Source organism: Nocardia bovistercoris, from assembly GCF_015674855.1.
Classification (GTDB): domain Bacteria; phylum Actinomycetota; class Actinomycetes; order Mycobacteriales; family Mycobacteriaceae; genus Nocardia; species Nocardia bovistercoris.
Window position 1 is genome coordinate 1 of the sequence record NZ_JADMLG010000016.1, and the last position, 57,671, is coordinate 57,671.

At 68.8% G+C, this 57,671-nt stretch carries 48 protein-coding genes (1 of these 48 running past the window's edge); 24 read left to right on the forward strand and 24 right to left on the reverse strand.

Annotated features, from left to right (window positions below):
* The 5 genes from IT779_RS30030 to IT779_RS30050 all read right to left on the reverse strand — a co-directional run.
* On the reverse strand, window positions 1-1,003 hold a 1,003-nt coding region (locus IT779_RS30030; protein WP_269781673.1), incomplete at its 3' end, for an acetyl-CoA carboxylase carboxyltransferase subunit beta.
* Window positions 1,004-1,171: 168 nt separating this feature from the next.
* Window positions 1,172-1,774, reverse strand: a complete 603-nt coding sequence (locus IT779_RS30035; RefSeq protein WP_196152842.1) for a GTP-binding protein — start codon at window positions 1,772-1,774, stop codon at window positions 1,172-1,174.
* Window positions 1,755-2,129, reverse strand: a complete 375-nt coding sequence (locus IT779_RS30040; protein ID WP_054816467.1) for a DUF742 domain-containing protein — start codon at window positions 2,127-2,129, stop codon at window positions 1,755-1,757. Before IT779_RS30040 ends, IT779_RS30035 begins: the two co-directional genes overlap by 20 nt.
* Before the next feature lie 7 nt (window positions 2,130-2,136).
* Window positions 2,137-2,550: a roadblock/LC7 domain-containing protein gene (locus IT779_RS30045; RefSeq protein WP_011207200.1), complete on the reverse strand. Its 414-nt coding sequence runs from the start codon at window positions 2,548-2,550 to the stop codon at window positions 2,137-2,139.
* The gene (locus tag IT779_RS30050) at window positions 2,547-6,731 is read right to left on the reverse strand and encodes a sensor histidine kinase (RefSeq protein WP_232542252.1); all 4,185 of its coding nucleotides are present in this window, start codon (window positions 6,729-6,731) and stop codon (window positions 2,547-2,549) included. Before IT779_RS30050 ends, IT779_RS30045 begins: the two co-directional genes overlap by 4 nt.
* A 228-nt stretch (window positions 6,732-6,959) precedes the next feature.
* Between IT779_RS30050 and IT779_RS30055 the strand changes: the two genes are divergently transcribed.
* From IT779_RS30055 to IT779_RS30070, 4 genes are all read left to right on the forward strand, one after another.
* Window positions 6,960-9,017 (forward strand): AMP-binding protein, encoded by a 2,058-nt coding sequence (locus IT779_RS30055; RefSeq protein WP_196152843.1) that lies wholly within the window; start codon window positions 6,960-6,962, stop codon window positions 9,015-9,017.
* Window positions 9,018-9,134: 117 nt separating this feature from the next.
* The gene (locus IT779_RS30060; protein WP_196152844.1) at window positions 9,135-9,521 is read left to right on the forward strand and encodes a hemophore-related protein; all 387 of its coding nucleotides are present in this window, start codon (window positions 9,135-9,137) and stop codon (window positions 9,519-9,521) included.
* A 100-nt stretch (window positions 9,522-9,621) separates the two neighbouring features.
* Entirely contained in the window at window positions 9,622-10,323 is a 702-nt protein-coding gene (locus IT779_RS30065) for a response regulator transcription factor (RefSeq protein ID WP_408637808.1), read from the forward strand.
* A gap of 235 nt (window positions 10,324-10,558) precedes the next feature.
* Entirely contained in the window at window positions 10,559-11,866 is a 1,308-nt protein-coding gene (locus IT779_RS30070; protein ID WP_232542262.1) for a sensor histidine kinase, read from the forward strand.
* Between the two features lie 81 nt (window positions 11,867-11,947).
* Here the strand turns inward: IT779_RS30070 and IT779_RS30075 are convergent, their stop codons facing one another.
* Window positions 11,948-12,781, reverse strand: a complete 834-nt coding sequence (locus IT779_RS30075; protein ID WP_196152847.1) for an LppX_LprAFG lipoprotein — start codon at window positions 12,779-12,781, stop codon at window positions 11,948-11,950.
* A 431-nt stretch (window positions 12,782-13,212) separates the two neighbouring features.
* Between IT779_RS30075 and IT779_RS30080 the strand changes: the two genes are divergently transcribed.
* From IT779_RS30080 to IT779_RS30095, 4 genes are all read left to right on the forward strand, one after another.
* A complete protein-coding gene (locus IT779_RS30080; RefSeq protein WP_196152848.1) occupies window positions 13,213-14,676 on the forward strand; it encodes a fatty acid desaturase in 1,464 nt (487 codons plus the stop codon).
* Between the two features lie 179 nt (window positions 14,677-14,855).
* Window positions 14,856-15,965 carry a type III polyketide synthase gene (locus IT779_RS30085; protein WP_196152950.1) on the forward strand — a complete coding sequence of 370 codons (1,110 nt, stop codon included), beginning with the start codon at window positions 14,856-14,858 and terminating at the stop codon, window positions 15,963-15,965.
* 35 nt (window positions 15,966-16,000) lie between these two features.
* Window positions 16,001-18,112, forward strand: a complete 2,112-nt coding sequence (locus IT779_RS30090; protein ID WP_196152849.1) for an ATP-binding cassette domain-containing protein — start codon at window positions 16,001-16,003, stop codon at window positions 18,110-18,112.
* A 255-nt stretch (window positions 18,113-18,367) separates the two neighbouring features.
* Window positions 18,368-19,528, forward strand: a complete 1,161-nt coding sequence (locus IT779_RS30095) for a YhgE/Pip domain-containing protein (protein ID WP_196152850.1) — start codon at window positions 18,368-18,370, stop codon at window positions 19,526-19,528.
* Window positions 19,529-19,591: 63 nt separating this feature from the next.
* Here the strand turns inward: IT779_RS30095 and IT779_RS30100 are convergent, their stop codons facing one another.
* From IT779_RS30100 to pdxH, 4 genes are all read right to left on the reverse strand, one after another.
* A complete protein-coding gene (locus IT779_RS30100; RefSeq protein WP_196152851.1) occupies window positions 19,592-19,951 on the reverse strand; it encodes an FKBP-type peptidyl-prolyl cis-trans isomerase in 360 nt (119 codons plus the stop codon).
* 40 nt (window positions 19,952-19,991) lie between these two features.
* Entirely contained in the window at window positions 19,992-21,296 is a 1,305-nt protein-coding gene (locus IT779_RS30105) for a citrate synthase (protein WP_196152852.1), read from the reverse strand.
* Window positions 21,297-21,492: 196 nt separating this feature from the next.
* Window positions 21,493-22,803: an MFS transporter gene (locus IT779_RS30110; protein WP_196152853.1), complete on the reverse strand. Its 1,311-nt coding sequence runs from the start codon at window positions 22,801-22,803 to the stop codon at window positions 21,493-21,495.
* Window positions 22,804-23,153: 350 nt separating this feature from the next.
* Window positions 23,154-23,882 carry a pyridoxamine 5'-phosphate oxidase gene (gene pdxH / locus IT779_RS30115; protein ID WP_196152854.1) on the reverse strand — a complete coding sequence of 243 codons (729 nt, stop codon included), beginning with the start codon at window positions 23,880-23,882 and terminating at the stop codon, window positions 23,154-23,156.
* Window positions 23,883-23,994: 112 nt separating this feature from the next.
* Here pdxH and IT779_RS30120 point away from each other — a divergent pair, with 112 nt between their 5' ends.
* Both IT779_RS30120 and IT779_RS30125 read left to right on the forward strand, forming a co-directional pair.
* Window positions 23,995-25,143: a citrate synthase 2 gene (locus IT779_RS30120; RefSeq protein WP_196152855.1), complete on the forward strand. Its 1,149-nt coding sequence runs from the start codon at window positions 23,995-23,997 to the stop codon at window positions 25,141-25,143.
* A gap of 316 nt (window positions 25,144-25,459) precedes the next feature.
* The gene (locus IT779_RS30125) at window positions 25,460-26,422 is read left to right on the forward strand and encodes a polysaccharide deacetylase family protein (RefSeq protein ID WP_232542253.1); all 963 of its coding nucleotides are present in this window, start codon (window positions 25,460-25,462) and stop codon (window positions 26,420-26,422) included.
* A gap of 152 nt (window positions 26,423-26,574) precedes the next feature.
* Here the strand turns inward: IT779_RS30125 and IT779_RS30130 are convergent, their stop codons facing one another.
* Window positions 26,575-27,270: a hypothetical protein gene (locus IT779_RS30130; protein WP_232542254.1), complete on the reverse strand. Its 696-nt coding sequence runs from the start codon at window positions 27,268-27,270 to the stop codon at window positions 26,575-26,577.
* Between the two features lie 389 nt (window positions 27,271-27,659).
* Here IT779_RS30130 and serC point away from each other — a divergent pair, with 389 nt between their 5' ends.
* The 3 genes from serC to IT779_RS30145 all read left to right on the forward strand — a co-directional run bounded on the left by serC (window position 27,660) and on the right by IT779_RS30145 (window position 31,230).
* Window positions 27,660-28,784, forward strand: a complete 1,125-nt coding sequence (gene serC / locus IT779_RS30135) for a phosphoserine transaminase (protein WP_196152856.1) — start codon at window positions 27,660-27,662, stop codon at window positions 28,782-28,784.
* Between the two features lie 289 nt (window positions 28,785-29,073).
* Window positions 29,074-30,108: a septation protein SepH gene (gene sepH, locus IT779_RS30140; protein ID WP_196152857.1), complete on the forward strand. Its 1,035-nt coding sequence runs from the start codon at window positions 29,074-29,076 to the stop codon at window positions 30,106-30,108.
* A gap of 366 nt (window positions 30,109-30,474) precedes the next feature.
* Window positions 30,475-31,230: a DUF6928 family protein gene (locus IT779_RS30145; protein WP_196152858.1), complete on the forward strand. Its 756-nt coding sequence runs from the start codon at window positions 30,475-30,477 to the stop codon at window positions 31,228-31,230.
* A 6-nt stretch (window positions 31,231-31,236) separates the two neighbouring features.
* Here IT779_RS30145 and IT779_RS30150 read toward each other — a convergent pair whose 3' ends face one another.
* Together IT779_RS30150 and IT779_RS30155 are read right to left on the reverse strand one after the other, a co-directional pair.
* Window positions 31,237-31,545 carry a DUF2537 domain-containing protein gene (locus IT779_RS30150; protein WP_196152859.1) on the reverse strand — a complete coding sequence of 103 codons (309 nt, stop codon included), beginning with the start codon at window positions 31,543-31,545 and terminating at the stop codon, window positions 31,237-31,239.
* Window positions 31,538-32,347, reverse strand: a complete 810-nt coding sequence (locus IT779_RS30155; RefSeq protein WP_196152860.1) for a TrmH family RNA methyltransferase — start codon at window positions 32,345-32,347, stop codon at window positions 31,538-31,540. The genes IT779_RS30150 and IT779_RS30155 overlap by 8 nt, the downstream gene beginning before the upstream one ends.
* Window positions 32,348-32,446: 99 nt before the next feature.
* Between IT779_RS30155 and IT779_RS30160 the strand changes: the two genes are divergently transcribed.
* Window positions 32,447-33,655, forward strand: coding sequence for a GNAT family N-acetyltransferase (locus IT779_RS30160; RefSeq protein ID WP_196152861.1), 1,209 nt, complete (start codon window positions 32,447-32,449; stop codon window positions 33,653-33,655).
* A gap of 83 nt (window positions 33,656-33,738) precedes the next feature.
* Window positions 33,739-34,149: a YccF domain-containing protein gene (locus tag IT779_RS30165; RefSeq protein WP_196152862.1), complete on the forward strand. Its 411-nt coding sequence runs from the start codon at window positions 33,739-33,741 to the stop codon at window positions 34,147-34,149.
* A 36-nt stretch (window positions 34,150-34,185) separates the two neighbouring features.
* On the opposite strand, the gene IT779_RS30170 is transcribed toward IT779_RS30165, so the two are convergent.
* On the reverse strand, window positions 34,186-34,623 hold the full coding sequence (locus tag IT779_RS30170) for a MarR family winged helix-turn-helix transcriptional regulator (protein WP_196152863.1): 438 nt from the start codon (window positions 34,621-34,623) through the stop codon (window positions 34,186-34,188).
* A gap of 62 nt (window positions 34,624-34,685) precedes the next feature.
* Here IT779_RS30170 and IT779_RS30175 point away from each other — a divergent pair, with 62 nt between their 5' ends.
* Window positions 34,686-34,925, forward strand: coding sequence for a DUF2530 domain-containing protein (locus IT779_RS30175; protein WP_196152864.1), 240 nt, complete (start codon window positions 34,686-34,688; stop codon window positions 34,923-34,925).
* A 28-nt stretch (window positions 34,926-34,953) separates the two neighbouring features.
* On the opposite strand, the gene IT779_RS30180 is transcribed toward IT779_RS30175, so the two are convergent.
* A complete protein-coding gene (locus IT779_RS30180) occupies window positions 34,954-36,993 on the reverse strand; it encodes a neutral/alkaline ceramidase (RefSeq protein ID WP_196152865.1) in 2,040 nt (679 codons plus the stop codon).
* 112 nt (window positions 36,994-37,105) lie between these two features.
* On the opposite strand from IT779_RS30180, the gene IT779_RS30185 reads away from it, so the two are divergent.
* Complete coding sequence (locus IT779_RS30185; protein WP_332839037.1) at window positions 37,106-37,750, forward strand: TetR/AcrR family transcriptional regulator; 645 nt, start codon at window positions 37,106-37,108, stop codon at window positions 37,748-37,750.
* Here IT779_RS30185 and IT779_RS38210 read toward each other — a convergent pair.
* Both IT779_RS38210 and IT779_RS30195 read right to left on the reverse strand, forming a co-directional pair.
* The gene (locus IT779_RS38210) at window positions 37,747-40,962 is read right to left on the reverse strand and encodes a sacsin N-terminal ATP-binding-like domain-containing protein (protein ID WP_232542264.1); all 3,216 of its coding nucleotides are present in this window, start codon (window positions 40,960-40,962) and stop codon (window positions 37,747-37,749) included. The two genes, IT779_RS30185 and IT779_RS38210, sit on opposite strands and share 4 nt — an antisense overlap.
* Window positions 40,959-42,911 (reverse strand): DUF3027 domain-containing protein, encoded by a 1,953-nt coding sequence (locus tag IT779_RS30195; protein WP_196152866.1) that lies wholly within the window; start codon window positions 42,909-42,911, stop codon window positions 40,959-40,961. Before IT779_RS30195 ends, IT779_RS38210 begins: the two co-directional genes overlap by 4 nt.
* A 17-nt stretch (window positions 42,912-42,928) precedes the next feature.
* Here IT779_RS30195 and IT779_RS30200 point away from each other — a divergent pair, with 17 nt between their 5' ends.
* From IT779_RS30200 to IT779_RS30210, 3 genes are all read left to right on the forward strand, one after another.
* Complete coding sequence (locus IT779_RS30200; RefSeq protein ID WP_196152867.1) at window positions 42,929-43,702, forward strand: glutaminyl-peptide cyclotransferase; 774 nt, start codon at window positions 42,929-42,931, stop codon at window positions 43,700-43,702.
* Between the two features lie 154 nt (window positions 43,703-43,856).
* A complete protein-coding gene (locus tag IT779_RS30205; RefSeq protein ID WP_196152868.1) occupies window positions 43,857-45,695 on the forward strand; it encodes an MFS transporter in 1,839 nt (612 codons plus the stop codon).
* Between the two features lie 39 nt (window positions 45,696-45,734).
* Complete coding sequence (locus IT779_RS30210; protein ID WP_196152869.1) at window positions 45,735-46,316, forward strand: DUF2771 domain-containing protein; 582 nt, start codon at window positions 45,735-45,737, stop codon at window positions 46,314-46,316.
* A gap of 33 nt (window positions 46,317-46,349) precedes the next feature.
* Here the strand turns inward: IT779_RS30210 and IT779_RS30215 are convergent, their stop codons facing one another.
* Window positions 46,350-46,775, reverse strand: a complete 426-nt coding sequence (locus tag IT779_RS30215) for a cold-shock protein (RefSeq protein WP_196152954.1) — start codon at window positions 46,773-46,775, stop codon at window positions 46,350-46,352.
* Between the two features lie 199 nt (window positions 46,776-46,974).
* Here IT779_RS30215 and IT779_RS30220 point away from each other — a divergent pair, with 199 nt between their 5' ends.
* Together IT779_RS30220 and IT779_RS30225 are read left to right on the forward strand one after the other, a co-directional pair.
* Window positions 46,975-47,244: a hypothetical protein gene (locus tag IT779_RS30220; protein ID WP_196152963.1), complete on the forward strand. Its 270-nt coding sequence runs from the start codon at window positions 46,975-46,977 to the stop codon at window positions 47,242-47,244.
* 378 nt (window positions 47,245-47,622) lie between these two features.
* Window positions 47,623-48,246 carry a resuscitation-promoting factor Rpf1 domain-containing protein gene (locus tag IT779_RS30225; protein WP_196152870.1) on the forward strand — a complete coding sequence of 208 codons (624 nt, stop codon included), beginning with the start codon at window positions 47,623-47,625 and terminating at the stop codon, window positions 48,244-48,246.
* A 126-nt stretch (window positions 48,247-48,372) separates the two neighbouring features.
* Here IT779_RS30225 and IT779_RS30230 read toward each other — a convergent pair whose 3' ends face one another.
* Window positions 48,373-48,561, reverse strand: coding sequence for a hypothetical protein (locus IT779_RS30230; RefSeq protein WP_196152871.1), 189 nt, complete (start codon window positions 48,559-48,561; stop codon window positions 48,373-48,375).
* A gap of 105 nt (window positions 48,562-48,666) precedes the next feature.
* Between IT779_RS30230 and IT779_RS30235 the strand changes: the two genes are divergently transcribed.
* Window positions 48,667-51,090 (forward strand): helicase-associated domain-containing protein, encoded by a 2,424-nt coding sequence (locus IT779_RS30235; protein ID WP_232542255.1) that lies wholly within the window; start codon window positions 48,667-48,669, stop codon window positions 51,088-51,090.
* A gap of 6 nt (window positions 51,091-51,096) precedes the next feature.
* Here the strand turns inward: IT779_RS30235 and IT779_RS30240 are convergent, their stop codons facing one another.
* On the reverse strand, window positions 51,097-51,618 hold the full coding sequence (locus IT779_RS30240; protein ID WP_196152872.1) for an LppU/SCO3897 family protein: 522 nt from the start codon (window positions 51,616-51,618) through the stop codon (window positions 51,097-51,099).
* 292 nt (window positions 51,619-51,910) lie between these two features.
* On the opposite strand from IT779_RS30240, the gene IT779_RS30245 reads away from it, so the two are divergent.
* A complete protein-coding gene (locus tag IT779_RS30245) occupies window positions 51,911-53,095 on the forward strand; it encodes a hypothetical protein (protein WP_196152873.1) in 1,185 nt (394 codons plus the stop codon).
* Here the strand turns inward: IT779_RS30245 and IT779_RS30250 are convergent.
* From IT779_RS30250 to IT779_RS30265, 4 genes are all read right to left on the reverse strand, one after another.
* The gene (locus IT779_RS30250; RefSeq protein WP_332839038.1) at window positions 53,092-54,513 is read right to left on the reverse strand and encodes a M1 family metallopeptidase; all 1,422 of its coding nucleotides are present in this window, start codon (window positions 54,511-54,513) and stop codon (window positions 53,092-53,094) included. The two genes, IT779_RS30245 and IT779_RS30250, sit on opposite strands and share 4 nt — an antisense overlap.
* Window positions 54,514-54,614: 101 nt before the next feature.
* Window positions 54,615-55,268: a LysE family translocator gene (locus tag IT779_RS30255; protein WP_196152874.1), complete on the reverse strand. Its 654-nt coding sequence runs from the start codon at window positions 55,266-55,268 to the stop codon at window positions 54,615-54,617.
* Between the two features lie 81 nt (window positions 55,269-55,349).
* Window positions 55,350-56,018: a DUF3239 domain-containing protein gene (locus tag IT779_RS30260; protein WP_196152875.1), complete on the reverse strand. Its 669-nt coding sequence runs from the start codon at window positions 56,016-56,018 to the stop codon at window positions 55,350-55,352.
* 40 nt (window positions 56,019-56,058) lie between these two features.
* Window positions 56,059-57,671: the 3' portion of a DNA repair helicase XPB gene (locus IT779_RS30265; protein ID WP_196152876.1), read on the reverse strand. It continues 46 nt past the right edge of the window; only the last 1,613 of its 1,659 coding nucleotides appear in the window; the start codon falls outside the window, past its right edge — the gene reads right to left on this strand; its stop codon occupies window positions 56,059-56,061.

The window sequence follows — 57,671 nt, forward strand, 5'->3', positions numbered from 1 at the left end:
TCCCAGCGGTCGATACTTGCTCCTGCGTCGCATCGTCTCGACCGCTGGGACGCGAGACGGCCGCGAACCGGCGCTCGTCGGGCTCGCTCCCGACAGGGCTGGGTGGGGTGGGGATGTTGCGGGTTTGGGGGATGCCGTGGGTGGTGGCTCGGGGGGTGTCGCTTGGTGGGGGTGGCATCGGCGGGACTGGATGGGTGGGAAGGTCGCTGTTCGGGGTGGTCGTGGTGGGGCGGTGGTGGGGGGTGAGGGGGGCCGGGTTCGGGGGTTCCGGGATGCGTTTCGGTTGTGCCGGGGGTTGGGGATTGGGGCGGTGGGGGGTTGTGTCGGGGAGGGGGGTGCCGGTGAAGATGCTCAGGGCTCGGTGGGCTATTCGGCGGAAGACCGGGATCGGGAGTACGCCGTCTATTACGCCCTTGTGGTAGAGGTTTTCGGCGGTTTGTACGCCTTCGGGGAAGTCCGATTTGTAGAGGGCTTTGTAGACTCGGGGGCCGAGGAAGCCTATTAGGGCGCCTGGTTCGGCGAAGGTTATGTGGCCCAAGGAGCCCCAGGAGGCGAAGACGCCGCCCATGGTGGGGTTGCGTAGGTATACCAGGTATGGGTTGCCTGCCGATTTGTGTTCGGCTACCGCGCCTGCGATTTTGACCATCTGTACGAAAGCGACTGTGCCCTCTTGCATTCTGGTACCGCCCGAGGTGGGGGACGCGATGAGGGGTAGGCCGGATTCGGTGGCGCGTTCTACGGCGGTGACTATGCGTTCGGCGGCGGCCACGCCGATGGAACCGGCCAGGAAGCCGAATTCGCAGGCGATCACGGCTACTCTGCGGCCGCGCAGCAGGCCTTCGCCGGTCAGCACCGATTCGTCGGTGCCCGCGGATACCTCGGCTTTGCGGAGGTCCTCGCGGTAGCGGGCGGAGGCGTCGATCGGCAACGGGGGGTGATCCCAGCTGACGAACGAGTGGGCGTCGAGCAACTGCCCGAGTAGTTCACGCGCCGAGATTCGCATCGCGCGAGCATATCGGGCGCGGTTGAACGGGGCGGGTGGTCGAACGGGCGGGCACGACGAAGACCGGACTCGGCGAACGGCGGGCGCGGCGGCACGCCACGCGCGGCGAACGGCGATCCCCCGAACCCGGCGGCGGCGAGGAGAATCGCCGCGCCGGGGTCGAAAGCGTCAGTAGCCCTGCATCACCTTGCGCAGGGCGTATTCGGTCAGCGAAACCAGCGCCTGCTTGGCGGGTTCGCGTCGCCTGGCGTCGATGGACAGGATCGGGACGTCGGCGGGCACGGCGAGCGCCTGCCTGATGTCCTCGATCGGGTACCGAGGCGCGTCGTCGAACTCGTTGAGCGCCACCAGGAAAGGCAGGTTGCGCGCCTCGAAGTAGTCGACGGCCGCGAAGCTGTCCTCGAGTCTGCGGGTGTCGACGAGCACCACCGCGCCGATGGCGCCGCGGATCAGGTCGTCCCACATGAACCAGAAGCGGTACTGGCCGGGTGTGCCGAACAGGTACAGCACCAGGTCGTCGGCCAGGCTGATCCTGCCGAAGTCCATGGCCACCGTGGTGGTCGACTTCATCGGGATGCCGGTCAGGTTGTCGATGCCGGTGCTCGCATTGGTCACCAATGCCTCGGTACGCAGCGGAACGATCTCCGAGACGGCACCGACCATCGTGGTCTTGCCGACACCGAAGCCACCCGCGACCACGATCTTCGCCGAGGTCGGCTTACTGGTGCGGGTATCGACCTGCGCCGTCGAATCAAATACGCCGGAGTCCACTGAGAACCCTTTCGATCAGCTCGCGACGTTCATCGTCGCTGGAATCGTCTTTCAAAGTCGCCGAAACGCGCACATGCCCGGCTTCGATCAGGTCGGCCACGAGTACCCGCGCGACACCTATCGGGATTCCCAGGCGCGCCGCTACTTCGGCGACAGACGGCGATTCTCTGCACAACTCCACGATTGACGTCTCGATGTTGGTCAGTTCGAACTGCCGCTCCAGGGCGACCGGATGCGATGCGACGAGGGCCTCGAGCGCCAACTCGACAGCGGGTCTGGTGCGACCCGCTGTCAGTGAGTACGGCCGGACGAGGCTCGGCTCGGCGCTCCCCATGCGGTGATCTTCTATGTCCATCCCACCATCAGGAACCCATCGTGACGCGTGGAGTGGCCTGCACCGTCTGGCCAACACGCTCGACCAACAACGCCATCTCGTAGCCGACCTGTCCGATGTCGCAGGACGTGTTGGTCAGCACAGCGAGATAGGAGCCGTCACCGACCGCCATCAGCAGCAGATAGCCGTGTTCCATCTCCACGACCGACTGTAGGACGGTGCCGCCTTCGAAGAGGTTGGATACACCGACCGACAGGCTCGCCAGACCCGCCGTGACAGCCGAGAGCTGTTCGGCGCGGTCGACGGGCAGCTGTGCGCTCGCGGCCATGAGTAGTCCGTCAGCCGAAACCAGGACGGCATGAGCTACGCCAGGAACCTCGTTGGCGAAGTTCGAAACCAGCCAATCCAGCTGACGATTCGTACCACCTAGATCGGGGTTCATCGGTCTCCTTTATCTCCGGTTAGGTTCGGTGCTTTCACTGCGCGGCCATCCCGGACGCCCTGCTGGTGACGACTCAAGCTTGACCTGATGGATTCCGGATCTCGACGCAACTGCTTGCCGGTGTTGCCACTGACGGCGCCGGGCACAAGCCTTACGCCCGGACTGCGTTGTGGCAACCCGGCGGCGGTCTTGGTTTCGGCTTGCGCCTCGCTCGCCCGACGCGCGGCCTGCCAGCCTTCGTCACCGGGCGCATCGAACGCAGCCGCGACCTGCGACCGATCCGGATTCGGATCCGAGAGCCACGCCGACATCATCTCGGCGAAGATCGGACTGTCCATTGTCGACCCGGACTCTTCCGCGGGCTGCAACCGGGTCTGGAAGAACGACGCGGTCTTCGCGGTGTTGGACCGGAGGCTGTGCTTGCCTGGGTCGCGGGCCGCGTCGTCGCCGAGTGCGTTGTCTGTCAGCGCTTCCCGTTGCGGCAGTGCGACTCCGGGTGGCGCGACCTCGCGCGGCAGGTTCGTCGCGCCCGGCTCGCGCTGCGGCAAACCACCGGGTCCCGACTGCCGTCGCGGCAGGCCGCCCGCGAGCGGTTCACGGGTTGGCAGGCCGTTGGGTGCGCCGGTACGCGGCTGCTCGGCGGCGGGCCTGCGCTGCGGGACGCCGCCCGGTTCGCGTGCGGGCAGTCCCGGCGCGCGCTGCGGCAGGCCGCCGGTGGCGCCGGGATCACGCTGCGGAAGACCACCGCGGCCAGGCGCGGCTCCCGGCTCACGCTGCGGCAGTCCGATCGGACCGGACGCGGCGCCGGAGTCGCGGGGCGGCACGCCCGGTTCACGGGGCGGTACGCCGCCGGGTTCGCGAGTGGGCAGCGGGCCCGAGAGGGCGTCGGCCACCGGCAGTGCGCCGGAATCCGCGTCGCGCGGACTCGGCTGCCGCTGCGGCAGGCCCTCGACCCGCGGTTCGCGCTGCGGGAGGCCGATGGGGGCGCCGTCGCGCGGCGGGATGCCGCCCGCGCTCGGTTCCCGCGACGGGACGCCGTTCGCGGCGCCCGGCCTGCGCTGTGGCAGGCCGCCCGCGAGCGGTTCCCGCGACGGCAACACACCGGGCGCACCATCACGCGGCTGCTCGGCGGCGGGCTGACGCTGCGGCAGGCCGCCGGGATCACGCTGCGGAAGCCCACCCGGCTCACGCGCGGGCAATCCACCCGATTCACGCTGGGGAAGCCCACCTGCTTCACGCGGCGGCAACCCGCCGGGCTCACGCTGCGGCAGACCGCCCGATTCGCGCGGCGCGAGTCCGCCCGATTCACGCGGCGGAAGTCCACCCGGCTCACGCTTGGGCAATCCACCGGGCTCACGCTGCGGCAGTCCACCCGATTCGCGCTGCGGCAAGCCGCCCGGCTCACGCTGCGGGAGACCACCGGGAATGCCGCTGGCACCCGGCTCACGAGTGGGCAGACCGCCCACGCTCGGCTCACGCCCGGACGCCGCCGCACCCGGCTCACGCTGGGACAGACCGCTGGGAATCTGCGCACCCGGCTGCCGCTGCGGCAATCCGCTCGGCGCGCCGTCACGTGGCGCACCACTCGGGGGCACGCCGTCACGATGCAGGCCGGTCGGGGCGCTATCACGCGGCGGCGCACCTATGCCATCACGCGGCGGCCCGCCCGCGGCATCACGTTGTGGTCCGCCGAGACCATCGCGCTGCGGCGCGCCGTTGGCGCCGGGCGTGCGCTGCGGCAGTCCACCCACCACGGGCGGCGCGCCGTTCGCACCGGCCTGACGCTGCGGCAGGTCACCGGAGTCGCGCGGCGGCAAGCCGCCACTGGACGGCGCGGGCCCGATCACGCTCGGCCCGCCGGGCGGCCGGGGCGGCCCGCCCGGGGCGATATTGCGCTTGGGCAGGTTGGCGGCCGCGAGCTTGCCGCGCTGGGGAGCGCTGTGCTGCTGCCCGGGCGCGGGACGCAGAGTCGGGCTCGACTGGACCTGATCCTGGCGCGTACCGGTCGACATGGTCGATCCCGGCTGCCGTTGCGGCAGACCGCCCGCCGCGGCGGGGGTCGGCCCCGAAGCGGGCTTGCTGATCGGGATCGGCCCGCTCACGCCGGGGTCGACGGTGACCATCATGTTGCCGCCCGGCGTGCGGGTGACCGCGCGGGTCTGCATCGACGACGAGGTGGTCGCGGCTTGGCGCTGCGGGGTCGACGGCTGCGGGTTCTGCGGATTCGGCTGCACCGCCTGCGGCGCGCTGGTCTGCGGCGCGACGATGGCCTGACCGGCGACGATCAACCCGACCGGGACGTGCACGGTGACGGTGACGCCCGGATCGCGCGCGGTGTCGAAGGTCGGCCGCAGTCGCACGCTGAGACCGTGCCGTTCGGCGAGTCTGCCGACCACGAAAAGGCCCATGTGGCGCGCGGTGTCGGGTCCGGGTTCGGCGGTCTGTTCCAGCCTGCGGTTGATGTCGGACATCTCGGTGGGCGGCATGCCGATGCCTCGGTCGGCGACCTCGATCAGCAGACCCTGGTCGTGCGCCTGCGCGAAGGTGAACTTCACATCCGTTTCCGGCGGCGAGGCGCGCAGCGCGTTGTCGAGGAGTTCGGCGAACAGGTGCGCGAGGTCGGAGGCCGCGGGTTCCTTGAGCGAGCCGCGCGGGGTGGCGCCGAGCTTGACGCGCTCGTAGTCCTCGACCTCGGAGATGGCGGCGCGCAGCACGTCGGCGATCTCGACCGGCGCGGACTTCGCACGGCGCTGTTTGGTGCCCGCGAGGATCAGCAGGTTGTCACCGTTGCGGCGCATGCGGGCGGCGAGGTGGTCGAGCCGGAACAGGTTCTCCAGCAGGCGCGGGTCCTTCTCGTCGTACTCCATCGCCTCGATGAGACTGAGCTGATGGTCGACCAGCGACTTCGAGCGCCGCGCCAAGGTCTCGAACATGTCGTTGACCTGTGAACGCATCTGCGCCTGGTCGCTGGCCAGGCGCAGCGCCTGACCGTGGATGTCGTCGACGGCGCGGGCCAGCTGCCCGATCTCCTCGGTGCTTCGCACCGGCATCGGCTCCAGCGGCACGTCCTCGGGCGAGGCGCCGTTGCGCAGTTGGGCGACCTCGTGCGGCAGGTCGCTCTCGGCGACACGCAGGGCCGCGAGCCGCAGGCGGTGCAGCGGCACGATCATCGAGCGCGCGACGAAGACCGCGAGCAGCAGCGCGGCGAGGATGGTGGCGATGACGACCGCGGTGTAGGTCCACGCGTCGGTCTTAGCGTTCGAGGACAGCGTGTCCATCGCCGCCTCGATGTCCTTGGTTGCCTTGCCGACCACCCGTTCGTAGACCGCGACGCTGGTTTGCAGCGAGGTCTTCGCCTCACCGAGCGGAATGCGGCCCGCGATCGCCTCCGGGCTGGTCATCAACGCCACGCGGGTGTCGACGCCCGCGTACAGGTCGGCGATGGCGGCGTCGCCGTCGGGGAAGCGGTGCGAGAGCACGTTGAGCAGGGTGCGCTCGGTGTTGGTCGAGGTGAGGAAGTTCTGTAGGCCGTCGGGCTTGCGTTGCAGCACCTCGCTGAAGGTGGCCAGTTCGCCGACGAGGGTGGCGCGCGTGTTGAGCGAGTCGACCAGTCGCAGTTTGGCGGTGTCCACCGTCTGGTCGTTCACCTGGGAGACCGTGGTCTCCACGATGCGCACGCTGAAGTTGCGGACGCGGTCGATGGTGGCCAGCGAGTCGGCGGCGACGGTCGGTGCCTTGCCCACCGCGCGCACCGCCTTGGCCTCGGTGATCATGCTTTCCAGGGAAGAGCGCGAATTCGGCGCGCTCGCGAGCAGCGCGGTGGCGCCCTCGGCCTTCGCGATGGCGGCGTCGAGTTCGGTGAGGTCCTTGTCGGCGACCACGGTCTGCCCGTTGAGCGAGACCAGCTGCGCGCCCGCCACGGCTGCCGTCGCGGCGCTCAGGCCGGTGACGGCGGGGATGGCCTCGATGTTTCCGGACACCTCCGCGAGTCGCTGCGCGTTGGAGAATTCGGCGGTGATCCTCGACACGCCGAGTCCAACCGCGACCGCCAGCGGCACGGCGAGAACCGCCGTAACCTTCCAGCGGAGGTCCCAATTGCCGAGCGCCCAGCGCTTCTTGCCGGACCTAGCGGCGTCACGCATCTCCCACTCACTTTCCAAACTGGCCTCGACCCGCGCCATCAGCGAACCTCGACAATCGCATGCCGGCTCGCCAGACGGACTTGGCCGAGAACTGCGGCTGGCCGAGAAATTGCGTCTACGACGGCCCAAATAAGTGACATCAGATTCTAACGGATCAATAACAGCTTGGGTGACATCCGGTAAGGCAACAACCCTTGACGTCCCTTTATCGGGGATAACCTCGGGTCGTGGCACCCTGCCGGGCGTCGCGTGAAGTCTGCCACAATCATGCAGATCTATCGAGGCGGGCATCCGGCGAGGCTAGGGAGTCACGGTGTGAACGGGCAGCACGAGTACCGACCGGTCTATCAGACCAGCTTGGTCGACCCCGCCGAGTTCTGGACTCACGCCGCCGAGGCCATCGATTGGGATCGTCCGCCCACCCAGGTCGTCGACGCCGCCGCCCGCCCGGTACCTCGGTGGTTTCCCGACGCCCGCCTCAACACCTGCGTCAACGCACTCGACCGACACCTGCCCGAACGCGCCGACCAGCCCGCGCTGATCTACGACTCCGCGGTGAGCGAGGGCAGCCGCACCTACACCTACGCCGAACTGCTGCGCGAGGTCGCCGAGTTCGCGGGCGCGATGCTGCGACTAGGGGTGCGCGCGGGCGACCGCGTGATCATCTACCTGCCGATGATTCCCGAGGCCGCGATCGCCATGCTGGCCTGCGCGCGCATCGGCGCGGTGCATTCGGTGGTCTTCGGCGGATTCGCCGCCCCGGAACTCGCCGCGCGCATCGACGACGCCGAGCCCGTGCTCATCGTGACCGCGTCGGGCGGCATCGAACCAACGCGCCGCATCGAATATCCGCCGATCGTGCTGCGGGCGCTCGACCTCGCGACCACGACCGCGCCGCGCAACGTGATCGTCAAACAACGAAAAAGATTCCAGGCCATCGATTTCGAGGCGCCGCGGGAAGCTGTGGAGTCGTCGGACACGCTGCCGAGTTCGGATCGGACCGTCGCAGCGCGCTGGCTCGATTGGGACGAGGCGGTGCAAGACGTCGAACCCGCCGACCCGGTCTCGGTGGCGGCGACCGACCCGCTCTACATCCTCTACACCTCGGGAACCACCGGGAAACCCAAGGGCGTGGTGCGCGACAACGGCGGTCACGCCGTCGCGCTGGCCTGGTCGATGCGCAATATCTATGACGTCGGCCCCGGTCAGGTCATGTGGGCGGCCTCCGATGTCGGCTGGGTGGTCGGCCACTCCTATATCGTCTATGCTCCGCTGCTCGTCGGCGCGACCACCGTGCTCTACGAGGGCAAGCCGGTCGGCACCCCAGACGCGGGCGCGTTCTGGCGGGTGGTCGCCGAACATTCGGTGCACGTGCTGTTCACCGCGCCCACCGCGCTGCGCGCCATCCGCAAGTCCGATCCCGAGGCCCGCCTCGCCCGCCCGCACGACCTGAGTTCGCTGCGCGCCCTGTTCTGCGCGGGCGAGCGACTGGATCCGGCCACCTACGAATGGGCCGTCGACACCCTGCTCGCCGATCGGCCCGACTGCCCCGTCGTCGACCACTGGTGGCAGACCGAAACCGGCTGGCCGATCGCCGCCGACCCGCTCGGCCTCCAGCAACTGCCGATCAAACCCGGTTCCAGCTCGGTGCCGGTGCCCGGCTACCGGCTGCGAGTGCTCGACGCCGAGGGCAATCCGGTGCCGCCGGGCACCGAGGGCAATATCGTCATCGGATTGCCGCTTCCCCCCGGCGCCCTCACCGGGCTGTGGCGCGACGAGCCGCGTTTCCTTCGCTCCTATCTGGAAGCCTTCCCCGGCCACTACCTGACCGGCGACTCCGGATATCTCGACGACGACGGCTACCTCTACGTCCTCGGCCGCAGCGACGACGTGATCAACATGGCGGGCCACCGGCTGTCGGCGGGCAGTATCGAGGCCGCCATCGCCGGGCATGCCGCGGTCGCCGAATGCGCGGTGATCGGCCTCGCCGACGAACTCAAGGGTCAGCGCCCGATCGCGTACGTGGTGCTCAAGGAGGGTGTCGACATCGAACGCGACCGGTTGCGCGCGGAGTTGACGACCCGCGTGCGCGAGCAGATCGGCGCGATCGCCACTCTGCACGACGCGATCGTGGTCGCCGCGCTGCCCAAGACCAGATCCGGGAAGATCCTGCGCAAGTCCATCCGGCAGATCACCGCGGGCGACGACTACGACATGCCGTCGACCATCGAGGATCCCGCGGTGCTCGTCGCGCTGGCCGACCAGATCCTGTCCGGCCGCACCCCGATCGCCCCGATCGGCGCACCCGACGCCGACCCGGCCTGATCACCTCGGGATCACGGTCACAGAGTTCTCTCAGGATCGGCTCACACCCGTGCCAGCGGTTCGAAATAGCGTCGAAGGCGTTCGTGATACATCCGACACCCATACGGGAGGCACACCATGAAGCGTTTCCGCAGCCGTACCGCCGTCGCGGTCTTCGCGGCGGGCGCAGGCGCGAGCGCGGTCATGTTCCTCGGCCCGGCCATCGCGGCCGCGGACCCGACGTCCTACGCCGCGCCGCTGCTCAACAGCGACTGCACCTTCGCTCAGGTCGACGCCGCACTGCATGTCGAAGCGCCGCAGCTGGCCGCGGCCCTCGACGCCAACCCGAGTCAGAAGGCCCAGCTCCAGGCGGGCTTCGACCAGCCGGTCGAACAGCGCAAGGCGCAGTTCCAGCGGTTGGTCGAGGAGAACCCGCAGGCCGCCCAGCAGGCGCAGAACGATCCGCGCGCCGCCCAGTTCCAGGACGCGATCAACCGGGTCGCGGCCACCTGCAAGAACTACTGACCGTATGCACGGGCGCGCGGCCTTCCGGTCGCGCGCCGGTGCGCGACCGGTCCGGCGCAACCACCGGCGAAGTGAGTCGAAAGAGGCGAATGTGCCCGAAGTGACCAATTCGACCCCGACGGTTCTCGTCGTCGATGACGACGACGACGTGCTCGCCTCGGTCGAGCGCGGACTGCGGCTGTCCGGATTCGAGGTGCGGGTCGCGCGCGACGGCGCCGCCGCGTTGCGCAGCGTCACCGAGAGCGCGCCCGACGCGATCGTGCTCGACATGAACATGCCGGTACTCGACGGCGCGGGCGTGGTCACCGCGCTGCGCGCGATGGGTAACGAGGTGCCGATCTGCGTGCTGAGCGCCCGCGCGTCGGTGGACGACCGCATCTCGGGACTCGAATCCGGCGCCGACGACTACCTCGTGAAACCTTTCGTGCTGGCCGAATTGGTGGCCAGGATCCGCGCGCTGCTGCGCCGCCGCTCCGACACCGCGGCGCCCGCGACACCGGGCGCGATCACCGTCGGCCCGCTCGAGGTCGACATCGCGGGATATCGCGCGCTGCTGCACGGCAACGAGGTCGAACTCACCAAACGCGAATTCGAGCTGCTGTCGACGTTGGCGCGCAACGTCGGGGTGGTGCTGAGCCGCGAGCGTCTGTTGGAGCTGGTGTGGGGTTACGACTTCGTCGCCGACACCAATGTGGTCGACGTCTTCGTCGGCTACCTGCGGCGCAAGTTGGAGATCGGTGACACCCCTCGCCTGCTACACACCATCCGCGGCGTCGGATTCGTCCTGCGGACGCCGAAATGACCGGTCCCGGACCGCTGGCCGCCGCATTCTCGCTGACCCGCCGCGGTTTCGGAGTCGCCGCGGGATGCGGGCGGTCGATCGACCGCGCGCGCACCGGTCACGCGCGCCACCCGGCGCGCCGCCGAACATCCGACGGACCGACGAATGCGGCCGGAACATCCGCGTGACCACCGCACCGAAACGGCGTAAACGCCGGACGTTCTCGCTGCGCACCAGGGTCGCGGGCGCGGCGGCGATGGGTGCGGTGATCATCGTGACCCTGCTCAGCCTGATCAGTATTCGCGCGATCGAACGCAACAACCTCCAGCAGAGCGATCAGCAACTCGCGCTCGCGTCGCGGCTCGTACTGATCCAGCCGGTCATCGCGGTCGGCCTGGTCGGACTCACCGGACTGAACAACCAGATCGCGGTCACCGTGCGCGACGACGGCTCGGTGGTGGCGACCAGTCCCACCGAACTTCCCGACATGCCCGTCGGCTCGCATACCGCCGAGGTGAACGGCACGCCTTACCGGATACTCACCACCGTCGAGAACCAGCCGCAGGGGCGCACCGTCTCGCTCGGGATCCCGGCCGCTCGAGCCGCCGAGGCGACCGCCGACCAGCAGCGCTGGGTACTCGGCGGCGCACTGCTGGCTATCGCCGCGAGCGCCGCGCTCGGATGGTTGCTGGCCGGTCGCGCGGTGCGCCCGATCGTGGATCTGACCCGTCAGGTCGGCGCGCGAACGGCCTTCGGCGATCCGGCGAATCCACAACCGCCGGTGGACGGTTCGGGGGTGCGCGAGGCCGAGAAATTGGCCGATGCCGTCAACACCATGCTGCGGCGCGTCGACCAGGCCCAGGGCGAGACCGCCGCCGCGCTGGAGACCGCGCGCGACTTCGCCGCCGTCTCCGCGCACGAACTGCGCACGCCGCTGACCGCGATGCGCACCGACCTCGAGGTGCTGCGCACCCTGCACCTCGACGAGGCGCAGCGCACCGAGATCCTCGCCGACCTGCAACGCAGCCAGGGCCGGGTGGAGACAACGCTGGCCGCGCTGGAACGGCTCGCCACCGGGAACCTCGTGAACGCGCGCGATCACGTCGACACCGATGTCGGCGACCTGTGCGACCAGGCCGCCCACGACGCCATGCGCCACTTTCCCGGACTCACCGTGCGCATCGACACCGACGCCGAACTGGTCACCCGAGGACTGCCCGCCGGGCTGCGGCTCGCGGTCGACAACGCGCTGGCCAACTCGGTCAAACACGGTCGGGCCACGCACGCGGTGGTCGCCGCGCACCGCATGCCCGACGGCCGCATTCTGATCACCGTCGACGACGACGGCCTCGGCATTCCGATCGAGGAACGCGAGGCGGTGTTCGAGCGGTTCGTGCGCGGCAGTCAGGCGGGCAAGGGCGGTTCGGGACTGGGGCTCGCGCTGGTCGCGCAGCAGGCCCAACTGCACGGCGGGCGGGCGTATTTCGCCGACAGCCCGCTCGGCGGCGCACGGCTCGCGCTGGAACTTCCCTCGCGCGCGACGCCTTCGGACGCGAACCGCTGACCTGGCCCGAGACGACGAAACCGGCCGGACGTGCGGATCGCGCACGTCCGGCCGGTTCCTACCGAGCCGAAACCCGAATGACTACTGCGGCTTGGTGACCGTGACCGGCTTGGCCCAGTCCGACAGCGTCACGTTGATGGTGCCGTCGCCCTTCTTCACGACCGCGCGCACCAGGTTCGGGCCCGCGCCGGTGGAGGGAGCGTTGGAGGGCTGCGCCGCGGCCGAACCGGTCGGCGGGGCAACATCGGCGATGTAGAGGGTGATCGGGAACGAGCCGCCGCCGTCGCCGACCCTCGGCACGATGGGATCGATCACCGACGCGTCGATGGTGCCGCTGACCTTGACGACCGCGGTGCCGTTGACGCTCTCGCGACCCTCGACCTTGGGGTTCTGCACCTTGGCGATGACGTTGGCCAAGCCCTTGTCCTTGTCGAGGATGATGCCCGGATCGTAGATCTTCTCCGACGGGCCGAGGTTGGCGTACTTGCCGTCCTCGAGCTGCGCGTACATGGACTTGTCGACCACGACGAACTTGGCCTTGACGAACGGCGCGTCCTCCTTGGTGCGCACCTTCGCCTCGCCCTGCGCGGCGCCCGCGCCCTGCGGCTGGTTGGTGACATCGGCCTTCACGGTCTCGACCGGAAGGTTCGGGATGTTGGTGACCGCGAGGTCGAGGTGCACCGCCTGCAAGGTCTGCGTGGTGCGAGCCGACTCCTGCACGATCTGCGCGGCGTCGGGAAGCGGGCCGGTTGCTGTGGCGGCCGTCGAGGTGTTGCTCGAATCATCCGAGCCGCACCCGGTGACGATCGCGGCGAACAGCGATGCCGCGATCGCGACGGTGCCGAATCGCATGGGCGTGAGCCGACCGAACCGAGGTCGGTGCGAGGTGGAGTTGCGTGTTGTCATGTCACTCATGATCTGCCCCCAGAAGAGTGCAAGGTCGGTTCGACCGGGTGGAGCGACAGCTGTTGCTGACGCGGGGTTCGCGGCATTTCCGTGGCGGAGAAGCCTTCCGCCGACCGGGTTCTCGATGGCCGACCCTTGGCCGAACCGCGGTATGGAACTGCTGCGGGCGCCGACGATACCCTGTGTCCGGTCGTCTCGCATAGATCAGGGGTAAACCCGGCGCGCCCGCGAATCGGGTTAAGGGAACGTTTAGTGGGACGTTAGGAGCAGGACGCACCATACTGTCCATGACCACAGAGGCGGAGTGCCCGACACGGGGGAAAACCCGAGCTCAACAGGTCGTGGCACCGTCCGCCGGTCCGCGACGCATACCTGAAATCAATTCCCGTCCGGAAACGATACGGCTCTGGGAACGCGGATCGAATAACGAAGGACAAACGATGACGAACACTCGCCCGGATACGGAGGAACAGGAATTCCGCCGCCCGCCGATGCCCGAGGGTCCACCTCCGATCTCAAATGTGTGGGTTTACAACGGGAAAGCCTACGACCTCAGCGACTGGATCTCCAAGCATCCCGGCGGGGAGTTCTTCATCGGACGGACCAAGAACCGCGACATCACCTCGATCATCGGCTCCTACCACAAGGATCCCGAGCGTATCGAGCGGATGCTGGAGCGCTACTCGCTCGGCCGTGACGCGCTGCCCGAGGACATCCACCCGACGAACAACGCACCGGAGTTCCTGTTCAACGAGGGTTTCGACAGCTGGCGCGACACGCCGAAGTACCGCTTCGACGACAAGGCCGACCTGCTGCACAAAGTGAAGGCCCGGCTGAAGGATCCGGCGTTGGCCGCGCGGATCAAGCGCATGGACACGATCTTCAACATCGTGGTCGCGGTGCTCACCGTCGCCTACTTCGCGGTGCAGGGGCTTCGGCTCGGCATGCCGTCGTGGATGCCGCTGCCGGTCTTCGTGATCGCGATGGTGTTGCTGCGCAGTTCGCTGGCGGGCTTCGGCCACTACGCGATCCACCGCGCCCAGAAGGGCATGAACAAGATCTACACCAACGCCTTCGACTTCAACTACGTGGCATTGGCATTCGTCACCGCCGACGGGCACGCGCTGCTGCACCACCCGCACACGCAGAGCGAAGTCGACATCAAGAAGAACGTCTTCACGATGATGATGCGGGTCCCACGGCTCTACCGGATACCGATCCACACCATCCACAAGTTCGGGCACACGCTCACCGGCATGACGATCCGCCTGCTCGACGTGTGCAGGCTGACCCGCAAGGTCGGCGTGAAGGAGATGTACGGGACGTGGGGCGGCGCGCTGCCGCACTTCATCGGCTCCTTCGGCGTGCGCTTCCTGCTGGTCGCGGAACTGGTGGCGTTCGTGCTCGCGGGCGACTTCCTCGCCTGGGTACTGCAATTCGTGATCACGCTGTGGATCAGCACCTTCCTCGTGGTCGCCAGCCACGACTTCGAACTCGAGACCGAGGAAGCCAACACCGACACCGAGGACTGGGCCATCAACCAGCTCGAACAGGCATACGACCTGAAGGTGGTCGGCAACCGATACGTCGACTGCTTCCTGTCGGCGGGCCTGAGCTCCCATCGCGTGCACCACGTCCTGCCCTACCAGCGCAGCGGCTTCGCCAATATCGCGACCGAGGACGTGCTGCGCGAGGAAGCGGCGAAATTCGGGGTGGAATGGCTGCCCGCGAAGAGTTTCTTCACCGACCGTTTCCCGAAACAGATACAGACGTATCTGCTGTCCCGCTCCGACGAGGCGAAAGAACGCAACTGGGGGTTCGTTCGCGAACATTGCGCACCGTCGGCGCTGAAGACCTGCGCCGTGTACACGGTCCAGGGCTTCACCGGAATCGGCACGGTCTGAGTCGATTCCCCGACCGCCGGGGGGCGTATTCGTCCACGCGGGCGGTGATTTCACCACACATTTATTTCGAAAGGTAGAAGGTCGTGTCTGTGACGATCGATGAAGGCAGCATCCGCAGCCTGGGGACAACCCGCCACGAGGCGGATGGGGAGCAAGGGCACGACATCGCCGAGCGCATCATGTTGCCCGCGCCGCCGACCACGGTCGGCGTGATCGAGAGCATCGCGACGGGCTCGCCCGCGCGGACCTTCGATCAGGACGCCGCGGCCGAGCAGGTCGCCGACCTGTTCGGCGACGAGCGGCAGCGGGCACGGATCGCTCGGATCTACAAGAAGACCAGGATCGGCACCCGCCGCCTCGCGGTCGACCCGCTCGACCCCGAATTCCTCGCCTACAGCCGCGGACGCGGCACCATAAGAGAACGGATGAACCTGTTCTACGAGCACGCGGCGCCGCTGGCCGTCGACGTCGCGGGCCGCGCGCTCGCGGGCGTGGACGATCCGGCCGACATCGGCTTACTGGTCTTCGTGACCAGCACCGGATTCATCGCGCCCGGCGTCGATGTCGCGGTCGTGAAGGAACTCGGGCTCGCGCCGTCGGTCGGCCGCGTCGTCGTCAACTTCATGGGCTGCGCCGCGGCGATGAACGGCATGCGCACCGCCGTCGATTTCGTCCGCGCCCACCCGGACAAGAAGGCGATGCTGATCTGCATCGAATTGAGTTCGGTCAACGCAGTGTTCGACGACGACGTGAACGACGTCATCACCCACAGCCTGTTCGGCGACGGATGCGGCGCCGTGGTGATCAGCGCGAGCCAGGTACACCAGCCGCTGCCCGCGGGCCGCGTGGTGATCCGCGACAGCTTCAGCCACCTGCTCGACGACGCCGAGGACGGCATCGTGCTCGGCGTCAACGACAACGGCATCACCTGCGAACTGTCGGAAAACCTGCCGAGCTATATATACAACGGCGTCGACCCGGTCGTGACGCGGAAACTGCGCGCCAACGGACTGCGCAAATCCGATGTCGAACTGTGGGCGATCCACCCCGGCGGCCCCAAGATCATCGAAGAGTCGGTGCGCTCGCTCGGCATCCCGACCGAACGCGCCGCGCTCAGTTGGGACGTGCTCGCCGAACACGGCAACATGCTCAGCGTTTCGCTGATCTTCGTGCTGGAACGGATGATCGCGCAAAACGAGACAACCGCTCCCATCTCCACCGGCGTCGCGTTCTCCTTCGCACCCGGAGTCACCCTCGAAGGAATGATCTTCGACATCATCCGCCGGTGACCCGCGCCCGGCAGACCGAGAAAGCCCGATAACCCATGCAACTCATCAGATTCCTCCTCTCGATCTCGCGTGTACGAATCGCAGGCGTCGTCGCCACCGGCCTGGTGGCGGGCGCCGCCAACACCTACCTGGTCACACTCATCAACAGTGTGGTCGCCCCGGAGCCGCGCCCCAACGACCTGCTGCCACGGTTCGCCCTCACCGGAATCGTACTTCTGGTGAGTGGCCTGATCTCCCAGATCCTACTGATCCGGCTGGCCCAGGACGCGATCCTGCGACTGCGTTCCGACCTCAGCGCCGGTGTGGTCTCGGCGCCGCTCGAACACCTCGAGCGGCTCGGCGCGCACCGTCTCATCGCGACACTCACCGAGGATGTCCGCTCGCTGTCCCAAGCGGTGACGGCCATCCCGGCGATCTGCATCGACGTGGCGACCATCGTCGGCTGCTTCGTCTTCCTCGCGATCCTGTCCGGCCTGGTCTTCGCGATCACCGTGGCGGGCACCCTCATCGGCATCTGCTGTGTCGAACTGTTCCTGCGGCGCGTCCGGTCCATCTACCACCGGGCGCGCGAGAACGAGGACCTGCTGCTGAACTCCTTCCAGGCCGTGACACTCGGCATCAAGGAACTCAAACTGCACCGAGGCAGGCGCAAGGACTTCATGGAACGCCACCTCATCGGATCGGCGCGCACCCTGCGCGACCAGAACGTCGACGCGGGTTCCAAGTTCTCGGTGGCGCAAAGCCTCGGCCAGGTCCTCCAGCTCGCCACCATGGCGCTGATCCTGTTCGGCATCGCCAAGGCGATCGATCTGCCCCGCGACGTCGTGGTCGGCTACGTGCTGGTCACCACCTTCCTTGCCATGCCGATGCAGAACTTCATGCACCGGCTGCCCGACCTGGTGCGCGGTGACGTCGCGCTGGCGAAGATCCGCGCCATGAACCTGTCCATGGAGACCCAGCACAACGAGGACGAACTGCCCTTCAGTGACCGGCCGGCCGCGAGCGACGCACGGCTCGAATTAGCCGGGGTCACCTACGCTTACGCGGGCGAAATCCCGCCGCCGTTCCCCGTCGGGCCCGGTGGTCCGCCGCCCGGTGGCGGACGTCCCGGTCCGGAGTCGGGTGACGAAAGTCCGAATCCGGCGCGCGGCGGGTACGCGGGCCCGGTATCGGGCGGCGGAAATCCCGAAGCAGCACGGGGCGGCGAGCACTCGGGCCATGCGTCCGGCGCCGAATATCCCCATCCATCGGGTGGCGGCGAGTACCCCGGTCCCGAAGGGGCCGATCCGGCACACGGCGGCGAGCATCCCCATCCGACGCCGCGCGGCGAACACCGGCACGGACATCCCGCCGGACCGCCGCCCCGCGGACCGCACCGGCGTCACGCCGGACCGCCGCCGCGCGGTGCGCACCACCGACCGCCGCCGGGAGCAGGGCCGGGTGGACGCCCGGATGTCAACGGCCGCAAGCGACTCGACCACGGCGCGAGCGAACACCGTCCCGCTCCGGTCGGCGCGCCGACCGCGACCGACGACGGCTCCGGGTTCACCCTCGGCCCGATCGACCTGGTTCTCGAACCGGGCCAGATCACCTTCATCGTCGGCGGCAACGGCAGCGGCAAATCGACACTGGCCAAACTCATCACGGGCCTGTACGTGCCGAAGGACGGTGCGGTGGCGCTGAACGGCGAGCGGATCGATCACGAGAACATCGAATGGTTCCGGCAGAACTCGTCGGCCGTGTTCACCGACTTCCACCTTTTCGAGGACTATCTCGGCTTCGACGAGCCCGGACTCGACGATAAGGTGCGCCACTACCTGGAGCAATTGCAGATCGCGCACAAAGTCACCGTGCGGAACGGGAAACTGTCCACCGTCGCGTTGTCCCAAGGTCAGCGCAAGCGCCTCGCACTGCTCACCGCGCTGCTCGAAGACCGGCAGATCTACGTCTTCGACGAATGGGCCGCCGACCAGGAACCGCGCTTCCGCGAGGTGTTCTACGGCGAGATCCTCACCGACCTGAAACGACGCGGAAAGACCGTCATCGTGATCACCCACGACGACCGCTATTTCGACCGCGCCGACCAACTGGTGAAACTGGAATTCGGACAGATAACCGCGGCCACCGACGCCATAGTCGCCGGCTAGTTGTGTTTATTTGCGTCGCCTTCGGCGCCGCGGGTTCGCGGCCCTTTGGGTCTCGCGTCCCAGCGTTCGATACTCGCGCCTCGGCGCATTGTCTCGAACGCTGGGGCGCGGGACGGCCGCGAACCTTGTCGGTATTGCCGGACTGGCGGGGCTGGATTCCTCAGGTCGACTGCGCTTCTCGTGTGTGCGCGGCCCTCATCGAATTCTCAGAGGATCCCCAAGGTTGGGGCTGAAACAGCACCATAGGGTGCTGGCGTGATCGCAAAATACGCCCTCGGCGCCTTGTTCGCCACCGCGCTGGTCGGCGTCGGAGCCGGACTCACCGGGTGCGCAGGCAACAGCGCGCCCTCGGGAATCGCGCTGGTGAACGCCGATACCGGCCCGACCGGTGCACGCATCGTCGCGGGATTGGAACAGGACGGCGGCGGATACGACTGGACCATGGTCGCCCCCGGCGAGGCCGACCCCGACGACTACGCGGCGGTGATCACCCTGCCCACCGATCTCACCGCGGCCATGAGCACCCTCGCGGGCCCGAACCCGCAGCGCGCCAAGGTAACCGTCACCACACACACCGACGCCGACCCCGACCTGGTGCACGGCGCGACCGGCGCGGTCACCCACCGCATCGGCGCTGCGGGCGTCGACGCCGCCCTGGCCGCGGTGACCCAAGCCCGAAGCCAACTCACCGGTGTGCAGTTCACCGCCCAACTACTCGGCGCGGGCGTCAACGCCGCCGCGGCGGGCGCCGATCAATTCAGCGGCGGCGCCCAACAACTCCTCGACTTCCTGAACTTCGCCAAAGCGGGCTCCGCCCAACTGACCTCGGCCATCGCGGTATTGAACCAGACGGTCGACGGCGCCGCCGCCCAAGCGAATCAACTTGCGGCAGCCCTTGATTCGACCGGCGTAACCATCGCGCAGGTACAACAGACCGCAGGCACGGTGAGCACCGGCCTCGACCGCATACTCCCGCTGCTACGCGCCCTCCCCTTCGCAAGCGACCCGACCCTGGCCGACATCATCACCAAACTCGAAGGACTACGCGAAGTCTCAGGCCGAGCAGGCAGCCAACTCGACGGACTCGACCTCCTCGTAGGCGGTGCGATCGACCCGAACACCGACCTCGGCACCCTCCTGCGCACAGTGGTCGGCCGCCTCCAAGGCGCGAGCGCTCAACTGGCGGAAGGCGCGAAACTCGCCGAAGGGCTCCCCCAACTGGCCGATACCGGCGGCGCCCAACTCGTGGACGCCATAAGCCAACTCACCGGCGGCGTGACCCAACTCCAAACAATCGTCGCCAATCTGAACACCCAAACCGGCAAAGCCGTGGAATCCCTCCCCCTGCACAGCTCGAACCAACAATCCGCGATAGCTCTCGCGCTCACCGACCCGGTCGAAATCGTCAGGGAGTGAGAATCTTCCGCGAACGGCGACGGTCCGCACCCGAAGCAGGGCGCGGACCGTCGAGTGTGGTTCTCAGTTCACATTCAGCAGGTCGATCACGAAGACCAAGGTCTTTCCCGACAGCGGGTGCCCACCACCCGTTGGCCCGTACGCCAGCTCCGGCGGAATGGTCAGCTGTCGCCGCCCGCCCACCTTCATCCCGGGAATACCGTCCTGCCACCCCTGGATCAGCCCGCGCAACGGAAAGCTGATCGCCTCCCCGCGGCTCCATGACGAGTCGAATTCCTCACCGGAGTCGAATTCGACGCCGACATAGTGCACCTCGACAGTGCCGCCGGCCACGGCTTCCGCACCCTCGCCCACGATCACGTCTTTGATCACGAGATCCTCGGGCGCAGGCCCCGCCTGGAATTCGATTTCCGGCTTCGTCATTCGGTCATACCCCTTCGTAGGTGTTGGTGTGCGTATTCGGTCAGCGACCGTCGATGTCAGCGTAGTCCCGCGCACCGTAACCGGTGTAGATCTGTCGCGGCCGCCCGATCTTGATCGGCTCGGTGTGCATTTCCCGCCAGTGCGCGATCCACCCGGGCAGCCTGCCCATCGCGAACAGCACGGTGAACATCCGAGTCGGGAAGCCCATGGCTTTGTAGACGACGCCGGTGTAGAAGTCGACGTTCGGGTACAGCTTGCGCGAGACGAAGTATTCGTCGGTGAGCGCGGCCTCTTCGAGCGCTTGCGCGATGTCGAACAGTTCGTCGTGCCCGCCGAGTTTGCCGAGGATGGCGTCGGCGTGTTTCTTGGCGATGGCGGCGCGCGGGTCGTAGTTGCGGTAGACGCGGTGTCCGAAGCCCATGAGCTTCACGCCGTCTTCCTTGTTCTTGACCTTGCGGATGAATTCCTTGACGTCGCCGCCCTGGGCTTTGATGTCGTCGAGCATTTCCAGCACGGCCTGGTTGGCGCCGCCGTGCAGCGGGCCCCACAGCGCGTTGATGCCGCCGGATACCGAGGTGAACAGGTTGGCGTCGGAGGAGCCGACGAGCCGCACCGTGGAGGTCGAGCAGTTCTGTTCGTGGTCGGCGTGCAGGATCAGCAGCATGTCGAGGGCCGCGGCGACTTCGGGGTCGACCTGGTAGGGCTCGGCGGGGAAGCCGAAGGTCATGCGCAGGAAGTTCTCGACCAGGCTGAGCGAGTTGTCGGGGTAGAGGAACGGCTGACCGACGGACTTCTTGTAGGAGTAGGCCGCGATGGTCGGCAGTTTCGCCAGCAGTCGGATGGTGGAGAGTTCGACCTGTTCGGGGTCGCGCGGGTCGAGCGAGTCCTGGTAGTAGGCCGACAGGGCGTTGACGGCGGAGGACAGCACCGGCATGGGGTGCGCGTTGCGCGGGAAGCCGTCGAAGAACCGCTTGAGGTCTTCGTGCAGCAGGGTGTGCCTGCGGATGCGGTCGGTGAAGTCGTCGAGCTGGGCCTGGGTGGGGAGTTCGCCGTAGATGAGCAGGTAGCTGACCTCGATGAAGGTCGAGGAGGACGCCAACTGGTCGATCGGGTAGCCCCGGTACCGCAGGATGCCCTCGTCACCGTCGATGTAGGTGATGGCCGACTTGGTCGGCGCGGTGTTCATGAAACCGGGGTCGTAGGTCACGTACCCGGTGCTCGCCAGCATTTTGCCGAGGTCGACGCCGGAATTGCCTTCCGAGGCCTCCGTGATCGTCATGGCGTATTCGCCACCGGGGAAGCTAAGTACCGGTTTGGCGTCGTTGATCTTGTCGTTCTCGGGCACAGCAGGATCCCTCTCAGGCTAGGACCGTCGGCATCGAAGTGCGGTCGGCACGGCGGTGCGATTACCTAGACGCTAGTCGCTGTCCACGCGGCACGCCCACGAGGGTGCCCGCCGCCGGACCTCACAATCGCGCTTTCGTCACGTGAGTATCGCCCGGATTCGCGGCCGCCGCCGGACACGCGGATGCGGTGCGCCGTCACGCCTTCCGCGCGGCGGTCTCGGGCTCGTCGGTCGACGGTTCGGCACCGACGCGGGCCACGGTGTAGCGGACGAACGACGGGAATGCCAGCGCGGCGATGACCACGCCGATGACGACGAGAACGCCACCACCCGCCGAGGCCACGGCGGTACCCAGGCTCGCCGCGGCGAAACCGTGGGCAACATCACCGATGCGAGGGCCGCCCGCCACGATCACGATGAACACACCCTGCAGGCGCCCGCGCATCTCATCGGTGGCGACCGTCTGCAACATCGCCACCCGCAGCGCCGCCGACACCATGTCGACCGCGCCGCCGAAGGCCGAGAACGCCAGCGCCAGCCACAGCCCGAGACCGACGCCGAGACCGTGCCCGGTGCAGCCGACGGCGAGGCCGAACCCCACCATCGCCAAGCCCCACAGCACGATGCACACGACCACGGAGAGCCCCTGCCTGCGCACGGTCGATATCCACCCGGAGAACACGCCGCCGAGCACCGCACCCGCCGACATGGACGCGAACAGCAGGCCGAGTGCGACGCCGCCGGTCGCGGGATCGCCGAAGGTCTCGTGCGCGATCTGCGGGAACAGCGCGCGCGGCATCCCGAACACCATCGCGATCATGTCGACCACGAAGGAGGCGAGCAGGACGCGCTGGGTCGCAAGATAGGCGAATCCGTCGAGCACCGAACGGAATCCGGCCGTTCGCGCGGGCCCGGCGGGCGGGATGGGCGGCAGTTTCCACACCGCCCACAGGGTCGCGAGCAACGCGATCGCGTCGAGCAGATAGAGCGTGGACAGCCCGACCACCGGGATAAGCACACCGGCGAGCACCGGTCCCGCGATGGCGCCGAACTGCTGCACGGTCATGCTCAGCGCGCTCGCGGCGGCGAGGTGTTCGGCGGGGATCAGGCGCGGGATGGCGGCGTTGCGGGTCGGCTGGTTCACCGCGAACAGGGCCTGCTGGACGGCGAAAAGGATCAGCACGACCCACACGTCGTCGAGTCCGGCGGCGGCCTGGGCCCAGAAGGCAACGGCCGTCAGCCCGGTGCCGAGATTGGTGATCAACATGAGCTTGCGCCGGTCCATGGCGTCGGCGAGCGCGCCGCCCCACAGCCCGAACACGATCAGCGGGACCAGGCCGAACAGCCCGGCCAGACCCACGTATCCGGAGCTGCCGGTGATCTGGAAGATCTGCTGCGGCACCGCGACCACCGCCAGCTGCGAGCCGATGACGGTGACGATGTTGCTCGTCCACAGCCGTCGGAATGCCGGATAACGCAGCGGGGTCGTATCGGCAAGCAGTTTCACCGGCGGGAGCGTAGTGAATCCGCTCCGAGCGCGACAGCGTTTAAATCCTCGCCCCGGCGCTCGGCCGCGTGTGCTTCATCACTGCGAGGCTCGACACCACGGCGTCTGCATCGGCACGGCATGTCGGTCCCTGGCCTGTCACCGCAGCGCGGACTCGACGGTGGCGGGCCTCGTCACGGTGGCGGGCCTCGTCACGGTGGCGGCCTCGTCACGGTGGCGACGGCGTCACTGCGGCGACGCCGTCGGCTTCACCAGGCCCGGCGGTGGCGACTGCGACGGCGTCGGAACGATCATCGTGACGCCGCGTGGGACTTCTCACGTCGCGAGTGCCTACTCGGTCACGATCGGGCTCACGGCTGCAAGCGCTCGACGATCCGACCGCCGTCGACGGTCCGTACCCGGACGCGATTGTGGAGCCTGCCGCGTCTGCCCTGCCAGAACTCCACCTCGTCGGGGCGCAGCAGGTAGCCGCCCCAATGCGGGGGCACGGGGATCTCGGCGACGTCGGCGAAACGCTCGGTGGTGGCGGTGAGCGCGGCGTCGAGTTCGGCGCGGGAGCCGATCGGGCTCGACTGGCGCGATGCCCACGCGCCGAGTTGCGAGTCGCGCGGGCGCGAGCGCCAGTAGATCGCGGTGACCTCGGGCGACACCCGATCGACCGGGCCGCGCAGGTGCACCTGGCGGCCGAGCGCCGACCACAGGAAGGTGGCCGCCGCGAACGGGACCTCGGCCAGTTGGCCGCCCTTGGCCGAATCGTAATTCGTGTAAAAAGTCACACCTTCCGGCGAGAGCCCTTTACACAGCACCGTCCGCGCGACCGGTCGCGGCGTGCCGCTCGCCTGCGACACGGTGGCGAGCACCATCGCGTTCGGCTCCGCGATACCGACTGCGGTCGCCTGCTCGATCCAGTGCCGAAGCAGCGGCTCCCAGCCGCCTGCGAGCCACGTCTCGTCCAGATCGGTGTCGTCACCGCTGCCGAAATGGGCGGCGCCGTAGTCGACGCGCATCGCCGCGAGGTCGGCCGGAACAGAGTATTCCTCGGCGCCCCGATCGAGATGTGAATTGTGCAGGTCACGCATAGCCCAGACGTTACTCCGCGGTAGCAGGGGGCTAAGGTTTTGTTGATCGGCATGTGCTCACCGGCACCGGCGGCGAGAACCATGCGACCCGAAGTGCAAGGAGAGTCACACCATGACTACCAGCCCCGCGGTTTCCGACGGTCGAGCCGTCGTACCGAGCGATTTCGTCAGCGGCCTCGAGGGTGTGGTGGCCTTCACCACCGATATCGCCGAACCGGACAAGGACGGCGGTGCGCTGCGCTACCGCGGCGTCGACATCGAAGATCTGGTACTGGGCCGGGTGACCTTCGGCGACGTGTGGGCGCTGCTGGTCGACGGAGAGTTCGGGCACGGCCTGCCCCCGGCCGAACCGTTCCCCTTACCCGTGCACACCGGCGACGTGCGCGTCGACGTGCAGGCAGGCCTCGCCATGCTCGCCCCGATCTGGGGCTACCAGCCGCTGCTGGACATCGACGACGCCACCGCCCGCGAGAACCTCGCCCGCGCCTCGGTCATGGCGCTGTCCTACGTGGCCCAGTCCGCGCGCGGCATCTACCAGCCCGCGGTGCCGCAGAAGAAGATCGACGAATGCGCCACCGTCACCGAGCGGTTCATGACCCGCTGGAAGGGTGACCCAGACCCTAAGCACACCGAGGCCATCGACGCCTACTGGGTCTCCGCCGCCGAACACGGCATGAACGCCTCCACCTTCACCGCCAGGGTCATCGCCTCCACCGGCGCCGACGTCGCGGCCTCGCTGTCCGGCGCGATCGGCGCCATGTCGGGTCCGCTGCACGGCGGCGCGCCCGCCCGCGTGCTCCCGATGATCGAGGAGGTCGAGCAGACCGGTGACGCTCGCGCGCTGGTCAAGGGCATCCTCGACCGCAAGGAGAAGCTGATGGGCTTCGGGCACCGGGTGTACCGGGCCGAGGACCCGCGCGCCCGCGTGCTGCGCGCCACCGCCGAACGCCTCGGCGCGCCGCGATACGAGGTGGCCGCCGCGCTGGAACAGGCCGCGCTCGCCGAGTTGCGGGAACGTCGCCCGGATCGTGCCATCGAGACCAATGTCGAGTTCTGGGCCGCGGTCATCCTCGACTTCGCCGAGGTGCCCGCGCATATGATGCCCGCCATGTTCACCTGCGGCCGGACCGCGGGCTGGTGCGCGCACATCCTCGAGCAGAAGCAGCTGGGCAAACTGGTGCGCCCCGCCGCCATCTACACCGGTCCCGGCCCGCGCAAGCCCGAGGATGTCACGGGCTGGGTGAACGTAACCCACTCCTGATCTCCCCGCGCGAGCCGCGTCACTGCGCCCGGTGACCAGTTCGTACGCCTCGACTTACTGATCCCAACGCGAGCCGCGTCACTCGTGGCACGGCGAGCGCGGCGACGCCGATCTCGATCCTCCCGCGCGAGCCGGGTCACTCGCGGTGCCGCGGCGCCGCAGGTGACCCGGCTCGCGCCGTTCGCGGGAGTGTTCGCGCCGGGTTTGCTTCTTCCGCATGCCATTCGTTCACTCGCGCGTCGACCGAGGTTGTCCTACAGGGTGATTCGGCGCGCGTACCATCCGCTCGATTCACTGCGGCGAGGCGGGGCGGGACATGGCGGACAAGAGTATTTCGCGACGACGGTTGTTCGGTGTCGCCGCCATGGCGGGACTGGCCGTTGCCTGCTCCGAACCGGTGCGCGCGGACGGGCCGGCGACAGCTCCGGTCACCACCGCTTCGGGTCCGATCTCCACTGCACCGAACCGGGTCACCGCCGCGCCGAGCCAGGTCACCGCCGTACCGGGCGCGGTCTCCCCGCTGCCGGGCACAGCTGCCGCCGCGCCGGGGGTGGCCGCGCCGATCTCCGCGCCGTTGCGCGCGCCGCTCCCGCTGCCCGCCGCGGTCGCGGGGCAGCACGAAGGTGCGGCGCCGCGCCTGTGGGGCACGCAGATGCCGGGCATCGTCGACTCCTTCGCCGCGAACGGCGACCAGATCGCGCTGACCCTCGACGCCTGCGGCGGCGCGGGCAACAACGACATGGATCAGGATCTGATCGATTTCCTGATCGCCGAGCGCATCCCTTGCACGCTGTTCCTGAACAAGCGGTGGATCGACGCCGACCCGGCGCGGGTGCTGCGGCTGGCGGGCAATCCGCTGTTCGAGCTGGCCAATCACGGTGTCGCGCATCGGCCGTTGTCGGTGAACGGGCGCTCCGCCTACGGAATCGCGGGCACCGCGTCGGCGTGGGAGGCCGCCGACGAGGTGTGGGTGAATCATCTGCGGCTCGCCGAGTTGACCGGGGTGCCGCCGCGGCTGTTCCGCGCGGGCACCGCGCATTACGACGAGGTGGCCGTCGCCATCGCCACCGAACTCGGCGAGACACCGATCGGGTTCAGCGTGAACGCCGATCGCGGTGCGACCGCGAGCGCCGCGCAGGTGGCGGCCACCGTGTCCGCCGCGTGGCCGGGTTCGATCACACTGGCGCACATGCACCGGCCGCGTTCGGGCACCGGTCCCGGCATGGTGACCGCGCTGACGGCATTGCGGCAGCGCGGTTTCACCTTCGTCCGCCTCTGATTCGCGCGGGGTATCCGACCGTGCCGACAGCAGCGTAACGGCGCGCCTTCATGCGCCTCCGATTTCACGCGGCGATATCCGACCGCACCGACGGCAGCGTGACAGCGCGCCTTCACCTGCGTGCGTCCCTGATTTCACGCGGCGGGGATCGGTCAATCCTCGCCGAGCGACGCCGCCCAGTCGACGGCTACCGAATCGCCGCGGTCGACGGTGAAGAAGGCGGCCTCGAGGTGTTTGCCCAAATCCACGAGTCCGATGGCGGACAGTGGCACCGTCTGTACCAGACGGACGCGCCACGGGGTCGGCTCGTCCCAGGACCGCAGTTCCAGGTCGAGCCGGAACACCGGGTCGCCGCGGCCGGAATAGTCGGCGGCGACCGGTGTGGCGGCCAGCACCGTCGCGTCGGCGCGGCGACCGTCGGACAGGATCTTGGCGATGCTCGCCCGCGTCGACTCCTCGGCGTCGGGCACGTAGAGCACAAGGCGGTCGGGGTCGTCGGGGTCGATCCGACAGCAGACCACGTCACCGGGTTGTATCCAGTCCAGGCTCGCTTCGCGCAGCCGCTGCTCGACCCTGGTGTCGTAGGGCAGTTGTCCCTCGACCCCGACACGTACCCAGAACAGATGTCCGGGTTCGCCGCGCCGGTCACCGAGTCCGAAGACCGCGGTCGACGACCTGCGCATGCCGAGGATCGTCGCGACGCCCTCGACACCGTGTAGCAGCAGTTCGCGCCGCGCCGCACCGGACAGCACGCCGGTGCGCTGCACCGGATTCCGCACTCGCGCGCGCCGCCCCGAACCCGCCGTCGCGGTATTCGAGTCCGCACCTCGCCCACCCACCTGATCCATGGGCAACAACGGTAGGGCCGGTTGTGGTCTGAGACACAGTGATCGCGTATTCCGGAAACCGCCCGTACGCGCGGGTTGCGGCGCGGAAACCGGCTCGCGGACGAGTGGAGCGCGTAACCATTACGACACCCGATGCACGCACGGATGCGTTTTCACCTGTGAGAACAAACACAGCCGCGACCGGGCTTCGACCCGCGCACGCGCCGCGTCGCCGTACGGCGCACGACCGGCAAACGCACGGCGCGAACCGAAGACGCTGGCAACGGCGGTGCTCTCTGCACCGCGCGCAATAAGCGGTCACGCGAGAAGACATCGCATTAAGGCAAATATCTCGCAACCCCGCGCCCCCGCGGGGGCCGAGGGGCCGGGCACGTCTTACCCTGGTGCCCATGACCACTGCGTTCCCGACGATTCCCGACGATCTCAAACCCGCCGACGGCAGGTTCGGATGCGGCCCTTCCAAGGTGCGCCCGGAGCAGTTGCGGTCCCTGGTCGATGTCGGCTCCTCGGTGTTCGGCACCTCCCATCGGCAGAAGCCGGTCAAAGACGTGGTCGCGCGGGTGCGTTCGGGTCTGCGCGAACTGTTCTCGCTGCCGGAGGGCTACGAGGTGGTGCTCGGCAACGGCGGCACCACCGCCTTCTGGGACGCCGCGGCGTTCGGCCTCATCCGCGAGCGCTCGCTGCACCTCACCAACGGTGAGTTCTCCAGCAAGTTCGCCTCCGTCGCCAAGGGCAATCCGTTCATCGGCGACCCCATCGTCGTCGCCTCGGAGCCGGGCAGCGCACCCGAGCCGGTCGCCGACCCGTCGGCCGACCTCATCGGCTGGGCGCACAACGAGACCTCGACCGGCGTCGCGATTCCGGTACAGCGCCCCGCGGGTTCGGAGCACGCGCTCGTCGCCATCGACGCCACCTCCGGCGCGGGCGGCCTCCCGGTGCACATCGCCGACGCCGACGTGTACTACTTCGCGCCGCAGAAATGCTTCGCCGCCGACGGCGGGCTGTGGATCGCGCTGATGAGCCCGGCCGCGCTGGCACGGGTCGAGGAGATCAAGTCCTCGGGACGCTGGACCCCGGAATTCCTCTCGCTGCCGGTCGCCATCGACAACAGTGTCAAGGACCAGACCTACAACACCCCGGCGCTGGCCACCCTGCTGCTTTTCGCCGACCAGATCGAATGGCTCAACGGCAACGGCGGTCTGGACTGGGCGGTCAAGCGCACGCTGGATTCCTCGTCGCGCCTGTATTCCTGGGCCGAGTCCAGCGAATACGCCACCCCGTACGTCACCGATCCCGCGCATCGCTCGCAGGTCGTCGGCACCGTCGATTTCGCGGATTCGGTGGACGCGGCGGCGGTGGCGAAGGTGCTGCGCGCCAATGGCATCGTCGACACCGAGCCGTACCGCAAACTCGGCCGCAACCAGTTGCGCATCGGCATGTTCCCGGCGATCGACCCCGAGGATGTCAGCCAGTTGATCCGCAGTATCGATTGGGTCGTCGAGAAACTGTCGTAATTCCCCAGCTATCTCCGGGCCGCGGCGATGGCTTCCGGATTCGGCCCGCACGGGTTCGAGTTCGCGGAGCGTCGTTCGCGGCCCGGCCGCTTACCGTGCCGAATACCAAACGGTTGCTACGGAAGCGAATTCGCCGGTGTCGAACCGGAAACGAACAGAGCAGATTAGCGGTTGTGACGGTCATCGGGCAGATTTTCGGCCCGCGTGTCTTGCCCCGAGATCATCGACTGTGCACTACTGTTGCGAAACAGTGGGCAGTGTCGCGAGTCGACGCGATAAGGAGGTAGTGGTGCGTGAACTTCGAGTGATCGGGGTGACGCCCGACTCCGCCCACATCGTGTGCATCGATACCGAGTCCGGAACAAAGTTCCGGTTGCCCGCCGACGACAAACTTCGAGCCGCGGCCCGCGGAGACCTAGCACGATTCGGCCAGATCGAAATCGAAATGGAAGCAACCATGCGTCCTCGCGATATTCAGGCCCGTATCCGCGCCGGTGCGTCCGTCGAGCAGGTCACCGAGGAATCCGGCATGCCGTCGAGCCGGGTCGAACGCTTCGCCTACCCGGTGCTGCTCGAACGCGCTCGCGCCGCCGAATTGGCACAGAAGGCGCATCCGGTGCGCGCCGACGGTCCCGCGGTGGAAACGCTGATCGATATCGTCACCGCGGCCTTCACCGAGCGCGGGCACACGCTCGAGAACGCCGAATGGGATGCCTGGAAGGACGAGAAGGGCTTCTGGGTCGCCCAGTTGCAGTGGCAGAACGGGCGTTCCGAGATCGCCGCGCACTGGCGCTACCAGCCCGACGCGCACGGCGGTTCGGTGTCACCGCTCGACGATCCCGCCTCGGATCTGATCGATCCCGATTTCGGTCGCGCGCTGCGCGGACTCGCCACCATTCTGCCCGCGCAGTCCGAACTCGAGGCCGAGCCTGCGCCGGAACCCCAGGTCGAAGCTCCGCGCCCGCCTCGGGAGAGCACCGCACCGGCGCGTCCGGCCGCGCGGGCTCCGCAGCAGGAGCCGCAGGAAGCTTACGAACAGCGCGCGGTGGCGGCGGGTGGCGGTGCGCCCGCGCCGATTCCGCCCGCGAGCGGCGCCGCGGCCGCGACCGGTGGTTCGGCGGCCGCGATCCCCGCGGCGAGCGCGAACCAGACCGCGCAGCCACCGGCGGCGAGCACCGCGCCCGCGGCCCCATCGGCCGAGGAGCCCGGCAAGTCTGCCGCCCCGAAGACCACGCCCGCCAAGACCGCACGCACCAAGCGCGGCAAGGCGCCCATGCCCTCGTGGGAGGATGTGCTGCTCGGGGTCCGCAGCTCCGGGCACTGAGCCCGACCCGGCTCGTCGGCCGTGCGGCAGTGTGAGATTGGACCCGTCCCGACTCCGGCCGTGCCTTCGATCTCGATCCACCGGTCGCGGTTATCGAGTTCCGTTGTGGTCGAGCGCTTCCCACAGCATCGGATACGTCGTTAGCTGAACGAGTACCAGCCTCGCCGATCCGCCCGGCCGGTCGAGAATCCTCGCGATGTCCCGCGCCCGGCTTAGCTCCGCGAACAGCATCGGGAGTGTAGATTTTCGGTATGTCGTCGGCACAGACGTCGGCATCGGGTGGTTCTCGCGATGGGACTTGTCCGACATTCGAGAGTTGCCCGAAGTTAGCGCAATCCTGTCGCGCACATTCGGGAGGTGCCGGAAATGCTGTCCAAAGCCTCGACCCTCTGGTACATCGACACATCCGATCCACTGGCGGTGCTGCGCGCCGACCCCGATCCCGACCCGGATGCCGCGTTGGCGTTGGCCACCCAACTGCACGCCGACCGCGATGTCGTCCCGATCATGGTCGGTACACTCGGCGGCTGCGCCGGACCGGACACCGAGGAGGTCTACATCGGCTGCTATCCCGGTGTCACCGTGGTGTGCTCGCCCAGCGCGGCCCAGGTGCGCCCAACCGCGCTGCCGGAACTGCTGGTCCGGCCACTCGCCTCCGATCACACCTACCTCGTCGCCTTCGACACCGCCTACGGCTGGGGTTCGTTCGCGCATTGGGAGCGCGGCGAATTCCGCCGGTCCTTCAGCGCCACCCGGGTGCGCATCCTGGAGGACGAGGGCCTGCCGCTGGTGTGGGAACGCCCGTACTGGGCCGGTGAGCATCCGGTGACCTGGGCCGAGCACGAGACGCCCGACCCGCAGACGCTGCCCTTCGACCCGCCCGACTTCGCCGACGCGGCCAACAACGAATGGCTCGGCTTCCACTATCGCGCGCAGCCCGCGCGGCAAGCGCTCGTCCCCGGCGACGTCGCGGTGTGCGGATTCACCCTCTACCCGAAGGGCCGCGCGCCCGACCACGTCGCGCCCGTCCCGCTGAACGAGAACGACCCGACCGCCGCCATGGCGCACCGGCGCGGACTGTTCGGCTGGTGGCGCAGGCCGCACCACGACCCGGTGTCGTGACTCCCGCTACAGCGACGCGAGCCCGGTGATCACCAGCACCACCCACGCCGTCGCGATACCGGCGACGACGCCGCCGATCACCCACCGCAGCACCGGGGTCGCGCGCCATCGCCACAGGGTCGGCGCGATGCCGCTCACGGCGATCAGGTTGACCGCGATCGTCAACGTCGGATGCACCCTGGTGAGCGCGATCCCGAACACGTAGACGGCCACGGCGGTCAACACGCCGACGATCACCGACACCGTGAGGCCCGGCGCCCACGGCGTCGGCTCCCGAGGGTCGGGATATGCCCGGTGAGCCGACTCGTCACCCACGATCGCACCTCACTCGTTCGTAGAAGGCCATGGCCGCCGCCGTCGCCACGTTCAGCGAGTCGGTGCCCGGCGTCATCGGGATGCGCGCCCTGACATCGGCGGCCGCCATCGCGCGCTCGGTCAGCCCAGGCCCCTCGGCTCCGAGCAGCAGCGCGACCCGCTCGCCCGTCATCGCGGCCGCCAGATGCGCGGCCGACGGGTCGGGGGTGAGCGCGACGAGCTGGAAACCCCGGTCCCGCAGCAGGTCGAGGCCGTCCGGCCAAGCGGGCAGGTGGGCGAACGGCACCCGGAGCACATGCCCCATCGACACCCGCACCGCGCGCCGATACAGCGGGTCGGCGCAGCGCTCGCCGAACAGGATCGCGTCGGCGCCGAGTCCGGCGGCGTTGCGGAAGATCGACCCCAGATTCTCGTGATCGTTGACGCCCTCGAGCACCGCGACCGTACGCGCCTCGCGCAGCAATTCGGCGACGGCGAGTTCGGCGGGGCGCGGCGCGACCGCGAGCACCCCTCGGTTCAGGTGGAAGCCGACCACCTCGGCCATCACCTCGGCGCTCGCGCGGTAGTAGGGCACGTCGACCCCGGCCAGATCCGCGGCGAGCTGCCCGTAGCGCTTGTCGACGCCGAGCAGCGCGCTCGGGCGGAACCGGGACTCCAGCATCCGCTGCACGACCACGACGCCCTCGGCGATCACCGAGCCCTTGCGACCGGGCAGGTCCGGTCTGCGGTCGGCGTCGGACAGATCGCGGAAGTCGTCGACCCTCCCGTCCGCGGGGTCCTCGATATCGATCACTGCGGCCACCGCACCATCCTGCCGGTCCGGTGCGACAGTGCGACGCGGCAGGTCCCGGCGCGGGAAAATGAGCTGCGCGGGCCCGCGGCGACATGCGATCGTCGTGGCATGACTCTGGTCCCCGGAATCACCATTCGCACGGCCACCGAGGACGACGCGGCGGGTATCGGACTGCTGCTGTCCACCTCGTTCGGGTTCGGGTACGAGCCGCCGGGCGCCGATCCGAGAGAACCGGTATTTCCCAAGGGCGGCAAGCTCGTCGCGCTCGACGGTCAGCGGATCGTCGGCCACACCAATTCGATGACCATGACGCTGACGGTGTCTTCCGGTCGCACGGTCGAGGCGTGCGGCATCTCCGGTGTCGGCGTGGCGCCGACCCATCGGCGGCGCGGCATCCTGCGCGCCATGTACATCGAGCAGCACCGGCGCATCGAGGCCGAAGCGCTGCCGCTGACGATCTTCACCGCGAGCCGCGCCACCATCTACAGTCGTTTCGGGTACGGCCCGGCCACCGTCCTCGACCAGGTGGTCATCGACCGCCGCTTCGCCGAATTCCACGCGGACGCGCCCGATCCCGGCGGTGTGTCGGTGGAGGCGCCCGGCGATGTCGGCGCGGAGATCGAGCGGATCTACGACCGCTGGCGGCGCGGGACGCCCGGTGCGCAGGCGCGGCCGAAGTCGGGGTGGGCCGAGCTGTTCTTCGACCACAGCGCTTGGCGCGGCGGCGGGTCGAGCCTGTTCGCGCTGCTGCACGCCGACGGATACGCGCTGTACCGGTATCAGCCGCGCGAGGGACGCCGGATCGACGTGCGGGTCGTCGAATTCCGCGCCGTGACCGACGACGCGCACGCGGCGCTGTGGCGGGCGCTACTCGGCCTGGACCTGGTCACCGAGATCGAAGCGGAACTCACCGACAACGATCCGCTCCCCTACCTGCTCACCGATTGCAGGCTCGTGCGCACCCGTGGTCGCTACGACGGGTGCTGGCTGCGCGTGATGGACGTGCCCGCCGCTCTCACCGCCCGCGACTACGCCCGCGATCTCGAGGTGGTGCTCGGCGTCACCGACCCGTTCCGCGCGGCGGGCGGCGCGTTCGCGCTCACCGTGCGCGGCGGCGCGGCCGAATGCGTGCCGACCGATCGCGAACCGGAGGTCACCCTCGACATCGACGTGCTCGGGAGCCTGTACCTCGGCGCGCACCGGGCGGAACCCTTCGCGGCGGCCGGACGCCTGCGCGCGAAGTCCGCCGAGCCGGTCCGCGCGCTCACCGAGGCGTTCGCATCGGCTCGCGACCCCGAACTCGGCTGGTTCTTCTGAGCGGTGTGTGGAACACCAGTGGGTGGTGAGACGTTGCGGTTTCGACATCGACCGGTAGCGTGATTTCGCCGTAGGGTGGTGGCATGAAGCCGATCCAGTTGATTCTCAACATACTGTGGCTGATTTTCGCGGGATTCTGGATGGCGATCGGTTACATCGTCGCGGGCATCGTCTGCTTCCTGCTGTTCTTCCTGGTCGTGCCCATTCCGTTCGGCATCGCTTCGTTCCGAATCGCGGCTTACGTGCTGTGGCCGTTCGGGCGCACGACAGTCGACAAGCCGGGCGCGGGCACCGGGTCGATGCTCGGCAACATCATCTGGTTCCTCGTCGCGGGCTGGTGGCTGGCGCTCGGCCACCTGTTCACCAGCATTCCGCTGTTCATCTCGATCATCGGAATCCCGTTCGGGTGGGCGAATCTCAAGTTCATCCCGCTGTCGCTGTTCCCGCTCGGGAAAGACATCGTCGATACGGACGAGGCGTTCGGGACGCATTGAACCCGCACCGGATTCGGCCGGGCCACCCGGATTCGGCTATTCCGACTCGGCGACGATCTGTTTCATGATGGCGACCGCGCGGGTGAGCACGACGAGCTGATCCTCGGGCAGGGTGGAGAGCTGTTCGGTCATCCACGCCTCGCGCGCGCTCACCTCGTCGGCGAGCAGCGCGCGGCCCTGGGACGAGAGCGAGACGATGATCTGGCGTCCGTCGGTCGGATGCGGTTTGCGCTCGACGAGTTGCAGATCCGTGAGCGAGGCGATGACCCGCGTCATCGACGGTGGCTGTACCCGTTCCTTCGCGGCGAGCGCGCCCGGTGTCATCGCGCCCTCCCGGTTCAGGGTGGCGAGCGCGGACAGCTGGGTCAACGATATCTGCGCGTCGGCGCGTCGTCCCCGCAGGTGTCGGGTCAGCCGAACCACCGCCAGCGAGAGTTCACCGGCGAGCGCTCGAACATCCGATGGCGTTGTCACAGAGCGAAACGATACGTGACCGTCGCGGAGGTCATGCGCGTTCCCGCCGCTAGGCTGGCAGCGTGACCCCGAATGTCCCGCGGATTCCGCCGCGCCTGACCGATCCGCGCCCGGTACTCGCGGTCGGCAGCGCGCTGTGGGCCCTGGCCACGATCGTGGTGTGGGCGAGCGGTGATCGCTGGGAGTCGGCCCTGCCGGTGTGCCTGATGGGCTTGGCCGTCGGCCTGCTCGGCACGGTGATCTTCCTCGTCCAGCGGCGCGGTGCGCGCCGCGGCGACAAGGGCGCGCAGACCGGTCTTTGATCCGGAATACGCTCGGCTCCGAATCCGCTCAGCCGATCGTGAATTCGTCGCTGGTTCCGGTGAAGGGGTGTAGCGCGCCGTCGGCGCCGAGGCTGTCGGCGAAGTGCACGAAGCGGTGGACGCCCGCGGTGTCGGCGGGGATGTCCCAGGTGAAACCCGCGACCGAGACGGCGGGACCGCGCCTGCTCCAGTGGTAGCGCACCGCCCACTCCCCCTCGTTCGCTACGCGCTGCCAGGCGCCGGAAGCGGTGCGGCGTTGGACTTCGAGGAAGGTGCCGTTGCGGCGCGGGTTGTGTTTCGGGTGGGCCGAGACGAATTCGACCGTCGCGGTGGCGCCCGCGGTGTAGGACGGGGCCGGTTGGGTGAGAACGTCACCGAAGGCGCGGCCGGGCGGGGTGGCGTCGGGGCCGGGCGGTGCCACGAAATTCGGTTGCAGGTGGGAGATGTCGCGCGGCGCGGGTCCGCGAGCGACGGTCTGTCGCGCGGCGAAGGCGGTGGCGAGGCGGGTGAATTCCTGGAGGAAGGCGGGCAGTGTATAGCGGCCGTACAGGGTCGAGCCGCCCTCGTACTGCTGCGCGTCGTATTCCTCGGGGGTGGTGACGTATTCGTGGTAGGCGTTGGCGTAGCCCTGCATCAGCACCTGCGCCACGTCGACGCCGAGCGCCGCCGCTACCGCGCGGCGCACCCGCAGCCCGGACACGATGGTGAACTCGCCGCCCGCGCCCGCGAGATACAACTCGCCGATGCGCACGATCTGGATGGGCACCACATTCGGCACCCACGGATACGGCGGCAGCAGTCCCAGCGGCGCGACGATCGCCTTGGGGGCCTGCGCGTCGGCGAGCCAGGCGGGCGCGGGCGCGGTGGGATCGCCTAGGGCGTCGAGGAACGGATTGCGCACCCCTTCGGGGATGGGCAGGCCCGGCAAGCCGGGTCCGTCCTCGACGCTGCCCGCGATGAGCGCGACACCGGCGGCGGCGGGTGCGGTGTGCCTCGGCTGACCGTCGGGGGTGAAGCGGCCGTCCACCGCGATATCGGCGAGGTCGATGTAGCACAGCAGCGCGTCGACCGGCCCCTGTATCGGCCGCGCTTGCGCCAGTGCGGATTTCGCCGCGCCGTATTGGCGTTCGCCGATGATGCGGGTGTTCTCGAATTCGTCCTCGGTTGGTCCCGAGGTGGGGCGCAGATTCAGATTCGGGGACATATCGCCCGCATTGGTCTGGGCGAATGCGGAGATGAATTCCGGTGTGCCGTCCAGATATCGCACGCCGTGCTCGCCGTGCTCGTGCGCGAACGACGCATATCCTTTGTTGTCCGAACTTATCAACCTGTTCGAGTTGCTCATCGAGGTGTTGTGGGTGGCATACCAGGTGATGGCGCCGACCTGCTTGCCGCCCTTGCTGATCGAGAGCGCGGTCACCGCGGGATCAATCGCATTCGGGAAGTGCCGTTTGTCGTCTTCGGGATTGCGATCGAATGCGACGCGAGAACGATTCACACTCGCGTCGTGCAATTCGGCGCGCCCGAGCGCGAGACTCGCCGGACCGAGATCGGCGTGCGCGGCCTCGATCGCCTCGACGATGCCGGACACCTCGGCGTCGTAGACCTGTTGTTGGAAGCCGAGAATCGAGAGGTTGTAGGCGTAGTCGTGACTCGAGCCGCCGCAAGTCGCGTGCGAATGCGTGGAGGTGAGCATGACGTTCTGTTCGGTGTAGAGGTCGCCGAATCGGCGCGCGAGCTCGACCATGACGCCGCGGTGCACCGACTGGAAGATCATGCCGTTCTCGGCGACCACGTAGACGACGCGCCGACCGTCCGCCGCGATCACGAAAGCGCGGGCGCGCGGGCGCAGGTGGATACCGGCGGTGTCCTGCCCGAGCTGCGAGTACCCCATCATTCCGCATTCGGCGGCGGGGCCGGTCAGATCCGAGATACCGAGCCCGATCTCGTAATCCGCGCGGGGCGCGGCACTCGCGAACGGCACGGCGCCGGGCAGCGCGGTCGCGGCGGCCAGTGCGGCCGATCCCGCCGCGCCGCCCGCCAGAACGGTTCTGCGTGACACAGACATACGCGTCTCCTTCGTCCGGATGGCAGCGAACCACACAACTGGACACACGTCCAGTCAAAGTTTTTCATCCCGCGAATTGACTGCGCGCGCGCCGGGCGCTTAACTCGCTGAGGTGTCCTCCCGATTGAGCGTCGAAGAACGACGGGCCCACCTTATCGAGGCGGCTATCGGCCTAGCCGAGAAAAAGGGTGTCGCCGGCGTGACCACACGCGATGTGGCTCAGGCGGCAGGGGTCTCGCTCGGTGTGGTGCATTACTGTTTCGAAAATAAGGATGCGCTCATGACCGAGTTGGTCAAAGCGCTCGCGATGGAATTACGCGATTCCGTCGACGCGAATGAAACCGTATGGCAGGACGCCGGAACCGGAAAAGAAGCGCTACAAAAATTGGTACGAACCGGCCTCGGACTCATGTGGCTCAACATCGAAGCCACACCCGAACGCCAACTGCTCACCTACGAAACCACCACCTACGCGCTGCGCGAAGGCGAACAGACCCCGGCGAAACTCGCGATCGCAAGGGAGCAGTACACCTTCAACGACTCCACCGTCGCCGACATCCTCGACCACGCGCGTGACGCCACCGCCACCCGCTGGTCGGTGCCCGTGCAGACGCTGAGCCGCTTCACCCTCAACGTCATCGACGGCATCGTGCTGCGCTGGCTCGTCGACAACGACAGCGACGCCGTGCGCGAACAACTCGACCTGCTCAGCGAAATGCTCGCCACCCACTCCTCGACGGTGGAGCGGGCGAACTAGATCGGGTAACCGGCGGGCAGCGCCGGGCGGTCGTCGGCAACCTCGACCGCCCGCGGCGCGCCGATATGGGTCGTCGCGCCGACCCGCCACCACGGCACCGTGACCGTCGCCGACACCGCGCCGCTCAACCGCACCCGCAGATCCTCGTGCACCACCAGATCACCGTCCTGCGCGGGCAACCCGAACAGGCGCGTGAATACGACACCGAGCGGTTCGGCCGACCACGAAGTCGCGCGACCCGCGCCCAGCACCTCCGCCGAGATCGCGTCCGAGACCAGCGGCAGATCTAGTAGGCGCGCGAGCGCGGCGGCGGTATCGGCATCGCCGAGCACCAGGCGATCCGACGGCGCGACCAGACCGAACCACGGCAGGTCGAGCACCATCGCCGCCTCGGGATCCACCGCCGCGCCCGACAGCGCGCGCACCCGCTCGGGCAGATCCAGATCGGTCGGATCGATCCGACCGTCGTCGACCGCGCGCGCCAGCAGCGCGTGCACCCGCGAAACCACCTCGGGCTCAGGGGTATTCGACTCGTCGGCGAGCGCGTCGAGCAGGGCGGCGACCAGGTCGACGGACATGGCGTCGGGATTCACGAAAACCGAACGCAGACCGTCGAGATCGGCTTGCTCGAAACCGCCGAACGTGAACTCCGGTAGCAGACCGGCGAATTCGGAATCGGCCGGATGCCGGTACAGGCCGAGTCTGGTGCCGCGCACGCGGGCGTGGCGGCGCAACCACCACGCGGTGTAGCCGTCCGGGTCGGTCAGCAGGCGGCGGGTCGCCGGTTCGGACACCAACTGCAGAAGGGCGTCCGGCCAGGCGATCTCGTCGACCAGGTCGAGGTCACGCACCGCGACCAGTTCACGAGGCTCCTCGGCGAGACCGTCCCACCAGGTCTCCTCGTCGTCCAGATCGTGATCGGGACCGGTCGGATCGACCTCGCTCACCACGCCGAAATCCCAGCCGACACCGATGGCGCGCAACGCTTGCGCACCGTATTCGGCCACCACATCGGCGGCCAGCGTGCCCAGCGGCGTGTCCGAGACCAGCAGCGGATACAGCGGCGCGTCCGGCAGCAGCAGTTCGTCGGCGGGACGGAGTTCACCCTCGGTATCGGGCAACTCCAACTGCCCCAACCACTCCGGCAGCAGTCGCGGCTCCGCCGAAGCCGCCAACCGCAGCACCGCGTCCGCGATATCGGGATCGTCGGGATGCTCCTCGAGTTCGGCGCGCAACGCGGGATCGCTCAGCAGATCCTCCGGCGTCGCCGTGCGCGCACCGAGCCGCGCCAACAAAGGATGCGCCGCCTCGGGATGCACCAACCGCGCCCACGGCACCCCCACGGCCAGTTCGAGCCCCTCGCCGAGCACCACGGTGCGCGGACCCGTGACCACCCTGCCGTCGGTCAACGGAACTGCGAGCGCGCCCAGTTCCTCGGCCGCCAACGGATCGGCCACGAACGGCTCCAACGCCTCGTACAGCCCGTACCACCACCGCGGCGCCCGCTCCAACCCACCCGAAAGCTCCGCAAGCCGCGCCAACCCCAACCGATGCACATCCAGCGCCGCCAACGCCTCGCCTGCCCCCGGGCGCGAAAGTTCCGGCACCACGAGCGGACCGATCACATCGGCCAACAACTCCGCCAGATCCGCACCCAGCCCGATCAACACACTCGCGCGAGTCGGTATCGCCGTCGGATCGGGATCCGCCGCCAACGGATTCGAGGTGACCACGGCGGCGTCCGAGCCGAGCACCGTCAGCTCCAGGTCGTCGACCGCCGAGTTCGAGACGGTCGCGGCCCATTCGGAGCCGATCGCCACCGACTCAGGACCGGTCTCGGCCGTGTCAGGGCCGCGCACCACTGACTCAGGCGCGGTCGCCGCCGAATTCGAGCCGAACGTCATCGAGTCCGAGTCGGTCGCGTCGACGGGGGTTGCCATGGGGTCAGAAGCGAAAGCCGCGCCGGTCGAGTCCGGGTCGCCGGTAGTCGCTGTCCGGGACGACGCGGACGCTGTCGAGGGCGAAGGAGATTGCGGTTCGAGGGTGAACGGGTCGGCGTCGAGGACGGGTGGTGTGGTCGGGGGTGGGAGGACCGGGAGCCAGGGGTGAGTGCGTAGGTCTCGGAGGACGGCTTCGCGCAGGGCCGCGTCGGTCTCGCCGCGGGCGAATCCGGGAGTGGGGACCAGGACGAGGCGGTCGCGGCGGGGTAGGGCGCGGGCGAAATCGGAGTAGCCCGTTGCCAATTCGGACAGGCGCGCGCCGGGGAGGAGGCGGCGGCGGTCCGGCTGCATGGGGATATCGGCGATCAGCAGGGCCGGGAGGGACAGTTCCTCGTCGGAGCGGGTCGGGGCGCGCAGGACGTCGTTCGCCGCCGGGAACGGCCTGCCCTCGCGCACCGGGACCAGCCAGCGGGCGCGGGCGGTACGGAACTGCCACCAGGTTCTCGACTCGTCGCCTGGGCCGGTGACGCGCAGTTCCTGGAGTCCGTTCGCCAGGTCGGCCGCGGTGCTCGTTATCTCGTCGTCGCCGATCCTGATGGCGCGCAACGCCGGGAGTTCGATCAGCAGGTCGGCGGCTTCCGCACGCATGGACTCCAGCAGCGCGTCGGCGTCGATATCCTCGCGCAGGCGCAGCACGATCTCGGTGTCCGAACCGGGCGCGGGACCGTCGGCGACCGGCCACGCCAAACGCAGGACCGGCGCGGCGAATTCGCGCACGGCCCGCTTGGACCGGCCCGGAATCTTGATCTCGTTGTCGTCCAGCGCCGCTCGGGTCCACTCGCGGGAGAAGCGCAACGAACCGGTGGTGGAGCGGATCTCGATATCGTCGCTCACCGAAAGCACGGCGGTGAAGCCGACACCGAACCGGCCGACCCTGTCGACGGCGACATCCACGGCTTCCGGATCGACCTTGTCCGATGCGCGCAACGCCGTCAGCGCGTGCACACCGTCCACCCCGAGCGGCACACCGGTATTGGCGATACTCAGGACCCGCCCGCGCAGCTCGACCGTGAGCCGCCCCGGCACCCCCGCCTCGACGGCGGCGTCGGCGGCGTTCTGCGCGAGTTCGGTGAGCAGCCGGTCACGATAGCCCGCCCGCACCAGATCCGCTTCGGTCGCGGCGTCCTCCCGCAGCCTCGTCGGCGAATCACGCCAGGCCACGAGGACGGCCGAACGCAGCGCCGCCGTCCCGAACGGATCGTCCACAGTCAGTTCCGCGGCGATGACCAGAACCCCGAGCCCGACTCGGAACCATCCTCGGTCCCGGCGCCCACCGCGGAGTTCGTCCCGACGCCCTCGGCAATCGGCGCGGCCTCCTGAGCACTCACGGCCCCGGACGCGGCGTCAACGCTCGACGCGGCATCCACAAGCTCCGTCCCGCCCACACTCTCATGCGCGGCTTCAGAACTCGGCGCGGTATCCGCGGCCTCCGCCCCGCCTACAGCTTCCGGCCCGGCCTCGGTGGTCTGCGCGGCATCTACGACCTCCGCTCCGCCCACGGCTCCCGGCGCGGTTTCGGCGCTCAGCACATCGGCCGGTCCGACCCACCCGAGGCCGGCTGCCGCCGTGGCGGTCTCATTCTCGGCGGAGTGGGACTCGGTGCTGGATCCGCCCTCCGTCGCAACAGACTCGACAGGAAGGACCACCGCGTCCACGACGGGGGCGAGGACGCCCTCCGACGTGGGATCGGCATCGAAGTCGGCGGCGGTGAGGTAGCCGGCGGCCAGGTCGGCGGGGTTGATATCCGCGGCGATGGCAGGTTCGATCGGCGCGATACCCGCGGCGGCCAAACCGAATTCGCCCACAGGATCGCCCTCGCGCTCCCCGCCCTTTTCCGACGCGGCCGCATCCGAGGAGACCGCATCGGTGACAACCACATCAGCGGTGTCCGCATCGGTGGCGACTGCCTCGGCGGAAGCGGCATCCGCCGAGGCAGCACCGGCGGGTACCACGTCGGTCGGTGCCGTATCAGTGGAAATCCGATCGGTGGCAACCGCATCAGGAGCGGCGACATCGGTCGAAGTCGCGCCGGCGAGATCCGCATCGGCGCGGACCGCATCGGGAACGGCTTCGGCGGAGACCGCATCTGCCGAAACCGTGTCGGCGGGCGCCGCGTCGGCGGAGGACACGCCTGCGGTGACCGCGTCGGCCGACTCGGCGTCCGCGGATGTCGCCTCGGCGGGAACCGAGCCCGTGCCGGTGGGAATCTTGTCTCCGGGGGTCGCGTCGTTCGCCGCGGTCATCGCGCCCGGCGCACCCGAGTTCTCGGCGTCCGCGTTCGGTTGCGCGACCGTCTCGGACACCGCGTCGGCACCGGCACGCTCGGCTTCCGACCCGGCGGACCCGTTCGCTTCGGCGACGGATTCCGCCGCCGTCGACGCCTCGGGTTCGACGGAGTCCGCTTCCGGCCGCACTGTCTCGTGCGGGAACACGTCGTAGGCGGCGTCGTCGTACGCCTCGTACTGCGGTGAGCCGTTACCTGCCGGGGGTTCCACGTCGGAGTGCGCTCCGCAGCCGTATTCGGAGTGGACCACGCGACCGTCGGCGCCCATGGTGTTGCCGCAGACACCGAAGGCGGCGCGGAGGGAGCCCGCGAGCGGGAGGTAGAAGCCGCAGCGGCCGCAGGTGGACGGTGCGGCTTTGGCCATGTCGGTGTCGGGGCCGTATTCGGCGAACCAGCGTTCGGCGGCTTCCTCGCGACCTTCCAGCGACATGACCTTGGTGCGGCCGAGGCCGATGTCTACGGCGACCTCGTCTACGGCGGGGTCGCCGCAGACCGTGTGGCCGGGGACGAGGCGGGGGTCGCCGTGGGCTGGGGCGAGCAGGTCGCCCGGGGCGAGGTCGCCGGGGCGGACGCGCTGGTCCCACGGCACGAAGTCGGGGGCGACGAGGGCGTCGGGGCCGGGCAGCAGCGCCGATTCGCTGACCGTCGCGTGTTCGGCGCCGGGCGGGGCCGCCACCACGACCGCCCACTGCCAGCCGCGGTAACCGCGCAGCGTGGCCTCGAAACGGTGCGTCGCGGCACTGTCGTTCTCGGCGGTCACCCCGAGATGCACACCGACCGCCGCCGGCTCCAACTCCAGGAGCGCACGGCGGGCAACGTCCACGGCGTCGGCCAGGATCGGCCTGACACCGGGCTCCGAAACAGATACTGCGCTCACGGCCTACATTTTGCCGTATGGGACGCAATCGGCGTTCGTTGGCCGTCACACTCCTGGTCTGCGCGCTCGCAGCGGCCGGATGCGGCGGTTCCGACGAGCCAACTCCACAGCTGCGCGTCGAGGTGGTCGGCACGCGGCCGCACGACCCGAAAGCCTTCACCCAGGGCCTCGACGTGCTCTCGGACGTGCGCTACGAGGGCACCGGTCTTTCGGGTTCGTCGACCGTGCGCGCCTACGACCTCGACTCGGGCGCCGAGCTCGCGCGTGTCGAGGTGCCCGCGCCGTATTTCGGGGAGGGCGTGGCGCTGGCGGGTTCCATCCTGTGGCAGCTCACCTGGCAGAACAATGTCGCTTTCGCCAGGGACCCGAAGACACTCGAGGTGCGTGCGCAGGTCGGCTACGAGGGCGAGGGCTGGGGTTTGTGCGCGCGACCGCAGGGCCTGGTGATGAGCGACGGCTCCGACACCCTGACCTTCCGCGACCCGGTGACCTTCGCGCGCACCGGTTCGGTGACCCTGCGCGGCCGACGCGACGCGCACCTCAACGAACTCGACTGCGCACCGGACGGCTCGGTCTACGCCAACGACTACCCGAGCGACCGCATCCTGCGCGTCGACCCGGATTCCGGCGCGGTGCTCGGGGTGATCGACGCGTCGGGTCTGCTCACCCCGGTCGAGCGGGCGCGCACCGACGTGCTCAACGGCATCGCGCATCTGCCGGGCACCGACCGTTTCCTGGTGACCGGCAAGTACTGGCCGACCGTCTTCGAGGTGCGCTTCGTCCCGGTCTGATCTTGCCCGCATCCGATAGTGTTGGCGCGCAACACCGCATCGATGCGCACCGGATCGGCCCTCGTCACCGCACGCGGGCGCGGGACCGGACTTTCCCGGCACGCACCGCGACGGCCTGAAGACCGCCGATGGCGGATGGTCCAGAATTGTCTGTGTGACTACTCCCCGCGAACCCTCCGGTACCGCCCGTGGTCCGCGGGACGGCGAGGAGCCTCCGTTCGTCCGGCATCCCGGTTTCGACCGATATCCGCCGCCGAATCCGTCCCAGCGGCGCAGGCCGTTACCGCCGCTCGACCCGGATCACGGCAATCCCGACGCGATTCGCCGCCCGCCCGCCCGGCACGTCTTCCCCGGCAAACCCGATCCGCCGCGCCGGGAGCCGCCGCTTCCCGAACCGGCACGGCCCGAACAGGCACGGCCCGAACAGGCACGGCCCGAACAGGCGAGACGCCCGGATCGCACGCTGCCGCTGCCGCCGGATGAGGTCGAGCCGGTGGTCGCCGAGGCCGCGAAACAGCAGCGCGTGCCCCGCAAACTGACGGTAACCCGGGTCGCCGCGATGCGGGGCCGTGAACTCACCGAGAAGGGTTTCGCGACCTTCCAGCGCGCGGCGAAGGCCGACGGCGCCGACAAGTCCGGCTTGACCGCCCTCACCTACGCCACCATGGCGAATTTCGCGACCGACGCCGCGATCGCCGTCGCCTTGGCGAACACGCTGTTCTTCGCCAGCGCGACCGCCGAGAGCAAATCCAAGGTCGCGCTGTATCTGCTCATCACGATCGCGCCGTTCGCGGTGATCGCCCCGGTCATCGGCCCGCTGTTGGACCGTCTGCAGCGCGGCCGCCGACTCGCGCTCGCGGCCTCGTACGTGGTGCGCGTGGTGATCGCGGTGACGTTGATCTTCCAGATCGATTCGTGGGCGCTGTATCCGCTGGCGCTCGGCATGATGATCGGCAGCAAATCCTTCGCCGTGCTCAAGAGCGCGGTAACCCCGAGAGTGCTGCCACCGGAGATAGACCTGGTGCGCACCAATTCGCGGCTCACGGTGTTCGGCCTGGTCGGCGGCACCATCGGCGCGGGCGCGCTGGCCGCGCTCGCGGCCGCTATCGCGGGGTCGACGGGTGCGCTCGTGTTGGCCGCCTGCATCGCGGTGGCGGGCGCGTATCTGAGTTTGCGCATCCCGCGCTGGGTCGAGGTCACCGAGGGCGAGGTGCCGACGACATTGAGCTATCGCGGCGACGACGCCACCACCGAGATCCTGCGGGCGGGCGCCGAGTCCGCGGTGCCGCCGCGCAGGCGACGGCAGCCGTTGGGCCGCGCGGTGGTCACCGGTCTGTGGGGCAACAGCGCGATCCGGGTGCTGACCGGCTTCCTCACCTTCTACATCGCCTTCGTCGCGAAGGCCACCGGCGAGGGCGGCTGGGCGCAGGCCGCCATGCTCGGCGTGGTCGGCGCTTCGGCGGCGATCGGCAACTTCACGGGCAACGCCACCGGCGCGCGGCTGCCGCTCGGCAGGCCGCAGCTGATCGTGCTCGGCTGCACCACGGCGTGCACGCTGGTGGCGCTGTTCGCGGTGTTCACCGACAATCTGCTCGGCGCGGCGGTGGCCACGCTGGTCGCCTCGGGCGCGAGCGCACTGGCGAAGGTCTCCCTGGACGCCTCGATCCAGGACGATCTGCCGCCGGAGTCGATCGCCTCCGGATTCGGGCGCTCGGAAACCGTGCTCCAGCTCAGCTGGGTCGTCGGCGGCGCGGCGGGTGTGTTGTTGCCCACCGAGTACTGGAAGGGTTTCGCGGTCGTCACCGGACTGCTCGCCCTCGGACTCATCCAGACTTTCCTCAGTTACCGCGGCCATTCCCTGCTGCCCGGTCTCGGCGGTCATCGCCCGCTGCACGCCGAGCAGGAGGTGCCGACAGTCGAACAGGACGCGCCGGACGCCAAGACGCGCCGGTCACGTATTCAACGAGGGACGGGAGATCCCATCTGTGAGTGAGCGCAGCGAGCACGCGCCGAGCGCAGGCGAGGCGGGGTCGTGACCCGGACCCGCACGATCGTCGCGCTGGTGGCGGCGGGCCTGTCGGTGGTCGCGGCGGCGGTGGCCGGTCTGGTCGCGGTGAGCGTGCGCGACGCGCCGACGCACGCGCCGGAACTCACCGCCTACGCGCACGGCAAGACCGTCGATGTCGGGGCGTTCGCCTACTGCGCGGTCACCATGCGCGATTGCACGGTGCTGCCCGCGTCGGCCGCCGACGCGCAGAACACCGTCTTCGAGCAGTTGCCGTGCGCGGCGGACGCTTCGCAATGCCGTCATGGCGCCACCGTGCGCCTCGAGGTGCCGCCCGGATATCCGCTGCAACTGTCGCTGCCGAAGCGGGTCGCGCACGCGCCGTGGATCGCGCGCCTGGTGTATGTCACGCCGAACGACGAGCGGGTGGACGAGGTCGTGAGCCGCAACGACTATCCGGACGGCTCGTACGCGTTGACCATCGATTCGCGGCCAGCGCCAGAACTGCGGTTGATCGGCGTGGAACTCCAGTTGCCGATCCTGGCGCGCGACGAGACCGGCCGCGAGTTCTACGTTCCGCACGCGGCCTGGTCGATCAGCACCGTCTGATCCGGCGCGGGCCGCGCGGCCCGCGCCGAGCGCCTAGTGGTCGAGTTCGCGGGCGACCGCGCGTACCACTTCGGAGATGCGCTGCGTCAGTTTGCGATCCGGGTACTTGCCGCGACGCAGATCCGGCTGCACCTTCGTCTCGAGCAGCGTGATCATGTCCTCGACGAGGCCGTGCAGTTCGTCGGGCGACTTGCGCGGCTGCGTGGATTCCTTGCGCGCGGCGCCGCGTTCGCGTTCCTGGCCGCGCACCGAGGGCGGCGCCTCGAGCAGTTTGAGGCTGAGCGCCTGCGGGCCGCGGCGGCCGGCCGCCATGCCGAATTCGACGCGCTGCCCCGGCTTGAGACCTTCGATACCATCGGGCAGAGCTGACGAACGGACGTAGACGTCCTCCCCTTCATCCTGGGAAAGGAAGCCGAAGCCCTTTTCGACGTCGTACCACTTCACCCTGCCGGTCGGCACTGCGCTCACCCGTTCGTCATCGATGCACGGACCCCAATCGGCCCGAGCACATCCACCTGCTCGAACTGTCCGGGCGCGTAAGGCCGCGAACGTTCTTCAGCTTTCGTAAAGAACGCGCCCCACAAATCTGTAGGGCGCGATTTCGGTCGAGTCTACCCCGGTGCCGATTACCGAAGCACATCAGTTTTACGGTCGTCGGGTGACGAACCACGAACACGACCCCGTCAACGCCACGGACGCCACCCCGCCCGCCGCGGGCGGACCGCCGCGCCGGGCGAGCGGCCGGTTCCTCTACGTGGCGCTCGCGCTGTTCGGCATCGGACTGCTCGCGATCGTGGCCATCTTCCTCACATCGATCCTCAGCGATTCCGAGCCCGCGTTGTGGCTGTACCTGACGGCGATGCTGACCCCGCTCGGCTTCATCCTCGGCGTGTTCTACGCGCTGTGGTCCGGTCGCCGAGCACGATGAACGTTCAACAATTACCCGCGCCGGTCGTTATCCAATCAATATGTGATCCTCGTCACATAACCTGGCGGCAACCGGCAACCGGAGGGCCGCAACCGGACAGTTCGGACCCCATCTAGCTGGGCGAAGACGATTTCTTACACGATGTGACACCTTCGAGACCAGATCGCACACGCCGGTTACCAAATAGTGATTTTTCGAGCGGTTCGTCGTACCGTCTATGCAGCCGGGCAACCCCGGCGCCACCGGCCCGCCGCACCGAGCCTCACCCCGCGGGTACCGGACCCCGACTGGAATCAGGGGTGAGGGCGGGACGGACGACCTCTCAGTCCGAACCCGAGCGAGACTCTCGCAGGTGCGGACGAGAGGAAGACACCCGATATGAGTGGACGCCATCGCAAGCCGAGTTCCACCGGTCGCACCGTCGCCAAGGTCGCCGTCACCGGCGCCATGATCGGCACCGCAGGTGTGGCTCTCGCTGGAAACGCCGGCGCGGCACCCGACTCCGACTGGGATCGCCTCGCACAGTGCGAAGCGGGCGGCAACTGGGGCATCAACACCGGCAACGGTTTCCAGGGCGGCCTGCAGTTCTCGCCGAGCACCTGGAACGCCCACGGCGGTCAGGAATACGCCTCGAGCGCCAACCAGGCCAGCCGCGAAGAGCAGATCGTGGTCGCCGAGAAGGTGCTCGCCTCCCAGGGCTGGGGCGCTTGGCCCTCCTGCTCGTCCAAACTCGGCCTGAGCAGCGCGCCGTCGCAGCGTTCCGCGCCCGCCGCCGAGACCCCGCGCTGGAACCCGGGCCCGCAGGCCCAGACGCCCGCCGCCGACTCCAGCCAGGAAGTCTTCACCGCCGTCGACCGCGCCATCGCCGTCGTGCAGCAGCAGGGCGTGTACATCCCGCAGCAGGCGCTCGACTTCTTCAACGCCGCCAAGGCCAACGGGACCAAGCTCGACCCGAATCTCGTGAACTTCTACGAGGCGAACAAGGGCATGCTGCCCCAGTAACCTCCCGCGAACGAACAAGGCCCCCGCTTGCTAGGCGGGGGCCTTGTTTTGTCGATTCCGGGAGTCGCATCCGTTCCGGAGGCGCGGCCGTTGCACGGGCACGGCCGTTCCGGCGCCACGTTGGGATCAGCGGTTGATCACCGTGTGCGGATGCAGGTACGGCAGCTGCTCGGCCGGGAGCGGGAATTCGGTGTCCTCGCCGAAAGGCGAGAGATTCCCGGAGCGCGTCGAGGAGAGTTCGGTGACGGCATGGTCACCGTCGGCCAGTTCCGGCCACCCGTTGTCGACATACTGTTTCTTCGATTTGTTCGCCACGGCCTCATTGTGGCACGGGCCAGTTCCCGCTCGCGCGGGCGATACGCGCCACCGTTCGATTACGCTCGAAACCGGAAGGTGACACAACGAGGATCTCGGGAGCACATGGGTAACTCGTCGGGTCCGCCGAGTGCCGCGCCGGACACTCGGGCGATAGCGGAGAACTCCGGGCAACGGATGAGCGCCACCGCGCCCGAGACGCCGGTGCGGCAGCCGCGCGCGAGCGCGAAGCCGCAGGCGGGCGAAACGGCCACCTTGGCCGCATGGCTGGCCGCGCGCACCGACGCCCAGCTGGTGACCCTGCTGCACGTGCGCCCCGATCTGGCCGTGCCGCTGCCGTCCTCCATGACGGTGCTGGCCGCGCGGGCCCAGCAGCGCGCCTCGGTGCTGCGCGCCACCGACGACCTGGACACCCTCGAATTCGCCGTGGTGGAACTGCTGGTCGCGCACAGCGTCCGCCGCCCGGCGGGCGACGCCACGCCGCCGCACCGCAAGACCATCCAGGCCGCGGTGAAGGGCCGCGCGACCAAAGCCGCCCTCGACGCGGCCCTCGACCGGCTGAGCACGCGCGCACTGGTGTGGTTCGACGGCGACGCGGTGCACCTGGTGCCCGCCACCGCCGAGGCGCTGCCGTGGCCACTCGGCAGCACCACCGAACTGCCGGACGCGCTGACCGAAACCGAGGTCGACGCGGCCCTGTCGGAGATCTCCCCGGCCGAACGCGCGCTGCTGGACAAATTGGCCGCCACCGGTCCGCGCGGACGCAGCAAGGACGCCGCGCCGACCGCGCCGCCGGACCGGCCGATCCAGCGACTGCTCGCGCGGCGGCTGCTGCACCTCATCGATGAGGAGACCGTGGAACTGCCGGTCACGGTCGGCCAGATCCTGCGCGACGAACCGGTCACCCACCCGCACGCGCTGACCCCGCCGAAACCGCCGCAGCGCAAATACGCGGCGGCGGAGGTCAACGCCGTTGCCGCGGGCGAGGTGGGTGAGTTGCTCCGCCACAGCGACGGAGTGCTGGAGTCACTGGGCGCCGTGCCCGCACCGGCGCTACGGGCGGGCGGACTCGGCGTCCGTGAGCTGCGCCGGGTCGCCAAGCAGATCGGCGTGGAGGAACAGCGCGCGGGCCTGCTGGTCGAACTGCTCGCCGCCGCGAAACTCGTCGAGAAGGGCAGCCCCGACCTCGACGCCGACTCCGACGACGAGTTCTGGGCGCCCACTCCGGCCTCCGACGCCTGGCAGGCCGCCCCGCCCGCCCGGCGTTGGCTGGTGCTCGCGCGGGCCTGGCTGGAACTGGACCGGATGCCGTGGATGATCGGCATGCGCGACCCCAACGACAAACCGCTGGCCGCGCTCGCCATCGAACTGCGCAACCCGCACGCCGTGCGCGACCGCAGGGCGATCCTCGACCTGCTGGCCGAATACCCGACCGGCACCGCACTCGACGCGGGCGACGTCGCCAAACTGCTCGCGTGGCGACAACCGCGCAGGCGCAGGCATTTCCGCGCCGAAGCGGTCGGGCACGTGCTGCGCGAGGCGGGGGAACTCGGGCTGATCGGGCGCGGCGCGCTCGCCTCCCCGGCCCGCGCCCTGCTGCACGACGGGCCGACCAGCGCCGCCGACGCCGAAACCGCCATGGCCGCGGCGCTTCCGGAACCGGTGGACCACGTCCTGGTGCAGGCGGATCTCACCGTGATCGCGCCCGGCCCGCTCGTGCCCGAACTCCAGCAGCGGATCGCGCTGGTCGCCGATGTGGAATCCGCGGGCGCGGCCACCGTGTACCGGGTCGGCGAGACTTCGGTGCGGCGCGCGCTCGACGCGGGTCTGACCGCCGCGGAACTGCACGCGCTGTTCACGACCCACTCCCGTACCCCGGTCCCGCAGGCGCTGACCTATCTCATCGACGATGTCGCGAGGCGGCACGGCCAACTCCGCGCTGGAGTCGCGCAATCCTTCGTGCGCAGTGACGATCCCGCGCTGTTGGCGCAGGTGCTCGCCGCGCCGGTCGCGGGCGACCTGGCGCTGCGCGCGATCGCGCCGACGGTGGCGATCGCGCTCGCGCCGCTCGGCGAGGTGCTCGACGCGCTGCGCGGCGCCGGATTCGCGCCCGCGGGCGAGGACTCCTCGGGAGTGATCGTCGACCTGCGGCCGCACGGCGCGCGGATCGCGGCGCGGCCGTTGGCCCGTCAGCCGTATCGGCCGACGCCGCCGAGTACCGAACAACTGGAGTCGCTGGTCGCGGAGTTGCGTGCCGGTGACCGGGCGGCGGCGGCGCGTTCGGGTCGGTCGGTGCGCACCGACGGCACCCGCACGAGTACCGCCGCTACCCTGGCGCTACTGCAATTGGCGGCCAGGGCGCGGCGGCAGGTGAACATCGGATACGTCGATGCGCAGGGGGTCGCGTCACAGCGGGTGGTCGAACCGCTCGAGGTTGGCAACGGCCAACTGGACGCGCGCGACCCCGTCACCGGGGCGGTCCGGCATTTCACACTGCACAGGATCGCGTCGGTGGCCTTGCTCGAGTGAGTCGGGTCAGGGCTTGCCCGCGCAGTAGAGGGTTTTCGGGTCGGGGATCACGAAGAACTGATCGGAATCCGGGCCGCACAGCATTTCGTCGGTCTGGCCGTCGACGCGCTGCAGCACCTTGAAGGTGGCTTCGGTCGAGGTGCATTCCACCCACTTGTAGGGCGAGCTGCCGACGTCGTTGTAGCAGGAGTCCTGCTGGAAATTCGGCGCGAGGCACATGAACGTGGTTCCGCCGCTGGCCAGCGGCTCGGTGTAGCTGGTGTATTCCGACGCGCACGTGGAGGCGGTGTCGAAAACCTGGAAGACCTTGTAGACGCCCTTCGGCGAGGAGCAGTCGACCTGTTCACCCTTGGCGTCGGTCGCGGAGTTGTTCGTGAAGTTGATGCAGTCGCCGACCTTGGTCTTGGCGACATCGGACTTGGTCAGATCATCGACAGTCGAACAACCTGTGATCGCTGCCGTGGCAGCGGCCACCGCCAGGAGCGCGGGCACGATTCTCGCCCGCAAACTCACGCCTGGGTAATTCACGTGGAAAACCTCTCATACCGGAAAAATGTCACGTTTAGACGTGAACGCGGTGAGGATACCCGTAGGGCGCGGTGGCCGCATCAGTCCCGGCCGGTGAGGCGAAGCCTCAGAGCGTCAGACCGTACATCCCGAGCAGGGCGTAGCCGAGAATCCTGGGGACCACACCGGTCAGCAGCTGAAGTCCGAAACTGTTCACTCGCAATACCTTCCATAGAAACGCCCACATCGTGGACCTTTGCCCGTCTCACACACACTGTCGCGCGGAGGGGACCCGTCGTTACGCTTCGACAGTATGAACCTCGCGGAGGCCGCACGCGACCTGTACGGGCGCGACCCCGCCGAGTTCGTCGCGGCGCGCACCGCCATGGCGAACGCGGCCAGACACGCGGGCGACAAACACCTGGCCGCCGAGATAACCCGCCTGCGCAGACCCACCGTCACCGCGTGGACGGTCAACCTGCTCGCCCGCTCCGCACCCGAGGAGGTCGAGGCCCTGCTGCGCCTCGGCTCGGCTCTGCGCACCGCCCAGCGCGAACTGTCCGGCGAACGGCTGCGCACCCTCGGCGCCCAACGCCAGCAGGCCGTTACCGCACTGGCCAAACGCGCGAGCGAACTGGCTGCCGAAGCGGGCCGCCCCGTCAGCGCCACGATCCAGCGCGAGATCGGCCAGACCCTGTCCGCCGCCCTCGCCGACCCCGAAGTAGCCAACCGCATCGCCGAGGCCACCTTGGCGACAGCGGCCACCTACGAGGGCTTCGGCCCCCGAGAACCCGCACTGACCGCCGTACCCGCACTCGCATCCGACGCTGTCGACGACGCCGAATCAGTAGGCGCACATAGGGAATTCACGAATGCGCCCAAGGCCGCAGCCACAGCTTCCGGACACCCCGCGAAGCGGAGCTCCGAAGACGCCGCGGCCACGGACTCCGAGCGAATCGCGACAATCGGGGACGACCGCGCCACCCACGAGACCGGGCACTCGACGCCTGCCGACACCGAGTCGTCCACGACAACCGAGGCGGAACGTACCGGGGCAACCGGGGGCCGGCGCGCCGCCACGATCTCGACCGACCGTTCGGCGACGATGAGCGACGGCTCCACCGAGCCTGAACTCGCGGCGACCACAGCGCCGAAAAGCGCTCGCGAGCAGGCACAGCGGCAAACGCGCGAGGAGGCGCGGCGGCAAACGCGCGAGGAGGCGCGGCGGGAGCTCGAGCGGGCGCGGGGGGCCGTGGAATCGGCTGAGGGTGAGGCGGATTCCGCGCGGCGGGACGCGGAACTGGCGACCCGGCGGCTCGCGGAGATCGATGAGCGCCTGACCGAATTGCGGGCGGCACTCGAGCACGCCGAGCAGCAGCGGCAGTTCGCGCGTTCCGCCGAACGCGATGCGCGCGAACAGCTTCGGCAGGCGCGGCGGCGCGTCGAGCGGGCCGAGCGGCGGGAGCGGCGCGCCCGCGAGCAGGTGGACGGCGACTAGCCGCGCAGTGCACCGGGGAAGAGGTATTCCTCCGGCGGGACGGTTTCGGAGTCGAGCCAGGCGTGGAAGAAGCCGGTCAGGTCGGTGGTCGTCTTCTTCTGGACGAAGGCGCGCAGGTCCGCCATGGAGGCGTTGTCGTAGCTGTGCGCGGCGATGAATTCGCGGAGTGCGCCGAAGAATACGGCGTCACCGAGTTGGGCGCGCAGCGCGTGCAGGAACAGTGGTCCGCGGTAGTACACCGACGAGAATTCCTGTCCGGGGCCCGGATTCGCGAGCGGGATCAGCCAGAAGCGTTCGTTGTCACGCCGTTCGGCGATCGTCTCGCGATAGACGGCATCCACATCGACGCCTTCCATCCGTTCCGGCCACAGGTAGTCGGCGGTGTAGCTGGCGAAGCATTCGTTGAGGCAGATGTCCGGCCAGGCCCGTATCGATACCGAATCGCCCCACCACTGGTGCGCGATCTCGTGGACGACGGTCTGCAAGTCGGTCCACGGCGCGTAGATCGGCCTGGTCTGGGTCTCCAGGGAGAAGTCGATGTCGGCGTCGACGTAGATGCCGCCCGCCGCCTCGAACGGGTAGGGACCGTAGAGCGCCTCGGCGAAATCCAGGATTTCCGGTAGCCGCTCCTCGTCCTCCCGGTTGTGGGTGGCGGCGGGGGCGAACGCGCTGAGCAGTGGTGTGCCGTCGGCGCGGCGCTGCTCCAGGTATTCGAACCGGTCGATGGCGACGGTGGTCAGGTAGCCGAGCGACGGGCGGCGCGACTCCCAGCTGACCGTGCGGCGGTCACCGGCGACGGTGTCGGCGGTGCGAAGGCCGTTGGAGACCACGTCCCAGTCGGCGGGGACGGTGGCGTGCAGCGTGAACGTCGCCTTGTCCAGCGGCGTGTCGTTGAGTGGGTACCAGCTGGTCGCCGAATGCGGTTCACCAGCGACGAACGCGCCGCCGCTGTCGGCGTAGGTCCAGCCCTCGCCGGGACGGTTCTCCGCCACGCCCGCGTAGTCGACGGTCACCGTGAACGGCAGTCCGGGCAGCGGCGGAGCCAGCGGGGTCACGGTGAGTTCGTGTTCGCCGTTGCGGTCGAAGCCCGCGGGCAGGTTGTTGACCGAGACCATCGCGACCTCCGGCCCCGCGTAGTCGAGGTTGAACGCGCGCAACGCTTGCGTGGCGGTGGCGTCGATTCGGGTGCGGCCGCGCAGTTCGTGACTCGACGGGTCGTAGTCGATGCTGACGTCGTAGTGGCCGACGTCGTAGCCGCCGTTGCCGTCATCGGGATAGTAGGGGTCACCGAGTCCGGCGGCGCCGACGAAGGGGTCGGCGTGCGCGATCGCGGGTTGGGTCACGGCGGAGGCGACGGTCAGCGCGAGTATCGCGGCCAGACACGCACGCCCGGTGTTCCACAGCCCCGACAACCTCACTCGCGCACCTTCCCCTTCTCTCGAATCGGCTCTCGAATCGGCTCAGCGCGCCACGGACGATCGGGTACGACTCGCTTCGGCACCGCTGGATGGTAGTCGGTTCAGTCGGTCGCGCCGCTGATCGCCACCGACGCGCCGAGCCCGACGATCATCGCGCCGCCCGCCCCACCCACGGCCTCCAACCTACGCGGTGATCGCGCGAACCAGTTCCGCGCGGCCGCGGCCAGCAAGGCCCACGCGCTGTCGGAGACCAGCGCGATCGCGATGAACACGCTGCCGAGCACCAGGAATTGCAGCGGCAGCGGACCCGCCGACGGCTCGATGAAATGCGGAAGGACGGCAGCGAAGAACACGATCGCCTTCGGATTGGTCACCCCGACCGTGAAGCTCTGTCGCAGCACCCGCAGCGCCGAGGCGCGCGCGTCGAGGTCCGATTCGGCGAGTCCGCTCATCGCCTCGCGCAGCGACTTACGCTCCCGGATCGCCTGGATGCCCAGGTGGATGAGGTACAGCGCGCCCGCGAACTTCACCGCCGTGAGCGCGAACGACGAGGCCATGAGCACCGTGCCGAGCCCGACCGCGACGAACAGCAGTGCCAGGTAGACCCCCGCCGCGTGGCCGAGCACCGACAGCAGTGCGGCGCGGCGGCCGAGGGTGAGCGCACGGCCTATGGTGAACAAGACGCCGGGGCCCGGCACCACGATCAGGATGAACGCCGCGGCGACGAAGGCGAGCAGATTCGAGAGCGGGACCATGAGCCGAGTCTAGAACGCGGCGCAACCGCTTTTACGGTGATGTATTCGAATACTTATGTGCCACAAAAAAGTTCGAAGCGATCATGAACCCAGGTCGCCCGGCAGCTGCTGCGGATCGAGCAGCAGGCGCTTGGCCGAAGTGGTGCGCACCTTGGCGGCGAGTTCGAGATTGTCGGTGAGCAACCGCCACTCGACCTCACTGATGGCCGCGCGCGCCTGCTCGATCACCCGCGCATCCCTGGTGCCCCACGCGATGGGCATCGCACTCACTACCTGCCAGCGCTCCCCGACCTGACGTGGCGCGCGCTCGTGGCGAACCGCGACCGACGGCACCCGTTCACCGGCCCGTTTGTGATGTCCGGGCAGGTCACGCACCTTCCTGGTGACCAGCGCGTAGCGCGAATCCCCCGCCTCGGGACCCGATACGTCGACCAGGGCGAGCAGCACCACCCCCGAGGGGTTGGTCTCCGAGACCACCGCGGGCACCAGTTCGCCATCGGCGTACAGCCTGTCGATGCCCGCGCGGTGCGGCGCCGACAGCGTGACCCACAGGGCAACCACCGCGCCGAGCGCGAACGCGACGGCGAGCAGATACGACCACGGATGGTTCAACCAGATCAGCAAGGCCGTCGCCGCGGTCGCGAGCACCGTCGCGGCGATCGAGAGCAGGCGGAACCTGCGCAGGTCGGCGAACACTTCGTTCACCGCATGGGCGTGGCTGCGGTCCACCGCGAATTCGAAGCGTCGCACATCCTCTTCCTAGCACACGTTGTGGAGGTTATGCCTCCACTTATCCGATGGCAGGTCCCAGCAAGTCGTCGGCGTCGGTGATGCGGTAGGCATACCCCTGTTCGGCGAGGAAGCGCTGCCGATGCGCCGCGTACTCGGCGTCCAGCGTGTCACGCGCGACGACGGAATAGAAGTGCGCCTGCCCGCCGTCCTGCTTGGGCCGCAACAACCGACCCAGCCGCTGCGCCTCTTCCTGGCGCGACCCGAAGGTCCCCGAAACCTGCACCGCGACAGACGCTTCGGGTAGGTCGATGGAGAAGTTCGCGACCTTGCTCACCACGAGCACCGGAATCTCACCGCGCCGGAAGGCGTCGAAAAGCTCTTCGCGCTCTTTGGTTTTCGTGGAACCCTGGATCACCGGAGCGTCCAGCGCGACACCGAGTTCGTCCAGTTGGTCGAGATAGGCGCCGATCACCAGGGTCGGCGCATCGGCGTGCCGCGCCAGGATCGACTCCACCACCGCGATCTTGGTGCGCGCCGTCGAGCACAGCTTGTAGCGCTCCTCCGGTTCCGCGGTGGCATACGTCATCCGCTCGGCATCGGTGAGCGTGACCCGCACCTCGACACAGTCGGCGGGCGCGATCCACCCCTGCGCCTCGATGTCCTTCCACGGCGCGTCGTAGCGCTTGGGTCCGATCAGGGAGAACACATCGCCCTCCCGGCCGTCCTCGCGGACCAGCGTTGCCGTGAGACCGAGCCGCCGCCGCGACTGGAGATCAGCCGTCATCCGGAAGACCGGCGCGGGCAGCAGGTGGACCTCGTCGTAGATGACCAGACCCCAGTCCCGGCTGTCGAACAGCTCCAGATGCTTGTACTCGCCCTTGGTACGGCGGGTGATCACTTGATACGTCGCGATGGTGACCGGGCGGATCTCCTTGCGCTCACCGGAGTACTCGCCGATCTCCTCCTCGGTGAGCGAGGTGCGGGCGAGCAGTTCGCGCCGCCACTGCCGCCCGGCGACGGTATTGGTGACCAGGATCAACGTGGTGGCCTTCGCCTGCGCCATGGCCGCGGCGCCGACCATGGTCTTGCCCGCGCCGCAGGGCAGCACGACCACGCCGGAGCCGCCGGCCCAGAACGAGTCCGCCGCCATCTGCTGATAGTCGCGCAGCTCCCAGTGACCGCCCTCGTAGTCGAGGTCGATCGGATGGGCCTCCCCGTCGACGTAACCCGCCAGATCCTCGGCGGGCCAGCCGATCTTCAACAGCATCTGCTTGATGCGCCCGCGTTCGGAAGGGTGCACCTGCACGGTGTCGTCGTCGAGGCGGTTGCCGATCATCGGCGCGATCTTCTTGTGCCGCAGCACCTCTTCGAGCACCGCGCGATCCAGGCTGACCAGTGTCAACCCGTGCGCCGGATGCTTGACCAGCTGCAACCGCCCGTAGCGGGCCATGGTGTCGACGATGTCGACCAGCAGCGGCTGCGGCACCGCGTACCGGGAATAGGTGACAAGCGCGTCGACGACCTGTTCGGCGTCGTGCCCGGCCGCACGCGCGTTCCACAGCGCCAGCGGCGTGATCCGGTAGGTGTGCACGTGCTCGGGCGCGCGCTCCAACTCGGCGAACGGCGCGATGGCCTGGCGCGCCATGTCGGAGGACTCGTGGTCGATCTCCA

Bases quoted from the DNA above. Each gene is read 5' to 3' on its own strand.
- IT779_RS30225 (WP_196152870.1), top strand. From the start codon at position 47,623: ATGAGTGGACGCCATCGCAAGCCGAGTTCCACCGGTCGCACCGTCGCC.
- IT779_RS30100 (WP_196152851.1), bottom strand. From the start codon at position 19,951: ATGACGAAGCCGGAAATCGAATTCCAGGCGGGGCCTGCGCCCGAGGAT.
- IT779_RS30085 (WP_196152950.1), top strand. From the start codon at position 14,856: ATGTTGCCCGCGCCGCCGACCACGGTCGGCGTGATCGAGAGCATCGCG.
- IT779_RS30130 (WP_232542254.1), bottom strand. From the start codon at position 27,270: ATGGATCAGGTGGGTGGGCGAGGTGCGGACTCGAATACCGCGACGGCG.
- IT779_RS30060 (WP_196152844.1), top strand. From the start codon at position 9,135: ATGAAGCGTTTCCGCAGCCGTACCGCCGTCGCGGTCTTCGCGGCGGGC.
- IT779_RS30165 (WP_196152862.1), top strand. From the start codon at position 33,739: ATGAAGCCGATCCAGTTGATTCTCAACATACTGTGGCTGATTTTCGCG.
- IT779_RS30120 (WP_196152855.1), top strand. From the start codon at position 23,995: ATGACTACCAGCCCCGCGGTTTCCGACGGTCGAGCCGTCGTACCGAGC.
- IT779_RS30045 (WP_011207200.1), bottom strand. From the start codon at position 2,550: ATGAACCCCGATCTAGGTGGTACGAATCGTCAGCTGGATTGGCTGGTT.
- IT779_RS30080 (WP_196152848.1), top strand. From the start codon at position 13,213: ATGACGAACACTCGCCCGGATACGGAGGAACAGGAATTCCGCCGCCCG.
- IT779_RS30050 (WP_232542252.1), bottom strand. From the start codon at position 6,731: ATGGCGCGGGTCGAGGCCAGTTTGGAAAGTGAGTGGGAGATGCGTGAC.
- IT779_RS30125 (WP_232542253.1), top strand. From the start codon at position 25,460: ATGGCGGACAAGAGTATTTCGCGACGACGGTTGTTCGGTGTCGCCGCC.
- IT779_RS30040 (WP_054816467.1), bottom strand. From the start codon at position 2,129: ATGGACATAGAAGATCACCGCATGGGGAGCGCCGAGCCGAGCCTCGTC.
- IT779_RS30245 (WP_196152873.1), top strand. From the start codon at position 51,911: ATGAACCTCGCGGAGGCCGCACGCGACCTGTACGGGCGCGACCCCGCC.
- serC (WP_196152856.1), top strand. From the start codon at position 27,660: ATGACCACTGCGTTCCCGACGATTCCCGACGATCTCAAACCCGCCGAC.
- IT779_RS30180 (WP_196152865.1), bottom strand. From the start codon at position 36,993: ATGTCTGTGTCACGCAGAACCGTTCTGGCGGGCGGCGCGGCGGGATCG.
- IT779_RS30090 (WP_196152849.1), top strand. From the start codon at position 16,001: ATGCAACTCATCAGATTCCTCCTCTCGATCTCGCGTGTACGAATCGCA.
- IT779_RS30235 (WP_232542255.1), top strand. From the start codon at position 48,667: ATGGGTAACTCGTCGGGTCCGCCGAGTGCCGCGCCGGACACTCGGGCG.
- IT779_RS30145 (WP_196152858.1), top strand. From the start codon at position 30,475: ATGCTGTCCAAAGCCTCGACCCTCTGGTACATCGACACATCCGATCCA.
- IT779_RS30075 (WP_196152847.1), bottom strand. From the start codon at position 12,781: ATGAGTGACATGACAACACGCAACTCCACCTCGCACCGACCTCGGTTC.
- IT779_RS30200 (WP_196152867.1), top strand. From the start codon at position 42,929: ATGGGACGCAATCGGCGTTCGTTGGCCGTCACACTCCTGGTCTGCGCG.
- pdxH (WP_196152854.1), bottom strand. From the start codon at position 23,882: ATGCGTGACCTGCACAATTCACATCTCGATCGGGGCGCCGAGGAATAC.
- IT779_RS30055 (WP_196152843.1), top strand. From the start codon at position 6,960: ATGCAGATCTATCGAGGCGGGCATCCGGCGAGGCTAGGGAGTCACGGT.
- IT779_RS30070 (WP_232542262.1), top strand. From the start codon at position 10,559: ATGGGTGCGGTGATCATCGTGACCCTGCTCAGCCTGATCAGTATTCGC.
- IT779_RS30255 (WP_196152874.1), bottom strand. From the start codon at position 55,268: ATGGTCCCGCTCTCGAATCTGCTCGCCTTCGTCGCCGCGGCGTTCATC.
- IT779_RS30160 (WP_196152861.1), top strand. From the start codon at position 32,447: ATGACTCTGGTCCCCGGAATCACCATTCGCACGGCCACCGAGGACGAC.